This window comes from Bacillus nitratireducens (assembly GCF_036320425.1).
GTDB classification, from domain to species: Bacteria; Bacillota; Bacilli; order Bacillales; family Bacillaceae_G; genus Bacillus_A; species Bacillus_A nitratireducens.
On record NZ_JAUMJO010000015.1, the window covers coordinates 1 to 48,413 of the forward strand.

50 protein-coding genes, 2 tRNA genes and 1 rRNA gene are annotated in these 48,413 nt (G+C 36.3%); 1 reads left to right on the forward strand and 52 read right to left on the reverse strand.

What is annotated here, in order from left to right; translation table 11 throughout:
• Nucleotides 1-428 precede the first annotated feature (428 nt).
• From lysS to metG, 42 genes are all read right to left on the reverse strand, one after another.
• Nucleotides 429-1,928, reverse strand: coding sequence for a lysine--tRNA ligase (gene lysS / locus Q3V31_RS28750; RefSeq protein WP_000369687.1), 1,500 nt, complete (start codon nt 1,926-1,928; stop codon nt 429-431).
• Between the two features lie 160 nt (nt 1,929-2,088).
• Entirely contained in the window at nt 2,089-3,087 is a 999-nt protein-coding gene (gene dusB / locus Q3V31_RS28755) for a tRNA dihydrouridine synthase DusB (RefSeq protein ID WP_000912239.1), read from the reverse strand.
• Between the two features lie 23 nt (nt 3,088-3,110).
• Complete coding sequence (locus tag Q3V31_RS28760; protein ID WP_000387027.1) at nt 3,111-3,314, reverse strand: helix-turn-helix domain-containing protein; 204 nt, start codon at nt 3,312-3,314, stop codon at nt 3,111-3,113.
• Nucleotides 3,266-3,781: a 2-amino-4-hydroxy-6-hydroxymethyldihydropteridine diphosphokinase gene (folK, locus tag Q3V31_RS28765; protein ID WP_001059442.1), complete on the reverse strand. Its 516-nt coding sequence runs from the start codon at nt 3,779-3,781 to the stop codon at nt 3,266-3,268. The genes Q3V31_RS28760 and folK overlap by 49 nt, the downstream gene beginning before the upstream one ends.
• A complete protein-coding gene (gene folB, locus Q3V31_RS28770; protein WP_000358063.1) occupies nt 3,778-4,140 on the reverse strand; it encodes a dihydroneopterin aldolase in 363 nt (120 codons plus the stop codon). Before folB ends, folK begins: the two co-directional genes overlap by 4 nt.
• Entirely contained in the window at nt 4,141-5,001 is an 861-nt protein-coding gene (gene folP, locus Q3V31_RS28775; RefSeq protein WP_033656503.1) for a dihydropteroate synthase, read from the reverse strand. It abuts the gene before it with no gap.
• Nucleotides 4,976-5,848, reverse strand: a complete 873-nt coding sequence (gene pabC, locus Q3V31_RS28780) for an aminodeoxychorismate lyase (RefSeq protein ID WP_329767577.1) — start codon at nt 5,846-5,848, stop codon at nt 4,976-4,978. Before pabC ends, folP begins: the two co-directional genes overlap by 26 nt.
• Nucleotides 5,842-6,429, reverse strand: coding sequence for an aminodeoxychorismate/anthranilate synthase component II (pabA, locus tag Q3V31_RS28785; RefSeq protein ID WP_000602299.1), 588 nt, complete (start codon nt 6,427-6,429; stop codon nt 5,842-5,844). The genes pabC and pabA overlap by 7 nt, the downstream gene beginning before the upstream one ends.
• Nucleotides 6,430-6,434: 5 nt before the next feature.
• Nucleotides 6,435-7,832 carry an aminodeoxychorismate synthase, component I gene (gene pabB / locus Q3V31_RS28790; protein ID WP_001189701.1) on the reverse strand — a complete coding sequence of 466 codons (1,398 nt, stop codon included), beginning with the start codon at nt 7,830-7,832 and terminating at the stop codon, nt 6,435-6,437.
• 222 nt (nt 7,833-8,054) lie between these two features.
• Nucleotides 8,055-8,978, reverse strand: coding sequence for a cysteine synthase A (gene cysK, locus Q3V31_RS28795; RefSeq protein WP_001261724.1), 924 nt, complete (start codon nt 8,976-8,978; stop codon nt 8,055-8,057).
• 117 nt (nt 8,979-9,095) lie between these two features.
• Nucleotides 9,096-9,971 carry a redox-regulated molecular chaperone HslO gene (hslO, locus tag Q3V31_RS28800; RefSeq protein WP_000656359.1) on the reverse strand — a complete coding sequence of 292 codons (876 nt, stop codon included), beginning with the start codon at nt 9,969-9,971 and terminating at the stop codon, nt 9,096-9,098.
• Nucleotides 9,972-9,977: 6 nt separating this feature from the next.
• The gene (locus Q3V31_RS28805) at nt 9,978-10,766 is read right to left on the reverse strand and encodes a type III pantothenate kinase (protein ID WP_000578370.1); all 789 of its coding nucleotides are present in this window, start codon (nt 10,764-10,766) and stop codon (nt 9,978-9,980) included.
• Nucleotides 10,767-10,990: 224 nt separating this feature from the next.
• The gene (ftsH, locus tag Q3V31_RS28810; RefSeq protein WP_001079664.1) at nt 10,991-12,898 is read right to left on the reverse strand and encodes an ATP-dependent zinc metalloprotease FtsH; all 1,908 of its coding nucleotides are present in this window, start codon (nt 12,896-12,898) and stop codon (nt 10,991-10,993) included.
• A gap of 85 nt (nt 12,899-12,983) precedes the next feature.
• A complete protein-coding gene (hpt, locus tag Q3V31_RS28815; protein WP_000981839.1) occupies nt 12,984-13,526 on the reverse strand; it encodes a hypoxanthine phosphoribosyltransferase in 543 nt (180 codons plus the stop codon).
• The gene (tilS, locus tag Q3V31_RS28820) at nt 13,523-14,953 is read right to left on the reverse strand and encodes a tRNA lysidine(34) synthetase TilS (protein WP_016131054.1); all 1,431 of its coding nucleotides are present in this window, start codon (nt 14,951-14,953) and stop codon (nt 13,523-13,525) included. Before tilS ends, hpt begins: the two co-directional genes overlap by 4 nt.
• A gap of 204 nt (nt 14,954-15,157) precedes the next feature.
• Nucleotides 15,158-17,629, reverse strand: coding sequence for a stage II sporulation protein E (gene spoIIE, locus Q3V31_RS28825; RefSeq protein ID WP_130783499.1), 2,472 nt, complete (start codon nt 17,627-17,629; stop codon nt 15,158-15,160).
• Between the two features lie 258 nt (nt 17,630-17,887).
• Nucleotides 17,888-17,959: transfer RNA gene (locus Q3V31_RS28830), tRNA-Glu, on the reverse strand.
• Between the two features lie 13 nt (nt 17,960-17,972).
• Nucleotides 17,973-18,046, reverse strand: a tRNA-Met gene (locus Q3V31_RS28835).
• 158 nt (nt 18,047-18,204) lie between these two features.
• Nucleotides 18,205-18,693: a S1 domain-containing RNA-binding protein gene (locus tag Q3V31_RS28840; RefSeq protein ID WP_000021449.1), complete on the reverse strand. Its 489-nt coding sequence runs from the start codon at nt 18,691-18,693 to the stop codon at nt 18,205-18,207.
• A gap of 87 nt (nt 18,694-18,780) precedes the next feature.
• The gene (divIC, locus tag Q3V31_RS28845) at nt 18,781-19,140 is read right to left on the reverse strand and encodes a cell division protein DivIC (protein WP_001208735.1); all 360 of its coding nucleotides are present in this window, start codon (nt 19,138-19,140) and stop codon (nt 18,781-18,783) included.
• Nucleotides 19,137-19,790, reverse strand: coding sequence for a spore cortex biosynthesis protein YabQ (gene yabQ, locus Q3V31_RS28850; protein WP_000059774.1), 654 nt, complete (start codon nt 19,788-19,790; stop codon nt 19,137-19,139). The genes divIC and yabQ overlap by 4 nt, the downstream gene beginning before the upstream one ends.
• Nucleotides 19,787-20,095, reverse strand: a complete 309-nt coding sequence (gene yabP, locus Q3V31_RS28855) for a sporulation protein YabP (protein ID WP_001059100.1) — start codon at nt 20,093-20,095, stop codon at nt 19,787-19,789. Before yabP ends, yabQ begins: the two co-directional genes overlap by 4 nt.
• A gap of 58 nt (nt 20,096-20,153) precedes the next feature.
• Nucleotides 20,154-20,429, reverse strand: a complete 276-nt coding sequence (locus tag Q3V31_RS28860; RefSeq protein ID WP_001234880.1) for an RNA-binding S4 domain-containing protein — start codon at nt 20,427-20,429, stop codon at nt 20,154-20,156.
• Between the two features lie 14 nt (nt 20,430-20,443).
• Entirely contained in the window at nt 20,444-21,904 is a 1,461-nt protein-coding gene (yabN, locus tag Q3V31_RS28865; RefSeq protein WP_000014249.1) for a bifunctional methyltransferase/pyrophosphohydrolase YabN, read from the reverse strand.
• A 12-nt stretch (nt 21,905-21,916) separates the two neighbouring features.
• Entirely contained in the window at nt 21,917-23,518 is a 1,602-nt protein-coding gene (locus tag Q3V31_RS28870; RefSeq protein ID WP_000387572.1) for a putative polysaccharide biosynthesis protein, read from the reverse strand.
• Nucleotides 23,519-23,748: 230 nt separating this feature from the next.
• On the reverse strand, nt 23,749-24,285 hold the full coding sequence (gene spoVT / locus Q3V31_RS28875) for a stage V sporulation protein T (protein WP_000648311.1): 537 nt from the start codon (nt 24,283-24,285) through the stop codon (nt 23,749-23,751).
• Nucleotides 24,286-24,421: 136 nt separating this feature from the next.
• The gene (mfd, locus tag Q3V31_RS28880) at nt 24,422-27,952 is read right to left on the reverse strand and encodes a transcription-repair coupling factor (protein WP_098425920.1); all 3,531 of its coding nucleotides are present in this window, start codon (nt 27,950-27,952) and stop codon (nt 24,422-24,424) included.
• A gap of 105 nt (nt 27,953-28,057) precedes the next feature.
• Nucleotides 28,058-28,282, reverse strand: a complete 225-nt coding sequence (locus tag Q3V31_RS28885; protein ID WP_000399437.1) for an anti-sigma-F factor Fin — start codon at nt 28,280-28,282, stop codon at nt 28,058-28,060.
• A 70-nt stretch (nt 28,283-28,352) separates the two neighbouring features.
• Nucleotides 28,353-28,913, reverse strand: coding sequence for an aminoacyl-tRNA hydrolase (pth, locus tag Q3V31_RS28890; protein ID WP_000767700.1), 561 nt, complete (start codon nt 28,911-28,913; stop codon nt 28,353-28,355).
• Between the two features lie 73 nt (nt 28,914-28,986).
• Nucleotides 28,987-29,940 (reverse strand): ribose-phosphate diphosphokinase, encoded by a 954-nt coding sequence (locus Q3V31_RS28895; RefSeq protein WP_000107420.1) that lies wholly within the window; start codon nt 29,938-29,940, stop codon nt 28,987-28,989.
• A gap of 18 nt (nt 29,941-29,958) precedes the next feature.
• Entirely contained in the window at nt 29,959-31,338 is a 1,380-nt protein-coding gene (gene glmU / locus Q3V31_RS28900) for a bifunctional UDP-N-acetylglucosamine diphosphorylase/glucosamine-1-phosphate N-acetyltransferase GlmU (protein WP_000071044.1), read from the reverse strand.
• Nucleotides 31,339-31,660: 322 nt separating this feature from the next.
• The gene (gene spoVG, locus Q3V31_RS28905) at nt 31,661-31,954 is read right to left on the reverse strand and encodes a septation regulator SpoVG (RefSeq protein ID WP_000454041.1); all 294 of its coding nucleotides are present in this window, start codon (nt 31,952-31,954) and stop codon (nt 31,661-31,663) included.
• A 152-nt stretch (nt 31,955-32,106) separates the two neighbouring features.
• Complete coding sequence (locus Q3V31_RS28910) at nt 32,107-32,481, reverse strand: RidA family protein (protein WP_097871524.1); 375 nt, start codon at nt 32,479-32,481, stop codon at nt 32,107-32,109.
• Between the two features lie 123 nt (nt 32,482-32,604).
• Nucleotides 32,605-33,453, reverse strand: a complete 849-nt coding sequence (gene purR, locus Q3V31_RS28915) for a pur operon repressor (RefSeq protein ID WP_000702477.1) — start codon at nt 33,451-33,453, stop codon at nt 32,605-32,607.
• A gap of 54 nt (nt 33,454-33,507) precedes the next feature.
• Nucleotides 33,508-34,377: a 4-(cytidine 5'-diphospho)-2-C-methyl-D-erythritol kinase gene (ispE, locus tag Q3V31_RS28920; RefSeq protein ID WP_000772102.1), complete on the reverse strand. Its 870-nt coding sequence runs from the start codon at nt 34,375-34,377 to the stop codon at nt 33,508-33,510.
• A 196-nt stretch (nt 34,378-34,573) separates the two neighbouring features.
• Nucleotides 34,574-34,753, reverse strand: coding sequence for an acid-soluble spore protein SspF (gene sspF, locus Q3V31_RS28925; protein ID WP_002094215.1), 180 nt, complete (start codon nt 34,751-34,753; stop codon nt 34,574-34,576).
• Between the two features lie 91 nt (nt 34,754-34,844).
• Entirely contained in the window at nt 34,845-35,108 is a 264-nt protein-coding gene (veg, locus tag Q3V31_RS28930; RefSeq protein WP_000044339.1) for a biofilm formation stimulator Veg, read from the reverse strand.
• A gap of 238 nt (nt 35,109-35,346) precedes the next feature.
• Entirely contained in the window at nt 35,347-36,210 is an 864-nt protein-coding gene (gene yabG / locus Q3V31_RS28935) for a sporulation peptidase YabG (RefSeq protein WP_001173735.1), read from the reverse strand.
• A gap of 110 nt (nt 36,211-36,320) precedes the next feature.
• Nucleotides 36,321-37,199 carry a 16S rRNA (adenine(1518)-N(6)/adenine(1519)-N(6))-dimethyltransferase RsmA gene (rsmA, locus tag Q3V31_RS28940; protein ID WP_000651554.1) on the reverse strand — a complete coding sequence of 293 codons (879 nt, stop codon included), beginning with the start codon at nt 37,197-37,199 and terminating at the stop codon, nt 36,321-36,323.
• Nucleotides 37,196-37,753 carry a ribonuclease M5 gene (gene rnmV, locus Q3V31_RS28945; RefSeq protein ID WP_000692830.1) on the reverse strand — a complete coding sequence of 186 codons (558 nt, stop codon included), beginning with the start codon at nt 37,751-37,753 and terminating at the stop codon, nt 37,196-37,198. Before rnmV ends, rsmA begins: the two co-directional genes overlap by 4 nt.
• A gap of 259 nt (nt 37,754-38,012) precedes the next feature.
• Nucleotides 38,013-38,780: a TatD family hydrolase gene (locus Q3V31_RS28950; RefSeq protein WP_000895834.1), complete on the reverse strand. Its 768-nt coding sequence runs from the start codon at nt 38,778-38,780 to the stop codon at nt 38,013-38,015.
• 168 nt (nt 38,781-38,948) lie between these two features.
• Complete coding sequence (gene metG, locus Q3V31_RS28955; protein ID WP_000134157.1) at nt 38,949-40,931, reverse strand: methionine--tRNA ligase; 1,983 nt, start codon at nt 40,929-40,931, stop codon at nt 38,949-38,951.
• A 366-nt stretch (nt 40,932-41,297) separates the two neighbouring features.
• Between metG and Q3V31_RS28960 the strand changes: the two genes are divergently transcribed.
• Entirely contained in the window at nt 41,298-41,582 is a 285-nt protein-coding gene (locus tag Q3V31_RS28960) for a transition state genes transcriptional regulator AbrB (protein ID WP_000843037.1), read from the forward strand.
• 20 nt (nt 41,583-41,602) lie between these two features.
• On the opposite strand, the gene rsmI is transcribed toward Q3V31_RS28960, so the two are convergent.
• From rsmI to rrf, 10 genes are all read right to left on the reverse strand, one after another.
• Nucleotides 41,603-42,478: a 16S rRNA (cytidine(1402)-2'-O)-methyltransferase gene (gene rsmI / locus Q3V31_RS28965; RefSeq protein WP_000267803.1), complete on the reverse strand. Its 876-nt coding sequence runs from the start codon at nt 42,476-42,478 to the stop codon at nt 41,603-41,605.
• Entirely contained in the window at nt 42,447-42,737 is a 291-nt protein-coding gene (locus Q3V31_RS28970) for a GIY-YIG nuclease family protein (protein ID WP_016131051.1), read from the reverse strand. The genes rsmI and Q3V31_RS28970 overlap by 32 nt, the downstream gene beginning before the upstream one ends.
• The gene (locus Q3V31_RS28975) at nt 42,724-43,464 is read right to left on the reverse strand and encodes a tRNA1(Val) (adenine(37)-N6)-methyltransferase (protein ID WP_001055373.1); all 741 of its coding nucleotides are present in this window, start codon (nt 43,462-43,464) and stop codon (nt 42,724-42,726) included. Before Q3V31_RS28975 ends, Q3V31_RS28970 begins: the two co-directional genes overlap by 14 nt.
• A 120-nt stretch (nt 43,465-43,584) precedes the next feature.
• Nucleotides 43,585-43,935: a DNA replication initiation control protein YabA gene (yabA, locus tag Q3V31_RS28980; protein WP_071734858.1), complete on the reverse strand. Its 351-nt coding sequence runs from the start codon at nt 43,933-43,935 to the stop codon at nt 43,585-43,587.
• 14 nt (nt 43,936-43,949) lie between these two features.
• On the reverse strand, nt 43,950-44,777 hold the full coding sequence (locus tag Q3V31_RS28985) for a PSP1 domain-containing protein (protein ID WP_000272430.1): 828 nt from the start codon (nt 44,775-44,777) through the stop codon (nt 43,950-43,952).
• A gap of 5 nt (nt 44,778-44,782) precedes the next feature.
• On the reverse strand, nt 44,783-45,766 hold the full coding sequence (gene holB, locus Q3V31_RS28990) for a DNA polymerase III subunit delta' (protein ID WP_000598358.1): 984 nt from the start codon (nt 45,764-45,766) through the stop codon (nt 44,783-44,785).
• 35 nt (nt 45,767-45,801) lie between these two features.
• Nucleotides 45,802-46,428, reverse strand: a complete 627-nt coding sequence (tmk, locus tag Q3V31_RS28995; protein ID WP_000677223.1) for a dTMP kinase — start codon at nt 46,426-46,428, stop codon at nt 45,802-45,804.
• 1 nt (nt 46,429) lies between these two features.
• Complete coding sequence (locus Q3V31_RS29000; protein WP_001072285.1) at nt 46,430-47,851, reverse strand: aminotransferase class I/II-fold pyridoxal phosphate-dependent enzyme; 1,422 nt, start codon at nt 47,849-47,851, stop codon at nt 46,430-46,432.
• 78 nt (nt 47,852-47,929) lie between these two features.
• Nucleotides 47,930-48,109, reverse strand: a complete 180-nt coding sequence (locus Q3V31_RS29005) for a sigma factor G inhibitor Gin (RefSeq protein WP_000776273.1) — start codon at nt 48,107-48,109, stop codon at nt 47,930-47,932.
• A 191-nt stretch (nt 48,110-48,300) separates the two neighbouring features.
• Nucleotides 48,301-48,413, reverse strand: a 5S ribosomal RNA gene (gene rrf / locus Q3V31_RS29010); the annotation flags it as partial.

The window sequence follows — 48,413 nt, forward strand, 5'->3', positions numbered from 1 at the left end:
CGCCGCCAGCGTTCATCCTGAGCCAGGATCAAACTCTCCAATAAAGTTAGTTTGTCTAGCATCTAAAAATAAAAATTGACGTTCACGTTGTTTGTTTCGTTCAGTTTTCAAAGAACTACTTCGTCGCCCAGAAGCGACTTTATTAATATAACATTTCGTTATATTTTCGTCAACAACTTTTTTCAATAAGTTGTTTTTCGTTTGTTTCTCTTGTTACCTTTCGTGGCAACGAATATAAATATACCAGTTTGATTATTAAAATGCAATAGTTTTTCTAATAAAATTTTCAACCTAGTAAAAAGGTATAAAAATAGCATGTTTCTTCTATATAAATATAATTTCCAAACGCATTGTCTACTCTATCAAGATCCACTCCTTTCATGTCACTCATAGTAAAATAAAAAAAGCTTTGGAGAAATCTCCAAAGCTTAGTCTTGTTTATGACGCATAGCAGGGAATAATAGTACATCGCGAATAGATGGTGCATTTGTTAATAACATAACTAAACGATCAATACCGATTCCTAATCCGCCTGTAGGAGGCATGCCGTACTCAAGAGCTTCGATATAATCATCATCCATCATGTGAGCTTCGTCATTACCTTGCTCGCGCTCTTTTAATTGAGCTTCAAAACGTTCTTTTTGATCGATTGGATCATTTAACTCAGTGAATGCATTTGCATGTTCACGTGCAACGATAAATAACTCGAAACGATCTGTGAATCTTGGATCTTGGTCATTCTTTTTCGCAAGTGGCGAAATTTCTACCGGATGACCGTAAATAAATGTTGGTTGGATTAATTTATCTTCTACTTTTTGTTCGAAGAACTCATTAATAATATGACCAACTTCCATTGTATCTTTAATTTCTACATTATGTTCTTTTGCAAGTTCACGCGCTTCTTCTACACTCATTGGATTCCAGAAATCTGCTCCAGAGTGTTGCTTAATTGCATCTACCATATGAAGACGTGTCCATTCTGGCTCTAGATTAATTTCATAATCACCATATTGGATTGTTGTTGTACCCAATACTTTTTTCGCGATATGAGCAACCATATTTTCTGTTAGTTTCATAATATCATTATAATCAGCGTACGCTTCATATAATTCAATCATCGTAAACTCAGGGTTGTGACGAGTTGATACACCCTCATTACGGAATACACGGCCGATCTCATAAACCTTTTCTAATCCGCCCACAATAAGACGTTTTAAATGAAGTTCAATTGCGATACGCATATATAATTCCATATCTAACGCATTATGGTGTGTAGTGAAAGGACGAGCAGACGCTCCACCTGCAATCGCGTGCATCATAGGCGTTTCTACTTCAAGATAACCGTTGTCATCTAAATATCTTCTCATTTCACGAATGATTTTACTACGGGTAACGAACGTTTCACGGCTTTCCATACTTGTAATTAAGTCCAAGTAACGTTGACGATAGCGTTGTTCAACATCTTTTAATCCATGATATTTATCCGGTAATGGACGAAGAGATTTCGTTAAAAGTGTAAATCCTGTTGCTTTTACTGAAAGTTCTCCAACGTTTGTTTTGAACACTTTACCTTCAATACCTACTAAGTCACCTAAATCTGCTGTCGTGAATAACTCGTACTCTTCATCTCCAACAGTATCTTTACGAACATAAATTTGAACTTGCCCCTGTAAATCTTGAATGTGCGCAAATCCCGCTTTTCCTTTACCGCGTTTTGTCATAATACGACCAGCGATGGAAACAGTGATTTCTTTCTCTTCTAATTCTTCTTTAGAGAATTCTCCATATAGACTTACTAAGTCAGTTGTTGAATTTGTGCGTTCAAATCGTTTACCGAACGGATCGATTCCTTGCTCACGTAAATTATGTAGCTTTTCACGACGAACAAGCAATTGGTCGTTTAATTCTTCGTGGTTCATGTTATCCATGATATTAATATCACTCCAGCTCTATTAATTTTTATAATATATACAGTATAGCATTTTCTACTCAACTAGAAAAACTGCCAGCAACTAACTGGCAGTTCTTCTTTCTTTCACGTAATTATAGGAAGTGTATAGAAGAATGTCAATCTTCTACATCCCCTTATTAACCAACGTAAATTGTTTGTTGTTTCGCTTCTACTTCTTCTACAAATGCACCTAATACATTCGCAAGGTCTTCACGTGTGTTGCAAGTATTGATACCATTACGTACACTCGCATTACCACGAACACCTTTTAAATACCAAGCTGCATGCTTTCTCATCTCTCTTACGGCGACATTTTCATTCTTTAAATCGATAAGACGATCTAGATGCAACATGCATACATCAATTTTCTCGCGCACTGTCGGTTCCGGCATTAACTCACCTGTCTCTAAATACTTTACCGTACGATAAATCATCCACGGATCTCCAAGAGCAGCGCGACCAATCATAACACCATCTACACCAATTTCATCAAGCATACGCTTTGCATCTTGTGGTGTTTCGACATCACCATTTCCGATAACCGGAATATTTACAGCCTGCTTTACTTGTTTAATAATATTCCAATCCGCTTTACCTTCATACATTTGCACTCGTGTACGCCCATGAACCGCTACCGCTTGTCCACCAGCACGCTCAACAGCTCTAGCATTTTCTATTGCGAAAATATGATCTTCATCCCAACCAATACGCATTTTAACCGTAACTGGCTTTTCAACAGCATCTACAACTGCCGCTACCATCTCATATATTTTATTTGGGTCTAAAAGCCACTTTGCTCCTGCATCACACTTAGTGATTTTCGGTACTGGGCACCCCATATTAATATCAATAATGTCTGCTGTCGTATATTTATCTACGTATTTCGCAGCATCCACAAGAGTCTCTTTCTCTCCACCAAAAATTTGTAAACTTAATGGCTTTTCTCTCTCATCGATATATAGCATATCTAATGTTCTTTTGTTATTAAGTAATATTGCCTTATCACTTACCATTTCGGCACAAACTAAACCTGCACCAAATTCTTTTACTGTCAAACGGAATGCAGAGTTACACACTCCCGCCATCGGTGCTAATACAACCGGATTTTTCATCTCAATATTTGCAATCTTTAACACTCGATTTACTCCTTCCTTCATAGTCACTTCGGCATTAGTTCATCTATCGAGACCTTTAATGCTTTAGCAACTTCTACTACAAAATCTTGGGAAGGCGATCGATTCCCTCTCTCAACTTCACCTAAAACAGATACAGATACTCCTAATTCTTTAGCAAAACCTTCTTGTGTATAGCCTTTTAGCTTTCGAAAAGCACGAATGCGTCTTCCCCATTTTTCTGCTTCCATACCGTTACTCCCTCTCGCCTTTTCATTTCTTCTACTTGTGAACGTGAAATGTCTTGTTTTATATCTTGATTGATTTCTAACAACGGAACGATAACAAAAGCTCTTTCGAACATCCGCGGATGCGGAACAATAAGATTCTCTGCTTCAATATTTTCTTGATTATATAGTAAAATGTCAAGGTCGATGGTCCTCGGACCCCATCTGATTTCCCTTTTTCTTCCTAAACCATTCTCTACCTTTTGCGTTACTTTCAATAATTCTTGCGGTGATAAATTGGTAGAAATTTTTATAACTAAATTTAAAAAGCAACTTTGGTCAGTATAGCCAACTGGTTCCGTTTCATATACAGACGAAACATCATCAACATGGATATAAGGGTTTTTATTTAAAAACTTAATCGCTTCAGTTAAATACGTATAACGCTCTCCAATATTTGAACCTAATGCAATGTACGCTATATTATTCATGGACGCTCTCTCGTAATTTCCACAGCTACAGCACGATAATGTCCTGGTATCGGCGGATCCGGTTTAATTACCTTAATTGTACACCGTGAAATACTCTCATATTGTTTCAATATATCTGTAGCGATATTTTCAGCGATACTCTCTACAAGCTTATACGTTCTATCTTCAACAACTTTTCTACATAGCTCAAAAAGTTCCCCGTAATTGACAGAATGCTCTAAGTCGTCACTTTCTCCTGCGCGTTTTAAATCCAACTCCACCGTTAAATCTACTTTAAATCTCTGACCTAATTTATTCTCTTCTGGGAATACACCATGATAACCGTAAAACTCCATATCATGGATATAAATTTTATCCAATTATTTTGCCCCCTTACCAATCATCGCATCCATCATCTTAGCCATACGCGCCATTTCTTTCACATCATGAACACGGATAAACTCACAGCCCTTTTCAATGCCAAGACAAACAGTAGCGCCCGTCCCTTCAAGACGTTCCTCCACTGGTAAATCTAATACATGGCCAATAAAGGACTTTCTTGAAGTACCTAATAGGACTGGATAACCCAGTACATTTAACTGTTCTAAATTACGCATCGCTTCTAAATTTTGTTCAGGCGTTTTCGCAAAACCGATACCTGGGTCTAAAATAATATTCTCATCTCGCACACCAGCATCTTTAGCAATTTTAATACTTTCATACAAATCGGCAATCATATCAGCCATTAAGTTGCGATAGTTCATATTATCTCGGTTATGCATTAAGATAATGGGTACATCATAATAGGCTGCAACTTCAGCAATCTTCGGTTCCGCCTTCGCTCCCCAAATATCATTAATAATATGGGCACCAGCTTCAATCGCTTGTTTTGCAACTTCAGCTTTATACGTATCAATAGAAATAGGTAATTTCACTTCTTTCGAAACCGCCTGAATCATCGGAACGACTCGCTTTATTTCTTCTTCTACCGAAACTTTAGCAAAACCCGGGCGGGTAGATTCACCACCAATATCAATAATATGAGCACCTTCATTTTTCATTTCTTTCGCGTGACGCACTGCAGCATCTACCTCGTTGTAACTCCCACCATCAGAAAACGAATCTGGTGTTACATTTAAAATCCCCATAATTAATGTCTTTTCATTTAAGTTCAATGTATATTCGCCGCAGCGTAAATCATAATCCCACTTCAAATTACACATCTCCTCTTCGCAATTCATTTCTGCTCCACAATTTCTCTCTCTGCACTTCATAAAGATCCATAAATCTTTTTGTAACTATTCCCACTTTGCCCGGGAAATCTTCCCCCTCTATACGATAAAGAGGAACAATTTCTTGAATAGAGTTCGTTACGAACACTTCATCCGCTGAAAGCAATTCATCTTTTGTAAAGAAACCTTCCTTTACTTCTATACCCAGCTCTTCAGCAACCTTTATAATAAATGCACGAGTGATACCGTTTAAAATCCCTGTTTCTAATGAAGGAGTATACAAATTACCTCCTTTAACAAAAAAGAGATTCGAAACAATCCCCTCTGCAACATAACCTGTTTCAGTAAGGAAAATCCCTTCCTTATTCACACCATTTCCAATTTCGCGTTTCCCTAAAATATTATTTAAATAATGATGGGACTTCAAGCGAAACGCACCCTCTGGTGTGTTTCGTACTTGTTTTAAAATAACCCCTTCTTTCTCCACTACATCTCCTGGAATTGCCAAAGGTTTTATAAAAACAATAACGGATGGTTCTTCATACACATTCGTTTGCAATCCTATTTCATCTATACCCGCCGATACATTAAAGCGCACATACGCATGCTTCAATCCATTCTTAACGAGTAAATTCTCCAAAATAAGTATTACGTCATCTTTCGTCATTGTCCATTTGATTTGCAATGTATCCAGCGCATCCATTAAACGTTCATAATGATCATCCAACAAGAAAGAATGACCATTATAAATACGAAACGTCTCAAAAACTCCAAGCCCATATAAATAACCATGATCATAAGGAGAAATTTTCGCTTCACTCGCTTCTACATACGCGCCATTTACGTAAATTAACATAACGTCACACTTGGACTATATTTACGAATAAAATTATGCAACAACTCTTTCCCATGAGAAGTCATAATAGATTCTGGATGGAATTGTACACCTTCAATCGGCAACGTTTTATGACGAAGCGCCATAATCTCTCCCTCTTCCGTCCAAGATGTGATCTCTAAACATTCTGGTAACGTCTCTTTCTTTACAATCAGTGAATGATAACGCGTTGCAGTAAACGGATTAGGAATATCCGAGAAAATTGTCTTTCCGTCATGATGCATAGGCGACGTTTTCCCATGCATTAATCGTTCTGCACGAACAACCTCTCCACCAAACACTTGCGCAATTGATTGATGCCCAAGACAAACTCCAAAAATCGGAATCTTTCCAGCGAAGTATTGAATAACCTCCATACTAATACCCGCCTCATTAGGACTACATGGACCTGGTGAAATCATTAAAAAGTCTGGCTTCATATTCTCAATATCCGAAATAGTCACCTCATCATTACGCTTAACAACAAGCTCTTGTCCAAGTTCTCCAAGAAACTGTACTAAATTAAATGTAAAAGAATCATAATTATCAATCATCAATATCATTTCTCTCACCTAACCGTTTCTTCGCTACTTTCTTTCGCACGCCATAAAGCGATTGCCTTTTTTAACGACTCTTTATATTCATTTTTTGGATTCGAATCAATTACAATTCCAGCTCCAGCTTGTACATGTGCTTGCCCATCTTTAGCAAGCAGCGTTCTAATTACAATATTCAATTCCGTATCTCCGGAATAACCAATCCAACCAATTGAACCTGTATAAATTCCTCGGCGAACAGGCTCTAATTCTTCAATAATCTCCATCGTACGTATTTTCGGGGCACCAGTAATTGTCCCGCCAGGAAATACGGCCTTTACTAAATCGAACGCATCCTTATCTTCTTCCACTTCACCGCGCACATTAGAAACAATATGCATAACGTGCGAGTACTTTTCAATTACCATAAATTCATCTACTTCAACCGTTCCATATTTACAAATCCGGCCTAAATCGTTTCGTTCTAAATCCACAAGCATTACGTGCTCTGCTCTTTCCTTTTCGTTCTCAATTAATTCTCTTGCTAATTCTTCATCCTCTTGTTCATTCGCACCGCGGGATCTTGTACCAGCAATTGGTCTTGTACTTACTTCTGGCCCTTGTTTTTTAATTAGCAATTCAGGCGAAGCACTAACAATTTGAAAATCCCCAAGCTCCAAGTAACCCATATATGGAGATGGATTAATTTCACGAAGACTTGTATAAACTTCTAGCGGATGTGTTTGTAAAGTTCTTTCTTGCCTTGTCGACAAGTTTACTTGAAACACATCACCCGCTCCAATATATTCTTGAATACGTTCAACGGCCTTTATAAAGCCCTCTTCCGTAAAAGCAACTGTTTCATTTTTCTTTTCAGGACATTCAAACGGCATAGTCAATTTAGGCGCTTCTTTCACCCAAAGATCCTTCCATGCATTTAATCGTTCTTCTGCCTTTTCATGTTCATCTACATAATGCGTAATAATCCATAATACTTGTTCTTTTTGATCGTATACAAACACGTCATCAAATAATAAAAAGAATATATCAGGTATATTCAGATCATCCTCTGCAAGAGAAGAAAGTTTTTCGATATAACGGATACAATCATAACTAAAGTAACCAATTGCACCACCTTGAAAAGGCGGGTACTCCGGATTATAGTCCGTTTTCCATTTCTCCATATATTCTTGCATTAAATCTAATGGATTCCCTCGCTTTATTGTTTCCTTACCACTTTCCCTTATATGTAACGTCTCATTCTTCCCTTGAATTACCGCTACTGGATCCAGCCCCACAATGTTATAACGACCACCACGTCCACTTTCTAACAAAATATGTTGTGGCTTATTTTTGGAAAGAAATTTATATTGCTTAAAGAAATCTAACTGATATGGAATAGAAAGCGCTAAAGATTTTCTTCGTTGCATATCAACACCCCGTCTTCTTTTATCCCACCCTCTAAGACTAACCAACTCCAACTACATAAGTTATGTATACAGAGAATGATTATACTCAAGGGCTAGTGAAAATAAATTAATTATACTACCTCTTATTTTACATGAAGTTTTCTAGTCATTCACTCTTTTCCTTTTTCCAATCCAAAAAGAAAAAGCATCCTCTTTCAAGGATGCTTTTTCAATCGCATTCAATTATGATTCAAATTGATAAAGTGGTGTACTTAAATAACGTTCACCGTTACTCGGAATAATAACAAGTACCTTTTTCCCTTTACCTAATTTCTTCGCAACTTCTTTCGCTGCATAGATGACCGCTCCTGAAGAGATACCTACTAAAATACCTTCTTCTCGAGCAACTCTTCTTGCATATTCGAATGCTTGCTCTGTTTTCACTTGGATAATTTCATCATATACCGCTACATCCAATGTCTCTGGAACAAATCCCGCTCCAATTCCTTGGATTTTATGCGGTCCTGGTTTCCCACCAGATAATACTGGCGAATCCGCAGGTTCTACCGCATAAATTTTAATATCTTTATACGCTTCCTTCAGCACTTCACCAGCACCTGTAATTGTTCCACCTGTACCAATACCCGCGATAAACGCATCTAATTGATCACCCATCTGTTCAACAATTTCTGGACCTGTTGTTAAACGGTGGATTTCTGGATTCGCTTGATTTTGGAACTGTTGTGGTATAAAGTACCCATGTTCTTTTGCTAATTCAGTTGCCTTACGAATTGCTCCACCCATTCCTTCAGGTCCTGGAGTCAATACTAATTCGGCACCGTAAGCGCGTAATAAATTACGACGCTCAATACTCATTGTTTCTGGCATTACTAAAATTGCCTTATATCCTTTAGCAGCCGCTACCATCGCTAAGCCAATACCTGTGTTACCACTTGTCGGCTCAATGATTGTATCGCCCTCTTTTAATAACCCTTTATTTTCAGCATCTTCAATCATAGCTAACGCGATACGATCTTTAACACTGCTCCCCGGATTCATAAATTCTAATTTTAAGTATACATCTGCGCTGTCTGATTCTACGATGCGGTTCAACTTAACGATCGGCGTTTTCCCGATTAATTCTGAAACTGATTGTGCCACTCGCATTCCTGTCACTCCTAACACCGAGTATTTTTATTGGTTTTATCTATATTTAGATTTTGTCAGAAAATTCCCTGTTTGTCAATCTATTTGGGCAGCTGATTCTCCACCTAAACTTCTCTATTACAGACTCTCAATCAGGCTTGTAATATCTTCTTTAGCGAATTTATATCGTTCATTACAGAAGTGACAGTGAACTTCCGTCTCTTCTTCTTCTTCACGAATTTGCTCTAATTCTGTTTTACCTAAACTAATTAACACACTCTCAATACGTTCGCGTGAGCACGTGCAATTAAATTGAACATCCATAGTTTCTAATACTTTTACTTTATCTTCTCCAAGGACTGCATATAGTAGCTCTTCTGGAGAAAGACCTTGTTCGATCAATGTTGATACAGGAGGGATTTTTTGTAAACGATCTTCAATGAATGAAATTGTTTCTTCCTGTGCGCCCGGCATAATTTGAAGGATAAATCCACCCGCGGCCAATACGCTGTCATCCCCATTTACAAGAACACCAACACCCACAGAAGAAGGCGTCTGCTCAGAAACTGCGAAATAATACGTGAAGTCTTCCCCTAGTTCTCCTGAAACGATAGGAGATTGACCGATAAACGGCTCACGCATACCGATATCTTTAATTACCGTTACAAATCCTTCTGTACCTACCGCTTGATATACACGTAATTTCCCTTGTTCTGTCCCTTCAAAATCAACATGCGGATTCGTTACATAACCACGTACATCTCCATTTGCATGAGCATCTACTAAGATAGGACCAATCGGACCGTTACCCTCTACTTTAATCGTTAGCTTCTGCTCGCCTTTTAGCATAGCACCCATCATTGTACCCGCAGTTAAAGAACGACCAAGTGCCGCTGAAGCTGTTCTCCATGTATCGTGACGTTTTTGTGCCTCACTTACTGTGTTTGTCGTACGTACACCATACGCACGCACTTCTCCATCAAACGCTAACGCTTTTACTAAATAATCTTTCATACTTATTTATTCACCTTTCTCATATTGTAAATTTGCATTACGTTCATATAACATATACAAACCTTTTAACGTTAAAAATGGATCTACAATATCAATTACATTTGATTCCTCTGAAATTAATTTTGCTAATCCACCCGTTGCAATAACTTTCGGTTCTTGTTTAGCTTCTTCTTTCATACGCTTAACAATACCTTCCACTTGTCCAACGTACCCATAAAGAATACCTGATTGCATCGCACTTACTGTATTCTTCCCGATAACACTACTCGGTTTTGTAATTTCAATACGAGGAAGCTTTGCTGCTCTACTATATAACGCCTCTGCCGAAATCATAATTCCCGGCGTAATAACGCCACCCATATAATGCTTCTCTTCGTTAATATAACAATATGTAGTAGCCGTACCAAAATCAACAATAATAAGTGGACTTCCATATAAGTGGATTCCTGCTACTGCATTTACAATTCGGTCCGCGCCTACTTCACGTGGATTTTCATATTTAATATTCAAGCCAGTTTTTATCCCAGGCCCTACTACAAGCGGTTTAATTTTAAAATACTTTTCACACATACGCTCTAAAGCGAACATAATTGGCGGTACGACTGAAGACACAATAATACCTTTCACATCTTCAAAAGAAAGACCCTCATGCTCAAGTAACTGCTTTACAAGCATCCCATACTCATCTTCTGTTTTATGACGATCTGTTTCCATGCGCCAATGCTGACGAAGTTTCCCCTCTTCAAACACACCTAGTACCGCATTTGTGTTCCCTACATCCAATACAAAAATCATATTCTCACCACTTATCTTATTTAATCTATATTTGTGCAGTATGTATAAAACTTATAAAAACATCATATCACACATACTTATGTAATCAGTTTTTCTATACTCATCATTGTACAAAAAGATTACTCTCTATTTCAATTTTTAATAATAGTTTTATTTAAATTCTTTTGCCACTTACATTTATTCCACAAATAAAAAAGGAGTGACTATTGTCACTCCTTTATCTCTTACTTATCTTCTACGTCTGCGTCTTCATCATCTTTCTTCATGTTGATGTTTACTTTCACATCATCTGAAGATGTTGGACGCTCTGGTAATCTGCCATAATCATATAAATGATTAATTTGCTCTGCATCTAACGTTTCTACTTCAAGTAACGTTTTCGCAATAATATCTAGCTTATCACGTTTTTCAGTAAGAATTTGTTTCGCACGAGCGTAACAGTCTTTCATAATAGTTTGCATTTCCACATCGATTTCATGTGCAATTGCATCACTGTAGTTTTGCTCTGAGTGGAAGTCTCTTCCTAAGAATACCTGACCACCTTGTGAGCTACCGAATTGCATCGGTCCAAGCTTATCACTCATACCGAATTCCGTAACCATACGTCTTGCAATGCCAGTCGCACGTTGGAAGTCGTTGTGAGCACCTGTACTTACTTCACCAAATACAATCTCCTCAGCTACTCGACCACCAAGTAAACCAGTGATTTTATCAAGTAACTCTGGTTTTGTCATGAAGTAACGATCTTCTTTCGGAAGCATTACTGCATATCCACCAGCTTGACCACGAGGGACAATTGTTACTTTATGAACGATATCCGCTTCATCAAGGACAACACCAATTACAGTATGGCCAGCTTCATGGAATGCAACGATATTACGTTCTTTTTCAGAGATAACACGACTTTTCTTAGCAGGACCTGCAATAACACGATCCGTCGCTTCATCAATGTCACTCATATCAATTTTCTTCTTATCTTGACGCGCAGCTACTAGAGCAGCTTCGTTTAATAAGTTTTCAAGATCGGCACCAGAGAATCCTGGTGTACGAGTTGCAATTGCTCTTAAGTTGACATTCTCATCAAGCGGTTTATTACGAGCGTGTACTTTAAGTACAGCTTCACGACCATTTACATCTGGACGATCTACTGTAATTTGACGGTCAAAACGACCTGGACGTAATAACGCTGGATCAAGAATATCAGGACGGTTTGTCGCAGCGATGATAATAATACCTTCGTTTGCACCGAATCCATCCATTTCAACAAGCAATTGGTTCAACGTTTGTTCACGCTCATCATGACCACCGCCAAGACCTGCGCCACGTTGACGTCCTACTGCATCAATTTCATCAATGAAAATGATACAAGGAGCATTTTTCTTTGCATTTTCAAATAGATCACGTACACGGGATGCACCGACACCGACGAACATCTCTACGAAGTCAGAACCACTAATAGAGAAGAACGGAACGCCTGCTTCACCTGCAACAGCACGTGCTAGTAAAGTTTTACCTGTACCTGGAGGTCCCACTAATAGAACACCCTTCGGAATACGGGCACCAACTTCAGCGAACTTACGAGGGTCTTTCAAGAATTCAACTACCTCAACAAGTTCTTGTTTCTCTTCATCCGCTCCAGCAACATCTCTGAAACGAATTTTTTTCTTTTCATCATTGTATAGCTTCGCCTTACTTTTCCCGAAGTTCATAACACGGCTACCGCCGCCCTGAGCTTGATTTAATAAGAAGAAGAATAAAATGAAGATAATGACAAACGGAATGATAGAAGTAAAGAATGTTACCCAAGCACTTGTTTCTTCTGCTGGTTGATACTTAACCTCGGCCCCTTGCGCTTTATCATTAATTTTCTTTTGTAATTCCTCAGTATTTGGTGCATAAGTAACAAATTGTTCTCCTTGGTTAGAAGTATTGAATTGTCCTTTTACCTCAAATACACCATTTTTTGGTTGAAGCTGCACATTGCGCACTTCACCTTTTTCAAGTTTAGTAATGAATTTATCGTAGCTAACTGATGTCGTTTTTTGCGTCGAACCATTAAAATAGCTTACGATCCCAATTACTACTAAGAATATCAGTAAATAAAAGATGGTATTACGGAAGATACGATTCATTCCTAACCTCCTCTCACGGCATAAACACTATAGTAAATCGTAACATAGAAAAACTTTCCTATACAATTGTAACGCCTGTATTTAATTAATTTGAGTAAACACTTGGTTTTAATACTCCCACATACGGAAGATTACGGTATTGCTCTTTATAATCTAATCCATACCCTACAACGAATTCATGAGGGACAGTAAATCCAACATAATCCGCTTTCAGATCAACCTTACGACCTGTTGGCTTATCTAATAATGTAACAATTTTTACAGATTTCGCTTTACGATATTTAAACAGGTCTACTAAATAGCTTAGTGTAAGACCGCTATCAATAATATCTTCAACGATTAAAATATCGCGACCTTCTACAGAAGTATCAAGATCTTTTAAGATTTTCACTTCGCCTGTTGAAACAGTAGAGTGACCGTAGCTAGATACAGCCATAAAATCCATTTCAAGATATGTATCTGTTCTCTTTAATAAATCTGCCATAAATGGCATTGCACCCTTTAGTACACCAATTGCAAGCGGTACTGTATTTTTGTAATCCTCTGCAATAACTGCACCTAATTCGAGCACCTTTTCCTGTATTTGTTCCTCAGAAATTAATACTTTTTCGATATCTTGATTCATCATTTCATTATCCTCCCGGAAGACTCCTTGCTTTTGTAGTGAATAATAATATATTTATCCTTCTTTGCTACCTCTTTCGAAATAGCAAATGCAGATCGTTTCAACAAGGGTACCCAAATAATATTTTCACTTGCGTCACAAACGATCGGCCATTCTTCTCTTTTTTCTTTCGGTACTTTCGATTCGATAAAAATAGCTTTTATCTTTTTGGTACCATCCATACCTTGTATTGACATGCGATCTCCATTTTCCCTAGAACGAATACGAAGTGGATACGATATATCATTATACTTAGCAACAAACACTGTTTCATTCATGTTACTTGGTATATCCTCGCTCACCTCTGTTACAAATTTATCTCCGTTCGGTAATGTAATTGTCCCGGGTACTGATAAATCTTGCAAAAAAGGAGAAACAATTTCTTGTTTAAATCCAAAGCTACATTCTTCGTATGTACGAATAATTTTCAAGCCACCTGGAAAATCCAATGAACCTGAAGGTTGTATCCGCTTAAAAAATTCAATCACCTTGTCAATATGTATAGAAGAAAGCGAAGATGGAATCTTATATTCATAAAGATAGTTTAATATTAGTTGAATCCCTCTCCTTTGTAAAGGCATAGACATGGATTCAAAGGCAGGAATTGATAAGCTAATTTGTTTATCGCTTTTTTTTGTAATTACTTTATTCATTTTCTCAAAAGCTAATTCCTGCAAATAAGCCTCATCCTCTTGCATCTGCACGCTAAATTTTTGGAATTTCTCATGCATTTGTGGATTTTCCTCTTTCAAATAAGGAAGGACATATTTACGTAATCGATTCCTTGTATATACTTCCTTTTTATTACTCGGATCTATACGTGGAATAACTTTTAACTTATTACAGTAATCAACAATCTCTTCCTTAGTTACTCCAAGTAACGGCCTAATTAAATATCCATTATGAAAAGGACGCTTCACTGCAATTCCTGCGTATCCTTTCGGAGTACTCCCTCGTACAAGGCGCATTAAAATTGTCTCTACTTGATCATCTCCATGGTGACCAAGAGCTACATATCTCGCATCATATTTCTTCATTATTGTTTCCAAAAATGCATATCTGCATTCTCTAGCAGCAACTTGTGCATTCATTCCATATTGCTGTTGATATTGCGACACATTAATCCTTATCGTCTCACAAATAACTCCCAGCTCTTTGCAAAGACCCTGTACAAACTGTAGGTCCTCATGAGATTCATTACCTCTAAACATATGATCCACATGTGCTACTACAATTTCGAGTTGCTTTTCTGCCCTTTTTTCTAACAAATAATATAGAAGAGCTAAAGAGTCAGGACCGCCAGAAACCCCTACAACAATTGTTGAATGTTTCTTTAATACATCATGCTGCTTTACAAAGTCATCTACTTTTCCAACAAATGCATCTTTCAACTTCGCAATCACCTTTCATTAAACAAGAACAGCAACATTAGTTACCCTGTATATAATGGTACAACTTTTACAAACATTGTGCAAAAAAAAGATGTACAAAACTCACATTTTTATCTTACATTCCTCCTGTAGATTCAACAAAGTAATTACATTACCTTTTTAATCAAAAAAACCTAGGTAAATACCTAGGTTTTTTTGATTATTTTATTGCGCCTGCATTCCCACTATCGGAATCGTAGCCCACTTCGGCATATTTTTCTTTACTTTCGCCACAACAATAGTCATATCATCATTTATATAACCATCACCAGACCTAATTACTTCTTCCATAATAATATCAGCTATTTCTTGTGGATCCTCTGTTTGTAGTTCTTTAATTTTACGTTTTATCCATAACTCATGATTCTCCACATGTTGCGCTCCCTCAAAAATGCCATCACTCATCATAATAAGAATATCACCCGTTTTTAATTGCTCACCAACCACATCAACTTCAACATCTTCAATAATTCCTATCGGCAAATTACTTGCCTCAATTTTCAAAATATTATTGCCGCGTTTAACAAAACTCGGCGTCGATCCAACCTTTAAAAACTTCGCACTCGCATCCCGTAGATCTACCATAGCCAAGTCAAGCGTGGTATACATCTCCTCTGTCGTTCTTAAAGAAAGAATTGAATTGATGGACTTAATCGCTATTTCCTCATCAATACCTGATTGAAGTATCTTTTGTAATAATTTTACCGTTTCCCTACTCTCCATATGAGCCCTTTGCCCATTTCCCATACCATCACTAATCGCAAGTGCATATTTTCCAACACTTAAATCCATCATCGCGTAGGAATCGCCTGAAACAAATCCACCACCTTTTGCAGCCGTAGCCAATCCTGTATCAAGAGAATAGGTCTTCGCTGAGCCAAATGATATTAAACTGTGACCATTTGGATAAGAGGATTTCTCTTCATGCTTAACAACGATATTTTCTTTTAAAATATCCGAGAGCATCGGCGCAACCAATTTTTCACATTCTCCATGCTCATTAGATGCAACTGGAATCAACATTTCAATATCAATACTTCCTCTGTCTAAACAATAAATATCAACATGCTCCACTTCGACACCAAAATCACGAAATGCTTGTAAAATCTGCTCCTCCTGCGCTTGATGGTTCTCTCTTTCTCGTTGTATCTCCTTAGCAAAGTCTTCCATTACTTTTGATACACCTAGTAATTGCTCGGCTACAATTCTACGATTTTCCTTCATTTGTTTTCTTAATTTCTGTCCCTCATAGAAGTGATCTAATTCACCTGCTACTAAATCCGTTACTTTCTTCCCTCTCACACAATGCTTGTCCCATTCACGAACTAATTTCCGATTATGCTGCAACGTTCCTTCTTCTGTCTCATTCATTATTTGTTTCATATAATCGTACGTTTTATCAAAATTAACTACCCAACATTGATCCTTCTTAAAGCACGTTTGACATGTTTTTGCAGTAATTGTACTTAAAAATAAATCCGCTTCTGTTTCTTTATCTTCCTCTTCCACGTACCCATATACAGAAAAACTATTAGACAAAGCAGCAAATACATTAGCAAATTGATTGATTTTGTTCGCTGTAACATCGCGCATTCTTCGTAAATATTGTTGTTGATCTTGTGAGTGTTCTTGTGTACCTGGCATAAATTTAGCAATACGATCCATAACAAGTTTCGGTGTTAATAAAAAGAAAACAATTGCCACACCAGATTCAATTAAGGTTGTTACAATACTTGTTTGCTTGTCTACATATAACGTAATTAAACTTGTACCAATTAATAACCCTAAACTAACTCCTATACGCTTCCCTTCTTTCAACAATCCCCCAAGCAATCCTGAAAAGGCAAGGAGGCTAAGTTGAGACAAACTAGACACATTCGCTAAACTTAATATCAATCCAGTGACGACTCCCACCGTGGACCCTGTAGCCGCGCCAGCAATAAATGCAAATACTAATACTAAGTATCTAGTGAAAATATGTTGAATAGAAACATCATAAACGAACCAATCTGTTGTACCCGTTAAAACAGATGCTAGCAATATAATTAAACAAACAATTTCTTCTGTTTCTAACGCTTGTTGTTTCCCTTTCCTTTCCACCAATAGTGGAACACTTTGCAGAAATATCATCGTTAATACGAAACTAAGTCCTGCTTCGATCGTACTAACGAGCAAGTCATACATGGTGACGGTCTGTTGTGCAAAATATACAACAACTAAATGTGCGGTTAATGCGGAGATAAATACTTGGAATGGTACAAGTCCAACAGTTTTACGTGTAAATCGACTAAAGAAGATATTATAAATGAAGAAAGTAAAAATAGATGCAAAAGTAAAAAATAAATTATCTATCGAAACTGAAAGTGCTCCTCCCATCAGAGCTAAAAATGCGAGCGGCATTTTATCTCGCTTCATAACATAAACAGCAGCAAAAAACGGCAATGCAAAAGGTAAGATGTTCGTTAATATATATGCTCGTCCCAAAAGAAAACCAATAACAACAATTATGAATCCCCATCTAAAGAAAACTTGTTCAAATTTCATTCGCAACTTACTTGTCCACTTCATTGTTCCAAGCTGACTTTCATTCATCGCCAATGCACTTGTATTCATAGTATTCCTTCCTGCTTTAGGCATATTTTTAACACCACCTGCATAGTTTAATTACTGTAATTATAAAAGATGATTATTGGGATTTTTGTCAAAACAACAGTTTTCACTTTTATAATCGTTCGACGTTTTATTCGAAATAAGTCTACATATATACACAGTATTTAATTTATCCATTTAAAGTCGATGGAATATTCAGAAAATATAGGGTGATTTTGTAGAAGTGTTGTATGTCTTAATTTACTTAACAAAAAAAGATCATGCAATTTGCATGATCTTTTTAGATGACCCGTACGGGATTCGAACCCGTGTTACCGCCGTGAAAGGGCGGTGTCTTAACCACTTGACCAACGGGCCGTTAAATTAAATATAGCGGCGGAGGGGATCGAACCCCCGACCTCACGGGTATGAACCGTACGCTCTAGCCAGCTGAGCTACACCGCCATGTCGTCGTATTTAACGGACAATTAGTATCTTACATCAGATATGTTTTAAAGTCAACACATCTCAAAAACTTTTTTAAAATATATTCTCTCACATAAAAAAGTACCCGAGTAATTACTCTGGGTACCTCTCTATATGCTAAGAATTAAACGGACTTATTATCCGCGACGTGCGCCACGGCCACCACGTTTAGATTCTGTGTTACGCTTTAAAGAAGTTAAACGATCTTCACTATCTTTTAAAAAGCGTGCCATCTTTTGCTCAAATGTTTCTTTTGGAGCTCGGTCGTTACCGCCACCGCGGTTATCTCTGTTGAAAGAACGATTATTACGTTGTGGACGTCCAGAACGTTGTTGATCACCACCGCGTTGTTGGTATTCACCACGTGGACGATCTCCTTCTGTTTTTTCGCGTTCTTTCGCTTTTTTAATAGATAGACCAATCTTTCCATCTTTTTCAACATTAATAACTTTTACTTCTACTTGGTCGCCCACTTTTAAGTGATCGTTAATATCTTTCACATAATTATCAGCAACTTCACTAATATGAACAAGACCCGTTAAGCCTTCTGGCAGCTCCACAAAAGCGCCAAAATTTGTAATACCTGTTACTTTACCCTGTAACTTGCTGCCTACCTCGATTGACATAAAAAAAATGCTCCTCCTTAGTGGTTAAAAAGTCAAATTTTACTTTATTATATATAATCCTAAAATATAGTGTCAATAAGACATACTCTACTTAGAAACAGGAAAAATTATCTCCCCTTTTCCGGAGAAGAAATAATCCCTTCTAGCAATCTTTAAAACGTACTCTTCATCATTTAACTTTTGAACTTCGTCTTTTAGACTTTTTTCCTTTTTCGTTAATGAATCCAGTTCTTTTTTCATGTCCTTAACTTTTGCCTCTTTTGCTTTAATGGAACTGTTTTGTTGATAAAACGTTACACTAATACTCGCAATAATTGTAAAAGCAAAGACAAGAAAAACCGCTAAACGGCGATAAAGTCGCTTCCTGTTCTCATCCGTTTGTATTATATGTTCTTTAACAGGATTTGGACTCTGTTTTTCGATTGTTCTTTGTCTCAGTTCCCTCATTTCCGAGGTCCCCCTAACTTCTTTTTTATACGCTCCCATAATTGGAAGGTATGTCCCTTCAACTTTGCTATATATTGCAGGAACCCTACATGCTTCGTTATAAAAAGTTTAACACGATTAGGGAGAAGTTTCCATATGAGTGAAGCAATAAATCGAACAGGCCAGAAAAAAACTTTCCACATGAAAAGTAATATCCAAATCGCCATTTTCCATAACACACGTCCAATTGAAAGCAGTACACGAAATAAGAATAATATAAATGCAATAAATAGCTGCGCTATAATAATAACAGGTTTTATCATGAGTAGCTGTATAATTCGAACAAAAAATTGTATTGTTTGCACAAAAATATGGATGAGAAAATTTAACATCTTCATGTATAATGCTTTCAATAAACTTTGATATGCCGCAAAACCGCATAATAATGCCAAAAATACATATATACGTAATTCAGCTTCATTCACGAGCAGTAATACATAAAAAACGAATAAGGCTTGGACAATCCAAAATAGTATATCATGTATAAATACAAGCCAACGTTTACGCTCTTGGCGTTTTAAGAATCGTTGATACGTATCTAAAGATGCACCAATCCAAGCACCCATTCCAATCATTGAAAGCATTGTATACAACTGAATTGTTAGGCTCATTTAAACAACTTACTAAAGAAACCTTTAGTTTTCTCCCCTTGGTTCTCATCAATATACAGCATCTCATGAATTTTCCCTTTAATCGATACAACACCCTTTTCTACATCTAAATTCTTCATCTGTAAATTTTGACCACGAATTGTTAAAAAACCCATTACAGTCTCCAGTAAAAACTCTTCGCTATCAAAACTCTCCACTTGCTTTACACCGGTAATATCGATTACACGCCTGCCACGCATGATAATATCATGCTCTACAGAAACATTTTGTTGATTAGAAGACATAGGTGAGTAACCATTATTCACGAAAATCCCCCCATAGCTTTATACTAGCTAATAGTAATGTATGAAGGGGTGACCCATTTTAGAACAAGCCTTCTTCCGCTTTTACTTTTTCTTCGCGAACTATACTATACATGTTCGCTGCATCTTCTTTTTTAGTCGTTTCTTTCAATTCATTTACTTTCACAGTTACTATTTTTTGACCAAAACGAATTGTTAATTCATCATCTACCTTTACATCTGAACTCGCTTTTGCCACTTGACCATTAATGGATATTCTTCCTTGATCAGATACTTCTTTTGCTAATGTTCTTCTTTTAATTAAACGTGACACTTTCAAAAACTTATCTAAACGCATATCAAGTCCCCCTATTAACGCTCTGTTTGTTTGGCCTCTTCCCATAAAACATCTAACTGTTCTAATGATAAATCTTGCATTTCTTTATTCATTTCTGCTACTTTTGCTTCCATGTATAAAAAACGACCGGTAAATTTCTCATTAGTTGAATGCAACGCTTCTTCTGGATCTATTTTATAATGACGAGCTATATTAACAAATGCAAATAATAAATCACCAAATTCACCTAGCATCTTTTCCTCATCCATGTTTACAACTTCTTGCTGGAATTCTTGCCATTCTTCTAAGGCTTTCTCTATCATCGGCTGCACATCAACCCAATCAAATCCAACCTTTCCAGCTTTCTTCTGAATTTCATAAGCACGCATTAGCTGCGGTAAGCTTTTTGGAATACCCGTTAAAACAGATTCTTTCACGAATCCCTTTTCTTGTTTTTTAATCTCTTCCCAATTCGCAATTACTTCATCAGCATTATTTACATCCGTATTCCCAAACACATGTGGGTGACGACGAACCATTTTCTCAGATAAAGTTCGGATAATATCGTCTATAGAGAACCAACCTTCATCCTCTCCAATTTGGGCATGAAGCATAACTTGTAATAATATATCACCCAGTTCTTCTACTAAATGATCATCATCCTCTTCATCAATGGCTTCTAGCACCTCATATGCTTCTTCAATTAAGTATTTCTTTAAAGATTGATGAGTTTGCTTTTTATCCCACGGGCAACCATTCGGTCCACGAAGATCAGCAATAATTGCTCTAAGCACATCAAACTGCTGATACAAGGATGCACGTTCCTTAACTGGTGGTACATATACACTCGTTAAATTATTTAATTCTGTTTCATGATCTAACATGTATAATGGCACTTTTTTTACTTGCTCAAATGAAGTTCCTGCAGCTGTTACGATATACACTTCGTAATCATCTGGCAACATCTCCATTAACGGTAGTTTCACATCTGAAGCAACAAACGCATCATACACTTGGCAAAAGATTAAATGTTGACGTAACTCTAATTGCCCTCTTTCAAATGATGTAGCATCAATTAATTGAAATCCTTCAATCGGATCAATTTTTAGGCTCGCAAACATCGGATCAAGGAAACTTTGTCCACCTTCAAGTCGCACTTCAATATTTGCTACCTCTCCTTTTTCCAAAAGTAGCTGAACTGTTCTTTCTGCTACAAGCGGATGACCAGGAACCGCATAAATAATTTCTGTACCTTTAGCTTGTTCTAACAACGTATTCGCGATTGTTTCATATACGATTTCAAATGTATCATGCGCTTCGTATACATCGTCAAAAGCTGTATATTTTATGCCTTCTTTCTCCAATTCTTCTATAACTGGGTGTTCCTTCGTTCTAACAAACATATGGTCCGCTTCTTTTATCTTTCGATATACACCCATCGTTAACTGATCTAACTCACCAGCACCTAATCCTAAAATAGTAATAATTCCACTCACAACCAGTCACCTCTATCCACTCTTCTTCAATGAACCTTCTTTTTTCTCTTGTTTCATAACGGTTCCTAATTCTTCTTTTGTAAATACACGTAATTTTAAAATTAAAAACATATATGCTAATCCGCCGATAGCTACACCTAACAGCGCTTCAAGCGTCGCAATTCCTCTATGTCCTGTATCAATTACTAATCCAGACATTCGCAACACACGCATAAAGATTATTAATACAAACCCCATACCAATGCCACTAATAACTACACCTAACATATTCCGCTTATCAATAAGCGGATCTGATACAGCTCGCATAAGTAACACACTATTTAGCAAGGCAATTACAATAAGCGCAACTAAAGTTGCAATTGCAGCTCCCTTTACACCAAAATACGGCATTAATATATAGTTTAAAGCTAGCTTCAAACAACCTCCAAATACAACGAATATTGCTGGTTTTAATGTTTGTCCCAACCCTTGCAAAATAGAAGCAGTTGTAATTGACAATGAACTAAATAAAATAGATAAAGATAAAATCGATAACACATCTGATCCATCACTATTTTCAAACAACATAATATTTGTAGGTTGAATAATACAAGTTAATCCAATAGCAGCTGCAAATCCAATAACGAATGTTATTTTCATTGCTAACTTTACCTTTTCTTGAATAAAGGAAAAATCTCCTCTTTCTTTCGCCGCTGTAATAATAGGTATAAGTGACAATGAGAAAGAAGTTGTCACAACAGTACCCAATTGCATAAGCGGGATACTTCTATCATAAACGCCTTTTAGTACCTTTGCATTTTCAACTTGCTCCCCCGCGCGAATAAGCAAGGTATAAAAGGAAATAGAATCCGCCATTTGTATAAAAATAAGGACTAAATTACTAACACAAATCGCCAATCCCTGCCAAAAAAGGATTCTAATAATCCTTTTTTTATCTCCAACTCTCTTCCAACTTTTAAAGAAAATAGACCGGAAATCATGACGCATATAAAGTAAAAGTACGATAATCCCAATAAGCCCACCTGCAATTGAACCTAACATAGCACCCGCACCAACTGTATATAAATCAAATCCATGAGCAATAAGGAATAGTGATAAAAACACAATAATAGAAACACGAATCGTTTGTTCAATTACTTGCGAAACAGCCGTCGGCATCATATTATTGAATCCTTGAAAATATCCTCTCGCTACAGATAAAAATGGCATTAGTAGGAATGAAAACGAAATAACACGTAATAATTTATCCAAATGTATATCGCCCATAGCCGATGCAATTGTTTCGGCACCGAAGAACAATGTGAAAAACCCCACAAATCCAATTCCTAATAAAAACCAAAAAGATACACAAATAATTTCTTCTGCTTCTTTTTGTTTTCCTTGTTCTAATCTTTCTGCGACCATTTTTGAAATAATAATGGGAAACCCATAAGTAGCTAAAATTAAACAAAATCCATAAAACGGATAAATTTGTTGGTAAATATAAAAACCAATATCACCCGCTATATTTTGATATGGAATACGGTAAAAAGCGCTTAATACTTTCGTAACAAAACTTGCGATTGTTAATATAATAGCCCCACGCCAAAAGGCTTGATACTTCTTCGCTTCCATACAAGAAAACTCCTTTTTCTATTCTCACCCCTCGTATTATATCATAAAGAAAAGAACAGGCTCCCTGCCTCCACGAGTAATAATACGTTCGTGCAACATTGAAAATGTTCAACGAAAAAAGGTAGCAAAGCGCTACCTTCGTTCAATATACTTATATCTCCAAATAGTTAATTTCTCAAATAGAAATATCATAATTAGGAAAGATTGCTACTTATAGAAATTACACTTCACTACTGCTCCATTTGTTTCGCTAAAAAGCTTGCAGCTGTATTTACTGACTTATGCTCTACTTCACTTATAATGGCCTCTTTAGAGAAGATAACAACAGCTCCAATTGGATCCCCATTCGCAACAATCGGGCCAATTGTATAGGAGCTCACTTTTTCTGTTACTCCATCAATAATTGAAATTTCGCTTTCATCTGTCATAATTACAGACTTACGCTCTTCCATTGTCTTCTCGATTAAATCGCCAACACTTTTATTTAAGTATTCTTTTTTAGATATGCCTGCTACTGCGATAATAGAATCACGATCACATACAAGCACATTATGTCCTAAGCTATCGTATAAAGCTTCCGTATATTCTTTTGCAAAATTACCCAGCTCACTAATTGGAGAATATTTTTTCAAAATCACTTCTCCATCGCGATCAACAAATATTTCTAGTGGGTCTCCTTCTCGAATACGTAAAGTTCTACGAATTTCCTTCGGGATTACTACCCTGCCTAAATCATCAATTCGACGTACGATTCCAGTTGCTTTCATTCTAATGCTGCCTCACTTTCTACTGATGATCAAAAGTGGTGAATTTACCTGTTCATGTAAAAATCACCAACTGTTAAACATAGTATTTTACACATTAGTTCTTCTATGCACGTCGAATTGTATTTTTTATCTTAAATTAGGCATTTATTACTTCTTTTTTTACATCTGGTAAGCCTTTTAATAAATTTTCAGCAATTGTTAACCATTTCGATGTCTCTAATCCATTCGTTTTCATAACAATTTTCAATTGTGACCCTTCCATACCAAGACCAATCATACGACCAAAACTATTCCCTAGCATAAATAATTTCCCACCATCGATATTTTGGCTTGCTTGTTCAGAAAACAGGAACGTTACTTCAAATTTATTTTGCTTAATTAACTCAATTTGTTCTTTCATTGCTAACACTTTAATATTTGCGATTTGTAATAAATAACCAACTTCTTGTGGATAATCACCAAATCTATCTATCATCTCTTCCTGCAGCTCTTCAATATCCTCAATTGCAGAAACACCTCTAAATTGTTTATACATCATAATTTTTTGTTTACTATCTGAAATATAAGCATCCGGTAAATATGCATCTACTTCTAAATCAATTTCAACATTAACTATATTTTCAACTCCGTCTGTTCCCCTGCGCTGTTCAATTGCATCTTTTAGCATTTGAGAATATAGATCAAATCCGACAGAATCAATAAATCCATGTTGTTCTGCTCCTAACAAGTTACCTGCACCACGAATTGATAAATCTCTCATCGCAATTTTGAAACCAGATCCAAGCTCTGTAAACTCTTTAATTGCCTGCAGACGCCTCTCTGCAACTTCCGATAACACTTTATCGCGTTTGTATGCAAAGTATGCATACGCGACGCGATTAGAACGTCCAACACGACCACGAAGCTGATACAACTGTGATAATCCCATACGATCTGCATCAAATACAATTAATGTATTTACATTCGGAATATCTACACCCGTCTCAATAATTGTTGTACTTACAAGAACATCATGCTGCCCCTCTAAAAACGATAGCATAACAGACTCTAATTCACCTTCATTCATTTTCCCGTGTGCGTATGTTACACGAGCGTCTGGAACTAACATCGAAATTTCATCTGCTTTTCTTTCAATATCCTCCACACGGTTATATAAGAAGTAAATTTGACCTCCTCTTGCAAGCTCTCGCTCTATCGCTTCTCGCATTAATGCTGGATTATACTCCACTACATATGTTTGTACTGGGAACCTATTCTCTGGCGGTGTCTCAATTACAGATAAATCACGCACACCAAGCATAGACATATGAAGTGTACGTGGAATCGGAGTTGCCGTTAACGTTAAAACGTCAACATTTGCTTTCAATTGTTTAATTTTTTCTTTATGCGTAACACCGAATCTTTGTTCCTCATCAATAATAAGAAGTCCTAAATCTTTATAAGTAACATCTTTGGATAAAATACGATGTGTTCCGATTACAATATCTACCGTTCCATCTTTTAAACCCTTAATCGTTTCATTTTGTTGTTTCCGCGTACGGAATCTACTTAGCAACCCTATATTAATCGGGTAATCTTGAAAACGCTCTCGAATTGTTTCATAGTGTTGTTGTGCAAGAATGGTTGTCGGTACTAAAATCGCAACTTGTTTTTCATCCATAATTGCTTTAAATGCCGCACGAATGGCTACTTCAGTCTTTCCATACCCTACGTCACCACAAAGAAGCCTATCCATCGGACGTCCACGTTCCATATCTTTCTTAATTTCGTCAATAGAACGTAATTGATCCTCTGTCTCTTGATATGGGAAAGAAGATTCAAATTCTTGTTGTTCTGCCGTATCTGGTGTATATGCATAACCTTTTGAAGCTTCGCGCTCAGCATACAATTTAATTAGGTCATCTGCAATGTCTTGTACAGATTTTTCAACTTTCGTTTTAACCTTCTTCCAATCATTCCCGCCTAATTTATAAACTTTCGGATCCTTACCTTCAGATCCTACATATTTTTGCACTTGATCAATTTGTTCAATCGGAACATATAACTTATCATTACCTTGATATTTAATATTTAAATAATCTTTATGAACACCATTAATCTCTAATGTCTCAATACCTAAAAATTTACCTATACCATGATTTACATGAACTACATAGTCTCCAACTTTTAATTCCGAATAACTTTTAATACGTTCAGCGTTAGATAACTTTTGCTTACGTTGTGATTTTTTAACCTTCTTATGAAAAAGCTCCTTTTCAGTAATAACAACAAGCTTTTGCATCGGCATTTCAAACCCTGCATGTAAATCACCCACAGCAATTTGTAACCTTCCAGGCAATAAAATATCTGTCGCCTCTACAATGTCTGCCTCAATATCATAATCACTTAAAATATGTTGTAGTTTTTTTACACGTTCATCATCTGTTCCGAGCACAACGGTCGTAAAGTGCCCTTCATTCCATCTATCAATTTCAGTTTTTAACAACTGCATCTGTCCGTGGAAATCTTGCATTGTTTTACATGTCACATTCACAATATTTTGTGGATGTGTATGTGCTATATGGCGCAAGAATAACGTTAAATATACAAAACTTCTTTTTTTATGATGAAGAAACTCCTCAAATGAGTGGGAGAAAGATAAGTCCTGAATAATTGTTCCTTCACCAAGAAGTGATATATACCATTCCGCTTCTTCTGTTTCGAGATGTGATGCCGTTTCTTGAATACGGGAAATTTCATCTAAAATCACAACACCATCTTCTGGTAAATAATCTATCAGACTAGCAGGTTCTTTATAGAAAATAGATAAATATTTAAACATTTGTTCTATACTTTGCCCGTTTTTCAACATCTCAATTTCATGACTTACCGTCTCAAGTACTGTAGTCTTTAATTTATCATCGGAAAGCTTTTGCATCGTCTTAGTCAAGCCTTCTTCAAGATGCTTAATTCCCGATTTTAATTCTTCCTGTGAAAATAAAAACTCTGTTGCTGGACCGAACTTAACACTTTCCTTTTTATCTTGAGAGCGCTGTTCATCCACATCAAACAATCGAATAGAATCGACTTCTGTATCGAAGAATTCAATACGAAATGGTAATTCTTCCGTTAATGGGTAAATATCTAATATTCCCCCGCGTAAACTGAACTCTCCTGGAGCTTCTACCATTGACTTACGCTCGTAGCCAATATGATGTAAAGTATGCAAAAGTGCATCTAAATCAATCTCTTGCCCTAGATTGATTTCAATTTGCCTTTGCTTCCATAATTCTTTTATTGGTAAAAATCTACGTAGTCCTGCAACTGGCGCTACAATAATCCCATTCTCTCCCGCCACCAAGCGATTTAACACTTCAATACGCTGCGCCTTCAATTCTGGACTTGCAACACCGATTTCCGATGCTATCAATTCATTTACGGGATATAACCACACATCTTTTTCACCAAGTAAAGCCACTAAATCTTCATGTACTTTTTGTGCTTGGTATAAATTGTGCGTCACAATTAGTTGCGATTTTTTTGTTTTTTTATATAAAGCTGCCATTAATAATGAACGAGAAGATGTTGCCATACCCGATATAAGTTGCTCTTTCAACCCATCTTCTAGCCCATTAATAACCGATTGTATCTCTTCATTTTTATAAAACTGCTCTAATAAACCTATCATTATCAAAACTCCTCTCAACATAAAGAGCAAGTTACTATATTTTATGCAAATATTTTGGAAAAAGAAAACAGAAAAATGCTTTGGACATGCCAAAGCGACAACATTTTATTGCAGAAATTTTTCATATTCATAATACTCAGGATAAGATGCGAGCGTTTCTTGACACGATTCACAAATTGTTTTTATATATATATTTCCATTCTCATGAAAATGAATCATATCCACTACTTCTTGCTCTGTTAGTTGAAGCAAAACGTCGCTATATACTTTTTCTACGGTAACGGAGCCTACATTACTCTCGCAATGTCTGCAGTAATAATACCCTTCCATACTAGCCTCCTAAATATCCAATTACTACTAGTATGGGTTAAAGCAAAATAAAATATTCCAGATTATACGCTTAACTATTAAAAGTATTCATGATTTGGAGAAATGGTTTATTTAACCACTCTTCACATGCATCTGCTGTCTTTTCAATGGATTGATTGACACCAGGAAGTTCTTCAGACGTAAAACGTCCTAATACATAATCCACTACTTTCATCCCATTTTTCGGGCGATCAATTCCCATGCGGATGCGTTGAAATTCTTGTGTTCCTAAATGTGAAATTGTTGATTTCACACCATTATGTCCACCTGCACTTCCTTTCATGCGAAGGCGTAATTTACCTACAGGAATATCTAAATCATCGTACATGACGATGAAGTCCTCGACATCAATTTTATAATAATCCATGAGTGGACGGATACTTTCCCCAGATAAATTCATATATGTAAGTGGCTTTAATAAGATTACCTTTTCCCCATTAACAAAGCCTGCACCAAATAGCCCTTTGAATTTTTGTTCATTCAAAGAAATATTCCAACGCTTGGCAAGTTCATCAATCGCCATAAACCCAATATTATGCCTTGTTAATTCATATTCTCTACCTGGGTTCCCAAGTCCTACTATTAATTTCATTCTTTGTACCACTACTTTCTTTTTTCGATACGAAAAGACGTAACCAATCTTGGTTACGTCTCATTCTATCCAATTAATTGAATAATACACTTACTGATTCTTCTTCGTATACACGAATGATTGCTTCTCCGATTAATGGAGCAACTGAAAGTTCATGTACTTTATCAATTTTCTTTTCTTCTGGTAATACGATAGAGTTCGTTACAACTAACTCTTTAATATTCGAATTTTGAATACGCTCAATTGCCGGGCCAGATAATACTGGGTGTGTACAGCAAGCATATACTTCAGAAGCACCGTTCTCAACAAGAGCGTTTGCCGCTAATGTAATTGTACCAGCTGTATCAATGATGTCATCAATTAAAATTGCTGTTTTGCCTTCGATGTTACCGATAATGTTCATTACTTCCGATACATTCGGACGAGGACGACGCTTATCAATAATAGCGATTGGCGCTTTTAGGCGATCTGCCATTTTTCTAGCACGAGTTACGCCACCGTGATCAGGAGATACGATTACGATATCTTTAAGACCTTTTGTTTCAAAGTAATCTGAAAGAATCGGTACACCCATTAAGTGGTCGATTGGGATATCAAAGAATCCTTGAATTTGTGGAGCATGTAAATCTAGAGTGATTACACGAGTTGCACCTGCTGTTTCAAGCAAGTTTGCTACAAGTTTCGATGTAATTGGTTCACGAGAACGCGCTTTACGGTCTTGACGCGCATAACCATAGTAAGGAATAACAATATTAATTGTTTTTGCAGATGCACGTTTTAATGCATCAATCATAATAAGTAATTCCATGATATGTTCGTTTACTGGGAAGCTTGTAGATTGAATAATGAATACATCGCAACCACGAATACTTTCTTCAATGTTAATTTGAACTTCTCCATCACTAAAACGATCAACAGAACATTTTCCTAGTCCTACTCCAATATGCTTTGCGATTTGCTCAGCAAGTTCCTTATTAGAGTTTAAAGAGAATACTTTCAAATTAGAATTTAGATATTGAGTCGACATCTAGATTAACCCTCCACATTATGATTTTTTCTTATTCAGCAATTGATCAACATAGTCTTCTTTGTTAACTTGACGTGCACGTGCTACCGATAATGCTTTTGATGGAACATTCTCTGTAATTGTAGAGCCTGCTGCCACATAAGCACCATCTTCAACTGTTACAGGAGCAACAAGATTTGAATTACATCCAATAAATACCCCGTTACCAATCACAGTTTTAAATTTATTCTTTCCGTCGTAGTTCACCGTAATTGAACCACAACCAAGATTCACGTCTTCTCCAATTTGTGCATCCCCGATATAACTTAAGTGTGAAGCTTTACTTCTATTACCAAAAACAGTTTTTTTGATTTCTACGAAGTTTCCAACGCGCACTTCATCTCCAATAACTGAATCTGGGCGAATATGTGCAAATGGGCCAACTGATACTTCTGTACCAAGTTTGCTGTCATGTACAGTAGATTGACGAATTACCGTACGCTCTCCAATTTCACTGTCGCGAATTACTGTATGTGGTCCAATTTCACAATCAGAACCAATTACAGTGTTACCCTCAATAATTGTTCCTGGGTGAAGAACTGTATCACTGCCAATAATCGCATCAGCAGAAATGTATGTGTTACTTGGATCAATAATTGTAACACCATTTACCATGTTCTTTCGGTTAATACGGTTTTTCATAATAATTTCCGCTTGCGATAGAGCGACTCTGTCGTTAACACCTAACGTTTCATCGAAGTGCTCTGTTTGATAAGCTGATACAATATGACCTTCATTTTTTAAAATTTCAATAACGTCCGGAAGGTAATATTCGCCCTGTACATTATCATTTGAAACTTTAGAAAGTGAAGCAAATAGAGCTTTATTATCAAAACAATACGTACCCGTATTGATTTCTTTAATAGCTAATTCTTTTTCATTTGCATCCTTATGCTCAACAATCTTTTCAACATGACCATTCTCATTACGAACGATACGGCCATATCCAGCAGGCTCTTCTATGTACGCTGTTAGTACCGTTGCCATTGCTCCCGCTTCCTCGTGTTGCTGAAGCAATGCTTCCATCGTTTCAGCAGTTATTAGAGGTGTATCACCACAAATAACTAAAGTTGTTCCTTCTTCATTTGCAAGTACATTTGCAGCTTGATCGACAGCATGTGCTGTACCAAGTTGTTCTGCTTGTAATGCAAACTCACTTACGTTTCCTAGCTGTTCTTGTACCATTTCAGCACCATGTCCAACGACTGTTACAAGTTTCTGCATCCCTAATTGGGATACTTGATCGACTACATGTTGTACCATTGGTTTTCCACATACAGGATGTAGCACTTTGTATAGCTTGGACTTCATACGTGTGCCTTTACCCGCAGCTAGAATCACTGCAAATCTGTTTGACATATAGACCCTCCATCGCAACCTATTTATCCATTAACGATATTATCCTAAATCATCATATATTTCAAGAAACACATTATAACTATTAAATTTTACCATAATTCTTATACGATGTTTTACTCTTTAGTATCTTTTTTAAGAAATAAGCTATACTATTTAAAATGATTTTGAAAAAATTAGAAGTTTTTCTCTTCATTTTAATAAATTTCGAATTTTCCAAACGGGAAATATATATAAACACAAAAAAACAAACTCCTGTAAATGCTTACAGGAGTTTGCTACAAAATTATAAGACTTTCTTTCAAAAGCCCTTTTCATTCGAATTTTACGAAGCGCCTGCTTCTTCAAACTCAACCTCTTCTAACTCGCCTAAACGATGATACTCTGTTAAAACCGCATCTTGAATTTTAGAGCGTGTACCAGAATTAATTGGATGTGCAATGTCACGGAATTCTCCATCTGGAGTACGTTTACTTGGCATTGCTACAAATAATCCATTATTACCATCAATTACACGAATATCATGAACAACAAATTCATGGTCTAGAGTAATAGAGGCAATTGCTCTCATGCGGCCTTCTGTGTTTACGCGGCGTAATCTTACGTCAGTCACTTCCATCTTGTGTTCACCACCCTTTTCTAAATAAGCGATATATTTGTATAAATTCCACAAAATTTCTATTTTCCCTTTAATTTTTTAAAAATTTTTAAGATAAAAATTTTTATTGTAGTTGAATATAGAGATTAGTAGAGGTTATCGCTTACAAAGTGTTACTTAACTAGGGCGATTACTTCGATTTCAACAGAAACATCTTTCGGTAATTTTGCTACCTGTACACAAGAACGCGCTGGTTTATGAGTAGAGAAATAAGAACCATATACTTCATTAACCGCATTAAAATCATCCATATCCTTTAAGAATACTGTTGTTTTTACTACTGTATCAAATGCAGCACCAGCTTCTGCTAATACTGCTTGTAAATTTTCAAATACTTGCTCTGTTTGTACTGTTACATCCCCCGTTACAAGTTCTCCACTTGCTGTTAACGGGATTTGTCCCGAACTATAGAACATATTATTTACAATAATCCCTTGTGAATATGGTCCGATTGCTTGTGGTGCTTTGCTTGTTTGAACAACTTTCATACTTTTCACCCTTTTATTATTTATTTTTACTCTTTAAAAATAGTGCACGAAAAGCAGTTTGTCCACCTATTTTATAATTTATAAATAGAATAAAAAAAGATAAAGCTATCTGCTTTACCCTTTTTACTCAGCCTCTACAATTCCTTCTTTAAATGGCGCAAGCGAATAATTCCCCTTCTCCACTTGAATCGCTTTTTCTTTCACATCAACTTCTGACAGACGAATTAATGATACAAAGTTATTAATAAGTCTTTCTTCGATATCCGTAGATTCTACTAATACACCAATTCCAACAACGTTAGCTTTAAACTCTTCTAGCATGCTCATCATACCTTGAATGGTTCCGCCAGCTTTCATGAAATCATCAATAATTAGAACATTAGATCCTTCTGGAAGGCTACGCTTTGCTAAAGTCATCGTTTGGATTCGCTTAGAGGAACCTGATACATAGTTAATACTAACAGTGGGTCCTTCTGTTACCTTATTATCTTTTCTCGCAATTACCACCGGTACATCTAAGTAATTCGCCACTGCATAAGCAAGTGGAATTCCTTTTGTCGCTACGGTCATAACCGCATCAATTGGTTGTCTAGCAAAAACGGAAGCAAATAAACGACCCGCACCATTAATCTGGCGAGGATTACTTAAAAGATCCGTCATATATAAGTAACCGCCAGGCAAAATACGATCTGGATTTTCAAATAAGCTACAAAGCTCATTAATAATCAGATTTGCCTCTTCTTCACTTATATAGGGAATATATTTCACTCCTCCTGCTGCTCCTGGTATCGTTTGCAATGTGCCGACCCCTTGTTGTTCAAACGTTTGCTTAATAATAACTAAATCTTCACTAATGGATGATTTAGCCGATTGATACCTTTCAGCAAAAAAAGTGAGAGAAACTAGCTGACGAGGATTTTGTAGCAAGTAATAAGTCATATCGACCAATCTTGTACTTCGTCTAATTTTCATACTCTCACCTCAAATCACGAATATTCTAAACAAATCATAACGTATTATACGTCTTTATTCAAGCGTTTCTCGCTCTCCTAATAAACGTACTGCATATACTTGTTCGCAAAATCCCTTTAATCCGTTATATATACGATGCATTCGCGAATCATGGTGTACAAGACCAAATACAGTTGGGCCACTTCCACTCATTAATACAGCATCCGCACCGAATCGTTTCATCTGTGCCTTAATACGCGCAACTTCAGGATGCATCGCAAATGTCACATCTTCTAAAACGTTACCAACAGTATCACAAATTCCTTTATAGTCCCCGCCATTAATGACTTCAACCATTTTATCTACATTTGGATGTGTAACACAATTCAATTTTAAATTTCCATATACGTCAGCAGTCGATACACCAATGTGAGGCTTTGCTAAAATAACCCAACAAGAAGGTGGAGTCTTTATGTGTTCAATTTTTTCTCCTCTTCCAGTGGCGATCGCAGTTCCGCCGTATACACAAAACGACACATCTGACCCAATTTCTGCGCCAAGCTCTGCTAACTCATCGATTGTAATTCCTAAATTCCATAACTTATTAAGGCCACGTAATGTCGCTGCTGCATCACTACTTCCACCTGCTAATCCAGCGGCTACTGGAATCGTTTTTTCAATAGTAATAGATACACCTTTTTTTACATTAAACTTCTCTTTTAATAATTTCGCTGCTTGATAAGCTAAGTTGCGTTGGTCGTCTGGGACATACCGATTATGGGACAAAATTTCAATACGGTCTTCTGCTAATTCCGTTAGCTCTAAACGATCTGCTAAATCAATTGTTGTCATAATCATTTTCACTTCATGATATCCGTCTTGTCTTTTTCCCAGTACATCTAACGACAGATTAATCTTTGCTGGCGCTTTCACTAGTAGCTTCAATCTATTCACCCACTCTATGTACTCAATCTTTTATCGTTTATTTTACCATAAATTTATAGTAAGACGATGACACTTCCCTAATTATAACGAAAAGCATTCAGAATGAAACTACTTATATCAAATGATGGCACCTTTTAGCGTGCAAAAAGCCGAGGAATCTCTCCTCGGCTACCGTAGCATAGAAAGTATCTTACAACTACTGGTTTCGTTTCATTAATTGCTGTTCCGCAATTTCTATAGCACGTTTCACCATATTACCAGCATCTTTCGCACGAATTCCGCCCCATCCTTCTTTCTGAACAACATCATAAAAGCCAAGCTCTTTTGCAAGCTCTTCTTTAAATTGATTTGACATGACTCCTCTTCGTCTACTCAATGCAGAGTCCCTCCTTATTTTGCTACGGTATAATTAGTATGCAAAATAATATAGATTTTCATTTGTGGGAATATATGTAACAACTAACATGTTAATTATAAAATGCTTCATTATGAGGTTCATCGTAAAATGTTAACTCTACTGTCTCTGTTAAAACATCTGCATAACTATAAGATACACGTTGCAATGCATCTTCTTGTTGGTCTAACTGTACAACAAACACAGAACGATATGTTTCTGCAAGCACACCCGATTGCTCTACAGTTTTTCTTCTTCCACTATTCGCCTTTAACATAAGTCGCTGTCCAAGATGGTGATCTAATTCGTTTTTAATATCATCTAAACGTTTTGACATATCCCTTGCTACACCTCGCTGTAATTTAGATTGAACACTTAAAACACGACATATCTATCCCAATTATTAACCGCAATTTACAGACAATATCATTATAAAAACATCATGCGTTTGAATAGATAGAAGAAATACTATATTGTACAAGTATCATTGTATAGTCTGCACGTTCTTGAAACTTTTTATCCAAACTCATTTACATCATTTCCACATAAAAAAGCAAGATACGTATGTACCTTGCTCATTCATCATAATGTTGAAAGGGTAATCCAGTTCGTAAAATCCCTCTCGTTTCAATTCCTCCTAGTCCTTTTTCACCAGTAATTGTATTACGCACAACATCCCATACATTGACTCTTTCCATAAATGAAGTGAAACTAACTTTGCCAACTACATATACAGGATCTAGAGCATGAATATTAATTCTAGATGGCGAACTAGCAAAATTAGCACCTGCTCGAATCAGCGCCTCAAAGTGTGATTGACAAGCTCCAGCAAAAATAACGAGTTGATCTAATGATGGATATTTTTTTCGCACTTCTCGAACAGCCTGTACAAAATGTCTAGAATGTCTATATGCTGCTAAATCTCCCATGACTCCTTTTGACTTTGTATATGCATCATGTCCTGTAATAACTAGAATATCTGGACGAAAATGATCGATTAGGTCTACTACCTTTTCATGCATCTCCGTTTCCTTACAATGAATGCCTTGTACAGGAACGCCTATTTTATTATATAAATCTAAACACTTGCGCAAATACAAAGGATCTCCATCTATATGCAATACACGCCCTGGCATTTGAAAATAATTCACTTCACTTGTATATCCACCTGTTGAAGTGTGTTCATGTCTTTGTTTCATTAATACATAATCTTGTTGAAATAAACGGTACGTACGCTCCATTGTTTCTTTTTCACGCTTCACTCTTTTTTTATGTTCTCGTTGATCTATACTAATTAAATCTGCAAGCGGCGCATCCGCCACAAGTCTAATTTCTTCCCCAAACAATATCGCGATCTCACCTTTTATTTCTATAATACGAAAAAGAATATCCCTATTATGAGAATATCGTTCCACTAATTCTCCAACATGTAAAGCCATTCTCCTACCTCCAAACTCGTTAGGCCATCTTACCTGCTTTTAAAGTATGAATTTAGGAAAGGAAAGGTGACAAAAGGGACAGCTCAAATTGAACTGTCCCTTTCATATTCTTATGATAATTTATGAAGAACTAATGCATTACTTAATGTTGCAAATTCTTCGATAGATAGCGTTTCGCCTCTTCGCTTCGGATCAATTCCTACTTCTGTTAAAATTCGGTCTAACAACTCTTTATCTTTCGGGAAGCCATTTAAATTATTTGATAAATTATTCATTAACGTTTTACGACGCTGTGCGAAACTCGCTCGTACTACTTCAAAGAAGAATGTTTCATCTTTCACTTCTACAACTGGTTTAGGACGCTTTAGAAGACGGATAATCGCAGAATCAACATTTGGTTGTGGTACAAACACTGTACGCGGTACAGTCATAACTGTTTCTACCTCTGTATAATACTGAATGGCAATTGATAAAGAACCATACTCTTTCGTTCCAGGTTTAGCAGCTAAACGATCTCCAACTTCTTTTTGCATCATAACAACAAACCCACGAACCGGTAATTTCTCTTCAAGCAATTTAAATAAAATTGGCGTTGTAATATAGTATGGTAAGTTAGCTACTACCATTACATCTTGTCCTTCTTCGAATTGCTCACTAAACACTTCATGTACATCTGCTTTTAGTACATCTTTATTTATAACTGTAACGTTGCTATATGGAGCTAACGTCTCATCTAAAATCGGTAATAATCTCTGATCAATTTCAAAAGCCACTACTTTTTTAGCACGCTTCGCTAATTGTTCTGTTAACGCACCGATACCTGGTCCAATTTCAATTGCACCACTTTCCGAACCAATTTCCGCGTGATCAACGATACGATTTAATACATTCGTATCAATTAAAAAATTTTGTCCTAAGCTTTTTTTGAATGAAAATCCATACTTTTCAACAATGTCTTTTGTACGATTTGGCGTTGCGATATCCTTCATTTTCTTTCCTCCTGTATGACTTGTTTATAAGCTTCTGCAAACGATTCTTTTGAAACTTGAAACATTTGTAAACGTTTATGTAACTGTTTTGCGTTTGTATAACCAATCTTTAATAGCTTACCCATTCTTTCTCTGCGACTCTTTGCCATTTCTCCGCCCACTAAGCCTGCATCGACTAGATCGCTCCAACTAATTTCACTTGTATAAGCTTCCATTTCTTCATGTATATTCTCTAAAGCACGGCGAATTGACTCATTAGAAGCATGCTCAATTCCGACACCTTTTTTCCTTTTAGCAAGTGCTTCTTCCTTCGGTAAAAAAGCATGTTTACATCCAGGAACCTTATCAGAAATAATTTTTCGAATACGCTCTCCAGGATAATCCGGATCTGTGAAAATAATAACGCCTCGTTTTTGCAGCGCTAATTTAACTTGCTCAATAACATGATCACCGATTGCTGAACCGTTCGTTTCGATTGTATCCGCATCAACAGCACGTTTAATCGCAACTGTATCATCTTTACCTTCTACAACGATAATCTCTTTAATTTTCATGCTTGCCTCCACACTCGTTTCGTCTCTACTTAGTAAAACAAAAAAATGACGACTTTTCCATTATTATTTTCCTAATCGTACATTTTAAAAAGTAGAAGAGAAAAATCTTTGTTCACTATTCTTATTGTAACACTTCTATCTCCATCCTAATTTATCCGCAATATTTCTACACTTATGTTATAAGTAAATAATGGACTCTTAGCATTTCTACTGTCTCTCTTCTAAAAAATAAAAAAAGAATGGGACTCCCCCACTCTTTTTATTCGACACCAAATAAAGCTTTTGCATTCTTTGTTGTTATTTGTGCTACCTCGTCATAAGAAATTCCTTTTAAATTCGCAATTTCTTCTGCTACTAGTTTTACATAACTAGGTTCATTTCGTTTCCCTCGAAATGGATGTGGTGTTAAATATGGACAATCTGTCTCTATCAATAATTTTTCTAATGGAATCTCCATAGCAACTTCTTTCGGTTTCTTCGCATTTTTAAATGTAACAGGCCCACCTAATGAAATTAAAAAGTTCATATCGACACATCGCTGTGCTACTTCTACACTACCGCTAAAACAATGCATAATGCCTCCCACTTCAGCTGCATTCTCTTCCTCTAGAATATCAACAATATCTTGCGTTGCATCGCGGTTATGTATAATAATCGGCAAATTCACCTTTTTGGCTAATGCAATTTGTTTACGGAATACTTCCTTCTGTATTTCTTTTGGAGACTTATCCCAGTGATAATCTAGGCCCATTTCTCCAAGTGCAACTACTTTAGGATGAGAAGCAAGTTCTTCTAACCAAGCTAAATGTTCTTCTGTCATGTCGATTGCATCAACGGGATGCCATCCAACCGCAGCGTAAATAAAATCATAGGCTTCAGCTAGTTCAATCGCTTTTTTTATTGTTACTTCATCGAATCCAACAACAACTGTATATGTAACTCCCGCTTCTTTCATCCTTGCAATAACTTCTTGTAAATCTTCTTCAAACTGCTCTGCATTTAAATGTGAATGTGTATCAAACAACATAATACATAACTCCTTTTATATTGAAATCAATTCTATCCTAGAAAAAAATTAAGCCTTTTCTAACTTAACGATAACAATACTACAATTTTAATGCAAAAAAAGGGAATTTAAAAAGAAAAAAGATGCTTCACACATGTTACACGTGAAACATCTCTTTTCTTGTCTCAATTACTTGATTTTTGTACCATTCGGTAAATTTTGGTCGATTGTTGCTAATGACAATACGCCATTTTCTTCACCTGCTAAAATCATACCTTGTGATAATTCACCACGTAATTTTACAGGTTTTAAGTTTGTTACACAAATTACCTTTTTGCCTTTTAGATCTTCTGGTGAGTAGAATTTTGCAATTCCCGAAACAACTTGACGCTTTTCTGTTCCTAAATCAAGCTGAATTTTTAACAACTTATCTGCCTTTTTCACAGGTTCAGCCGATATTACTTCAGCTACTCGTAATTCTACTTTAAAGAAATCATCAATTGTAATTTCTTCTGCCTTCGGTTCTTCTTCTTTTTTCTCTTCTACTTTAGGAGCAGAGGCTTGCATTTTTTCTTTAATATACTCTACTTCTACTTCCATTTCCAAACGAGGGAAAATTGGGTTTCCTTTTTCTACTTTTGTTCCAGCTGGAATACAACCAATTGTAGATAGGCTTTCCCAAGATTTATGTGCCTCTTCAGTAAGTCCAAGTTGAGCAAACATCTTACTTGGTGCTACTGTTAGGAATGGCATAAGCATAATACCTGTTTGACGAAGTATCTCTGCTAAGTGCGCCATTACAGACGCAAGTTTTTCACGATCATTCTCATCCTTCGCTAATACCCACGGCTGTGTTTCATCAATATATTTATTCGTACGGCTAACTAACTGCCAAATAGAACTTAGTGCTACAGAGAACTCCATATTCTCCATTGCCTCTTCTACTTTTTTCAATGTATCCTTCGCAAATGTAACTAGCGTTTCATCGAACTCAGTCACATTCGCTTTAAATGCAGGGATTTCCCCGTTAAAGTATTTATCAATCATAGCTACTGTACGATTTAATAAGTTTCCTAAGTCATTCGCTAAATCAAAGTTAATTCGTTCAACAAATCCCTCTGGTGTGAATACGCCATCGGATCCAAATGGAACTTCGCGAAGTAAGTAGTAACGTAATGCATCTAATCCGTAACGATCAATTAGTGTAACTGGATCTACTACGTTTCCTTTTGACTTACTCATTTTTCCATCCTTCATTAAAATCCAGCCATGAGCAAAGACTTTCTTCGGAAGTGGTAAATCTAACGCCATTAAAATAATTGGCCAATAAATTGTATGGAAACGAACGATTTCTTTTCCAACTAAATGAACATCTGCTGGCCAGAATTTTTTATATTTCTCTTCATTTTCTGTTCCATATCCTAATGCAGTAATGTAATTAGACAAAGCATCTACCCATACATAAATAACGTGTTTTGGGTTCCCTGGAACACGAACTCCCCAGTCAAATGAAGTACGAGAAACAGCTAAATCTTCTAATCCTGGCTTAATAAAATTATTAATCATTTCATTTTTACGAGACTCTGGTTGAATGAAATGAGGGTTCTCTTCATAGAACTTTAATAGTCGGTCTACATATTTACCCATTCTAAAGAAATAAGACTCTTCGCGAACAAGCTCTACATCATGGCCACTATCTGGGCTTTTTCCACCAACTACTTTGTCGCCTTCCATAATTGGATCTACTAATTGATGCGCTGTATAGAATGTTTCATCTTGTACAGAATACCAACCTTCATATTCATCAAGATAAATATCACCTTGATCTACTAGCTGCTTGAAGATTTTCTCAACGACATCTTTATGACGATCTTCAGTTGTACGAATAAAATCGTCATAAGAGATATCCATCTTCTCCCAAAGTTCTTTAATCCCTGATACAATGTTGTCCACATATGCTTGTGGTGTAACATTTAGTTCTTCTGCTTTCTTTTGGATCTTCTGTCCATGCTCGTCAGTTCCTGTTAAATAATGAACATTGTATCCTTGCATACGCTTATATCGTGCCATTGCATCTCCTGCTACTGTCGTATAAGCATGTCCAATGTGTAACTTTCCACTTGGATAATAAATTGGGGTAGTAATATAAAAGGACTTATTTTCCTCTGTCATTGTTTTGGACCTCCCGGATGACCTCATATGTATTTATAAACAGTATATCAAAAACTCACATATAAAAACGAGTTAATGCTCGATATCTTTATCATCTATTACTCATATTTTTAAAAATTATACAACCCTTCTCTGAAATATATATATTTTTCAGAAAATAAAATGAAATAATTATAGTAATTACCCACATTCTATTATATATAAGAAGTAAGAAATCTATAAATCTTTTTAAAAAATATAGAATTTAAGAATTGACGGAAATGTAAATGATTGGTATCATATGTCCATAGGGTATTTTGTCGAAAAATGACGAATCAAAAAATAGACTCGTAACTTATAAACTATTTATTTAGGAGGAAAAGAATTATGAAATCTACTGGTATCGTTCGTAAAGTTGATGAATTAGGTCGTGTGGTAATTCCAATCGAATTACGCCGTACTTTAGGTATTGCAGAAAAGGATGCTCTTGAAATCTACGTTGATGACGAGAAAATCATCTTAAAAAAATATAAACCAAACATGACTTGCCAAGTAACTGGCGAAGTATCTGATGGTAACCTATCTTTAGCTGAAGGTAAAATTATCTTAAGCAAAGAAGGCGCTGAGCAAGTTTTAAACGAACTTCAAGATTATATCGAAACAGCAAAATAAGCTTCTCAATTATGAGAAGCTTATTTTTTATCGACATGATAGATTTGATATACATCCCTTTTCGACAAATCTCGATCTTTAGCGACTGTTTTAATCGCTTCTTTTGAATTCATGCCTTTTTCATTTATATAATGTTCAATATGATCATATACTGAAACAGATTCCCACCATTGTTCTTCCGGAGCAGGTTCTTCCGTTGAACCAGCTACTAAAATACAAAACTCACCACGGACTTCATTTTGCTTCGTCCACTCAATCGCTTCCTCAATTGTTCCACGAATAAATTCTTCAAATTTTTTCGTTAGCTCGCGACATAATACGATTTCCCTATTTCCTAAAACTTCTTGCATTGAGATTAAAGTATCATCTAGACGATGAGGTGCTTCATAAAACATCATTGTAGTTTGTACGTAACGAATCTTCTCTAATTCCATTCTTCTTTCCTTTTTATTTCTTTGCAAAAATCCATAGAAATAAAACTGCTTTGTTTCAAGTCCTGATGCAATTAATGCTGTAAGAGCCGCATTTGCTCCAGGAAGCGGAATAACATGATATTGTTCCGCTACAGCTTCTACAACAATATCGTAACCAGGGTCAGAAATACACGGCATACCCGCATCGCTCACAATGGCTACAGTCTTACCATCTTCTAACTTACCCAAAATTTTTCGTCCACTTACTTCTTTGTTATGCTCGTGATAACTCATAACTGGTGTTTCAATTTCAAAATAATTACAAAGCTTCTTCGTTTGTCTTGTATCTTCAGCAGCAATAATATCTGCCTCTTTTAAAATTCGGATTGCACGAAATGTCATATCCTCTAAATTTCCGATTGGAGTTGGTACTAAATATAAAACTCCCTTTTCATTTTGCTGAAAGCTTTTTTGCTGCCACATAGCGTTCTCCTTTTTGCATGTATTCTTCTTTTTGTTTCCTCGTTAACTGCTTAAAATGATATTCAGCTTGCATAGCCGTTCGTTTATCCTCATGATCCTCTACATATTTTAAAACAACCGGAAGTCTAGCACGTGTATATCTAGCACCTTTTCCATTATTATGAGTCTGAATCCGCTTTTCTATATGATTTGTATATCCAGCATAATAACTTCCATCAGAACACTCCACCACATAAAAACAATGCTTATTCGTCTCCATATAAAATTGAACGAATCTCCTCTGTATATTCGTTATTCTCTTCATATACAAAAAGAGGTGGCAAAATTTTTAAATCTGCATTTCCATCCTTAATTCCTTCAATTAACAATGTATTCGCTTCTTTACCAGCCTTAGGATAAACAAATCGCACACGTTTCGGTTCAATTTTGTATTTACGCATCAATGTAACGATATCGAGAAAACGACCTGGACGATGTACAAATGCAACTTTCCCACCCTGTTTTACCAACTGGCTACTTGCATATACAACATCTTCTAATGTACACATAATTTCGTGACGAGCTATCGCTAAATGTTCATTCATGTTTTTCTCAGAAGTTTGCGGTGTTTGAAAATAAGGAGGATTACACGTTACAACATCATATTGATGGCGCCCAAGTTTCTCCGGCATATCTTTCAAATCTCCATGGATTAAATGAATTCTTTCTTCTAAATTATTGTATTGAACGCTTCTTATTCCCATATCATATAAGCGCTCTTGAATCTCTACACCTGTAATTGTCCCTTTTGTCCTTGTACTCAATAAAAGAGGTACAACCGCATTCCCCGTACACAAATCAAGTAAATTACCTTTTTGAATTGGTACCCAAGCAAAATCTGCAAGTAACACAGCATCTAAAGAGAAATTAAATACTGATGGGCTTTGTACAATCTTCATATCTTGTGCTAATAAGTAATCTAAACGCTCATCTTCATATAAATTCATATATTGCTCCCTTTCTTACACTTAACCTACCCTATTTCATCCTCTATTAATGTAAAAATAAATTTCATTCTACTCTCATGTATAAAAAATTACCTTTCCAATTATATTGGAAAGGTAATCTCACTTTTTATTTAAAAATGACAGACAGAATAAACAATCTCCCTCTTTACGTACACTTCCATAATGTAGATTGCAAATATGAAAACCTTCCTGATACAGTCTCGCTAAGTTATCGTAGCCCTCACCGATATCTGTTTTTGGCTTCATTTCTTTGCGTTTTTGAGTTTTTTGTTTTTCCTTATTCTGCACTTCTTCAAAACGATGTCGCAAATTTTCATTTTCCATTTTTATATGTTGGTTTTCTTCCAATAATTCTGCAAGATGTTGTTTTAATTCTCCCAACTGTTTGTATAAATATCCAATTTGCTCTTCCATACTAGAAACCGATGCAAAAATATCCTTTTTCTCCACAAGCACCCACCTCATTAATCTGTGGTTTGACTCGAAACGACCCCTTTATTAATTAATTCATCTAACGTATATTCTACTATCCGTTCCTTGTCTACTAGTTCCACTTGAATTAATCTTTCTAAAATATTTAATCCGATAACACGGCCAGTACCATGCGGGGTTTGTATACGTTGATCTAAATCAGGAAGTTGTTCCTTTGCTGCCTCATATTCATCATTCTCATATTTTAAGCAACACATTAAGCGACCACATAAACCAGAGATTTTTGCAGGATTTAATGATAAATTTTGATCCTTTGCCATTTTAATGGATACAGGTTCAAAATCTCCTAAAAAAGTAGAACAACAAAGCATACGACCACATGGACCAATACCACCAAGCATTTTTGCTTCGTCACGAACACCGATCTGTCTCAGCTCAATTCTTGTCCTAAAAATTGCCGCTAAGTCTTTCACTAGTTCCCGGAAATCAATCCGACCATCCGCAGTAAAGTAAAAAATAATCTTATTACGATCGAACGTATACTCTACATCTACAAGCTTCATATCAAGATTATGTTCTCCTACCTTTTGTTGACAAACTTGATATGCTTCTTTCGCAGCATGCCTATTCTCTTCAACAAGGGTACGATCATTTTCATTTGCAATACGAATAACCTTTTTAAGCGGTAATACAACGTCGTTTTCATCAACTTGCTTTTTGGTAATAACTACTTTTCCGTATTCAATACCTCTTACCGTTTCTACAATTACGAACTCATTTTCTGAGATATCGAACTGATTTGGATCAAAGTAATATACCTTCCCGGCCTTCTTAAAGCGAACACCTACTACATCATACAAAACGGTCATCCCTCCTGCAACCGCAACACTAACTGTTCGAACACAAGCTGCGCATTTACATTAGCGTTGATTCTATTTTTTGCCTCTAATATATGAAAGAGAGCTGATACAATGCGCTTCTGAGCATAAGAAAAGGATTCAAACATCTCTTTCTGCTCATGAAAAACAAGACGATCTTCTTCTCCAAGTTGAACATATAATAAATCCTTATAAATAAGGAGCAACATATCTAAGCCTTGCTGTAATTGTTCTTTCTCTCCAAAGTGCTTCCCCCATTTTTCTTGTACAAAAAAAATAGAGGCCTTATCTTTTTCGAGCGCTTCACATAATTTTATCACTAAAGCTCTCGCTTGTGCAAACCATTCATCATTACACATTAATAAAGCTTCTTCAAAACTATTTGTAAGCTGTGCAGCCAGTGTAGATAAAGAAACTGTAATACCTTCTTCCTCTAATCTCTTAATTAAGGATTCTGTAGGTAACGGCCTAAATGTAACAACTTGACAACGAGATAAGATTGTATTTAAAATCTGATGACTTTGTTCAGTAAGTAAAATGGCTGTTGTATCACTACTTGGTTCTTCTAAAAACTTTAAGAGTGTATTCGCTGCATTTGCTGTCATACGATCTGCATGCTCAATAATATATACTTTTTTATTTGCTTCTAATCCTGTTTTTGAAAACTCTTCTTGTAAATCTTGGATTTGCTGTTTTTTAATAGATAATCCATCGGGTTTTACAATATGTAAGTTTGGGTGGTTACCTGAATCAATTCGGCGACAATTCGTACATACATGACAAGGCTCTACACCATTTCTTTGTAAGCAGAGAAAACTTTTTGCCATTTGAATTGCTGTTGCGAACTTCCCAGTCCCTTTCCCCCCCTCTAACAAGTAAGCGTGGGATATACGCTCTTTTGCAATGCTATTCATCAACATTTTGACACCGATGGGCTGTATAGCAGAAAGCTGCTCCCACGTCTTTATCATAATGCATACCTCACTTATTTCATTCTTTCCTTCTATTATAACAATTTATCTTCTACAATCTGAATAACTTCTTCTATAAGTTTTTCCATTGGTTGATCAGCATCTACTACTACAATACGATCAGAGAAGCGCTCTACAACTTGTAAATACCCTTCACGCACGCGTTTATGGAAAGCGATGTCTTCCATATCTAGTCGATTTACTTCGCGTCCTGCATCCTTTTCAATTCGTGCTAATCCAACCTCTGGCTCAATGTCTAAATAAATTGTTAAACTAGGCATACAATCTTCCGTTGCAAAACGATTAATTTCAAATACTTTATCCATACCTAAGCCTCTTGCATATCCTTGATACGCTAAAGAGCTATCTATAAAACGATCACATAGTACAAGATAGTTTTCCTCAAGTGCTGGCATAACTTTTTCCACTAAATGTTGTCTACGTGCAGCAGCATACAGAAGCGCCTCTGTACGTGCTTCCATCATCGTATATTCTTGTTTATGTAAAATTGTTCTAATATCTTCAGAAATTGCAATACCACCCGGTTCCCTGGTCGCCATTACCTTTTGTTCCTTTTGCTCAAAATATGGTAATAAACTTTTAATTAATGTTGTTTTACCCGAACCTTCTGGCCCTTCGATTGTTACAAATAATCCCTTCATCCTAAAACCTACTTTCTATATCATACACGCTCATATATTTCGTACTACCTTGAAAACGAGCCCCTGTTTTCTCTAAATGAGTAATTTGCTTTGTATGTTCTTGAGTAATTCTCTCTCCATACATGATCAATGGAATTCCAGGTGGATACGGAATCACCATTTCTGCAGCTATCATACCAACGGCTTCTTCTATAGATACTAACTTCGTTTCGTATCCCTCTAATTGTTTATACGTATACGGTAAAGGGGAAATCTCCCCTTTATAAGTATAACGAATTGATGCTGTCTTGTCTTTTACCTTATATTGCTGCAAAGCTACTCGAATTATCTCTATAGCTTTCATATACCCCTCATTTACTTGTAACGGTAATATAAATAGGACGTTATGTGGATCTGCCATTTCCGTATATATACCGACCTTTTCAAATACAGACTGTAATTCATACCCCGATAACTGACAGCGAGTTTGCACCGTAACCTTTAATTCATCTTGCAACGGATATTGTAAAATAGCTATTTGTGGGATTGATCGCAATTCTTCTTTAAATCGGCGTAAAAACTCAACAATATCATCATGACCTTTTTCCTTTATAACTGCTATTGCAAAACGGGCTATATCAAGGGATGCCATAATTGGATACGATGGGCTACTAGATTGTAGCATACTTAAATAGGAAGACACTTTTTCTTTACTCACCAAACGGCTATTTATATGTAAATAAGATCCCATTGTCATTGCAGGTAATGTTTTATGTGCGGAATGAACCACAATATCCGCACCATAAGCTAATGCTGACTTTGGGAATGGATCCCCTATACAAAAATGTGCCCCATGTGCTTCATCTACTAGAACAGGAATTTTATGTTCATGTGCGTAAGCAATACTTGCCTCTAAATCAATCCCCATACCATAGTAATTAGGATGTGTTAAAATAAGTGCTTTAGCATTCGGATACTTTGTAATTGCCTCCTTGATAGCTTCATCATGAACACCTACTGGTACGTTATGTACTTCATCAATCCATGGATTTAAAAAGACCGGGTTAGCCCCTGCTAATTTCAAAGCATTAATAATTGATTTATGACAATTTCTTTGCACGAGGACAATATCATGTTCGCCGCAGCAAGACAAAATCATCGCTAAATTTCCAACTGTTGAACCATTAATTAAAAAATAACTTTTTTGCACACCATATACTTCAGCTAATAATCGCTGTGCTTCATCTATACATTCAAACGGACTATGTAAATCATCTAATCCTGTTAACTCCGTTACATCTATCGATAATATGTCCTTAAACCCTCCTGTAGCTTCCTGAGGGAAGTTTACACCATTCTTATGACCTGGAACATGAAAGGACAGTGGTTCTCTTTCTTTAAACTCTATTAACGCCTCATATAAAGGCATACGCTTTTGATTCATATCTATCTCTTCCTTACTATTCATTCTGTATCTATTATACAGATATTAAGACAAAAAAAATAATAGGCAGATGCCTATTTATAAATATGATACCTCTAACTTTCGAAGTTGTTTTAAATAATGTATATATTTTGGATCATCTGTCTCAGTATTCACCATATCTTTTTCACACTCATGACATATCAAATTATTATAAACATATATACCTTCTTCTCTTTCTGTCTCACAAACAATGCAAATTTCACTTTGTAATTTCATAACCTTCCCTCCCTGTATTTAAATAAACATATTTGATACCTCTATTTCTTAACAATTTACAGAAAAATATACATCCATCTCTTATATAATATGATTTACTCTTGGGCAACGTGTTTGTATTACCATTACTTCTTTTATGCACTGTTTAACAATACAAAAAAACACAAGTCAAAAGACTTGTGTTTTTAGTTGCTTGGCGACGTCCTACTCTCACAGGGACAAGGTCCCAACTACCATCGGCGCTAGAGAGCTTAACTTCCGTGTTCGGTATGGGAACGGGTGTGACCTCTCTGCCATCATCACC

Excerpts from the sequence above, each read along its gene's own strand:
- lysS (WP_000369687.1), bottom strand. The coding sequence starts at position 1,928 with ATGGATAACATGAACCACGAAGAATTAAACGACCAATTGCTTGTTCGT.
- Q3V31_RS28760 (WP_000387027.1), bottom strand. The coding sequence starts at position 3,314 with ATGGAAGCAGAAAAATGGGGAAGACGCATTCGTGCTTTTCGAAAGCTA.
- folK (WP_001059442.1), bottom strand. The coding sequence starts at position 3,781 with ATGAATAATATAGCGTACATTGCATTAGGTTCAAATATTGGAGAGCGT.
- folP (WP_033656503.1), bottom strand. The coding sequence starts at position 5,001 with ATGAATTGCGAAGAGGAGATGTGTAATTTGAAGTGGGATTATGATTTA.
- pabC (WP_329767577.1), bottom strand. The coding sequence starts at position 5,848 with ATGTTAATTTACGTAAATGGCGCGTATGTAGAAGCGAGTGAAGCGAAA.
- pabA (WP_000602299.1), bottom strand. The coding sequence starts at position 6,429 with ATGATATTGATGATTGATAATTATGATTCTTTTACATTTAATTTAGTA.
- pabB (WP_001189701.1), bottom strand. The coding sequence starts at position 7,832 with ATGCAACGAAGAAAATCTTTAGCGCTTTCTATTCCATATCAGTTAGAT.
- cysK (WP_001261724.1), bottom strand. The coding sequence starts at position 8,978 with ATGCGAGTGGCACAATCAGTTTCAGAATTAATCGGGAAAACGCCGATC.
- hslO (WP_000656359.1), bottom strand. The coding sequence starts at position 9,971 with ATGAAAGATTATTTAGTAAAAGCGTTAGCGTTTGATGGAGAAGTGCGT.
- Q3V31_RS28805 (WP_000578370.1), bottom strand. The coding sequence starts at position 10,766 with ATGATTTTTGTATTGGATGTAGGGAACACAAATGCGGTACTAGGTGTG.
- ftsH (WP_001079664.1), bottom strand. The coding sequence starts at position 12,898 with ATGAATCGTATCTTCCGTAATACCATCTTTTATTTACTGATATTCTTA.
- hpt (WP_000981839.1), bottom strand. The coding sequence starts at position 13,526 with ATGATGAATCAAGATATCGAAAAAGTATTAATTTCTGAGGAACAAATA.
- spoIIE (WP_130783499.1), bottom strand. The coding sequence starts at position 17,629 with ATGCCTAAAGCAGGAAGGAATACTATGAATACAAGTGCATTGGCGATG.
- Q3V31_RS28840 (WP_000021449.1), bottom strand. The coding sequence starts at position 18,693 with ATGTCAATCGAGGTAGGCAGCAAGTTACAGGGTAAAGTAACAGGTATT.
- divIC (WP_001208735.1), bottom strand. The coding sequence starts at position 19,140 with ATGAGGGAACTGAGACAAAGAACAATCGAAAAACAGAGTCCAAATCCT.
- yabQ (WP_000059774.1), bottom strand. The coding sequence starts at position 19,790 with ATGAGCCTAACAATTCAGTTGTATACAATGCTTTCAATGATTGGAATG.
- Q3V31_RS28860 (WP_001234880.1), bottom strand. The coding sequence starts at position 20,429 with ATGCGTTTAGATAAGTTTTTGAAAGTGTCACGTTTAATTAAAAGAAGA.
- Q3V31_RS28870 (WP_000387572.1), bottom strand. The coding sequence starts at position 23,518 with ATGGAAGCGAAGAAGTATCAAGCCTTTTGGCGTGGGGCTATTATATTA.
- spoVT (WP_000648311.1), bottom strand. The coding sequence starts at position 24,285 with ATGAAAGCAACTGGAATCGTACGTCGAATTGATGATTTAGGCAGGGTA.
- mfd (WP_098425920.1), bottom strand. The coding sequence starts at position 27,952 with ATGATAGGTTTATTAGAGCAGTTTTATAAAAATGAAGAGATACAATCG.
- Q3V31_RS28885 (WP_000399437.1), bottom strand. The coding sequence starts at position 28,282 with ATGGAAGGGTATTATTACTGCAGACATTGCGAGAGTAATGTAGGCTCC.
- pth (WP_000767700.1), bottom strand. The coding sequence starts at position 28,913 with ATGAAATTAATAGTAGGACTTGGGAACCCAGGTAGAGAATATGAATTA.
- Q3V31_RS28895 (WP_000107420.1), bottom strand. The coding sequence starts at position 29,940 with ATGTCGACTCAATATCTAAATTCTAATTTGAAAGTATTCTCTTTAAAC.
- glmU (WP_000071044.1), bottom strand. The coding sequence starts at position 31,338 with ATGTCAAACAGATTTGCAGTGATTCTAGCTGCGGGTAAAGGCACACGT.
- spoVG (WP_000454041.1), bottom strand. The coding sequence starts at position 31,954 with ATGGAAGTGACTGACGTAAGATTACGCCGCGTAAACACAGAAGGCCGC.
- Q3V31_RS28910 (WP_097871524.1), bottom strand. The coding sequence starts at position 32,481 with ATGAAAGTTGTTCAAACAAGCAAAGCACCACAAGCAATCGGACCATAT.
- purR (WP_000702477.1), bottom strand. The coding sequence starts at position 33,453 with ATGAAAATTAGACGAAGTACAAGATTGGTCGATATGACTTATTACTTG.
- veg (WP_000044339.1), bottom strand. The coding sequence starts at position 35,108 with ATGTCAAAACGTTTAGATGATATTAAAAACGAATTAGATCACCATCTT.
- yabG (WP_001173735.1), bottom strand. The coding sequence starts at position 36,210 with ATGGCTTTACATGTTGGAGAATTAGTGGAACGATATTCTCATAATAGG.
- rsmA (WP_000651554.1), bottom strand. The coding sequence starts at position 37,199 with ATGAAGGATATCGCAACGCCAAATCGTACAAAAGACATTGTTGAAAAG.
- rnmV (WP_000692830.1), bottom strand. The coding sequence starts at position 37,753 with ATGAAAATTAAAGAGATTATCGTTGTAGAAGGTAAAGATGATACAGTT.
- Q3V31_RS28950 (WP_000895834.1), bottom strand. The coding sequence starts at position 38,780 with ATGTTGTTTGATACACATTCACATTTAAATGCAGAGCAGTTTGAAGAA.
- metG (WP_000134157.1), bottom strand. The coding sequence starts at position 40,931 with ATGACAGAGGAAAATAAGTCCTTTTATATTACTACCCCAATTTATTAT.
- Q3V31_RS28960 (WP_000843037.1), top strand. The coding sequence starts at position 41,298 with ATGAAATCTACTGGTATCGTTCGTAAAGTTGATGAATTAGGTCGTGTG.
- rsmI (WP_000267803.1), bottom strand. The coding sequence starts at position 42,478 with ATGTGGCAGCAAAAAAGCTTTCAGCAAAATGAAAAGGGAGTTTTATAT.
- Q3V31_RS28970 (WP_016131051.1), bottom strand. The coding sequence starts at position 42,737 with ATGGAGACGAATAAGCATTGTTTTTATGTGGTGGAGTGTTCTGATGGA.
- Q3V31_RS28975 (WP_001055373.1), bottom strand. The coding sequence starts at position 43,464 with ATGAATTTATATGAAGATGAGCGTTTAGATTACTTATTAGCACAAGAT.
- holB (WP_000598358.1), bottom strand. The coding sequence starts at position 45,766 with ATGATAAAGACGTGGGAGCAGCTTTCTGCTATACAGCCCATCGGTGTC.
- tmk (WP_000677223.1), bottom strand. The coding sequence starts at position 46,428 with ATGAAGGGATTATTTGTAACAATCGAAGGGCCAGAAGGTTCGGGTAAA.
- Q3V31_RS29000 (WP_001072285.1), bottom strand. The coding sequence starts at position 47,851 with ATGAATCAAAAGCGTATGCCTTTATATGAGGCGTTAATAGAGTTTAAA.
- Q3V31_RS29005 (WP_000776273.1), bottom strand. The coding sequence starts at position 48,109 with ATGAAATTACAAAGTGAAATTTGCATTGTTTGTGAGACAGAAAGAGAA.